Consider the following 57671-nt stretch of genomic DNA (forward strand, 5'->3'; position numbering starts at 1 on the left):
GTTTAACTGATCGGCATTAGTGCATTGCACTCCTTTTTTTTTGTTCTAGCGGTGACGTTTTAGTTGGTTCTTACGCTTGTTGATTGTGAGATCTTTAGCATAAATCTATGAAAACTATCAGTAGCGATCATGCTAACTGAGAGTTCTATCAAATTCATTCACCAATCAAATCACTATCTTGTTATCGATTTATTAATCCAATGAGAAAAACGATGACAACAAAAACAATAAACCTAACCTTACTCGCGGTACTTTGCTCTCCGATTGCTACCGCCCAAATCCAAAACGGTGACTTCGAGCAGTGGAACGGAAACACCCCAGAAAGCTGGTCAACCATTGATTCAGGGATAAGTTTGGCGCCTGCCAACGATCAAATCCAAACAGGAGGTTTGTCTGCCAAGGTTACGGTCAATACCGCAACCCAAAGTAACACCGACCTACTGCAGACCATCTCGGTCGAACAAGGAAAAAGCTACCCTATCTCTGTTTCGGTTTTCCATACCGAAGGCAAAGTAAAAGCGCGCTTATTTGTTGATGGCTATCAAGGCTACTCAGATCCAAGTAAGACCAATCAATGGCAAGCGTTAACCCATAGTTATACCGCGACCAGCACTAAGACGATTCAAGTGGGCGTTCGCTTTTACGACATCACCGGCTTCGACGGCTCAGAAGCGGTTTACTTAGATAACTTTCAACCCACTCAGAGTAGCGAGCCTCCAGCACCAAGTTGCGAGCACAACGTCGTTCAGCTCGCGCTCACAACCGATCAGTATGGTTCGGAAACCAGTTGGGAGATCAAAAACAGCAGTGGCAATACTGCCGCTTCTGAATCTGGATATGAGAGTTCAACGTCATACAGCAAATCTCTTTGCTTAGCGGATGGCGACTACCAATTTACCATTAACGATAGTTACGGTGATGGTATCTGCTGTGGCTCAGGTAATGGCTCGTACGCACTCACGTTTAATAACCAAACTTTGGCATCTGGCGGCGAATTTACCTACAACGAGGCTCACGCCTTTTCGCTTGGTGAAACAACGCCGCCTGTGACCGATGGCTACTACCAAGACGCCTCTGGAAAAACGGGATTTGCGTTGAAGACTGCGCTATACAACATCATCAACAACCACCAATCTCAAGGCTACAGTGCGATTTGGACGCTAGTGAAAGACGCAGACATTGATAACTACTACGACAAAGATGGTTCGATTCTCGATGTTTATTCAGAAAAACCTGAAACTAGTGACACGACTCGCTTTATCAAAGTGACTGACCAATGTGGTCAATACAGCAAAGAAGGCGACTGCTACAACCGTGAACACTCATTCCCGAAAAGCTGGTTTGGCGGCAAAGTAGAGCCAATGAACTCTGATGGCCACCACCTGTTTGCAACCGATGGCTACGTCAATGCCAAACGCAGCAGCTGGCCTTTCGGTGAAGTGGGCTCCAGCACATACGTATCTAGCAACGGTTCTAAACTGGGCAGTGCGGCGTCTAGTCTAGGTTACAATGGCACTGTATTTGAGCCCGTTGACGAGTTCAAAGGTGACTTGGCCCGAGCTTACTTTTACATGGCGACCCGTTATGAAAACGTGATTGCTAACTGGGAGAAAAACAGCGCCAACTCAGATGCGGTTCTTGATGGCACCAATACCACCGTATTCGAACCTTGGCTGCTAACGATGCTTAAACGCTGGCACAAAGAGGATCCTGTATCGCTGAAAGAGCGCGAGCGCAATCAAGCCGTGTTTGACTTCCAAGGCAATCGCAACCCATTCATCGATCATCCTGAATTTGTCACGCAAATTTGGGGTAATTAATTACCACAGAACAAAATAGGCGCACAAACCGTGCGCCTTACTCACCTTTACTGAAATATAACCCTACGCTATTTGACGTTTTTATTTAGTGTGTTCTGTGTCACATTTAGATATCGATATTCGTTATCATCTTGTGAGGCTCTCATGCTTAATATTGCGTTCTTCAGCACCAAAAACTACGACGAAAAATCTTTCAATCAAGCCAAAAGACACTCCGACGTCGAGTTCCACTTTCATGACTTCCGTCTCAATGAGAAAACAGCCCAGATGGCCGCCGGTTGTGACGTAGTGTGTGCCTTTGTTAACGATAACTTATCTCGTCCGGTTCTCGAAAAGCTCGCGACAATCGGTGTAAAAATGATTGCGATGCGTTGCGCTGGATTTGACAAAGTCGACCTTGAAGCAGCGCAAGAGCTTGGCTTGCAAGTCGTTCGCGTCCCTGCTTACTCTCCTGAAGCGGTCGCAGAACATACGGTCGGTATGATGATGTGTCTTAACCGCCGTTTACATAAAGCGTACCAGCGTACCCGAGATGCAAACTTCTCCTTGGATGGCTTAGTGGGGTTCAATTTCCATGATAAAACCATTGGCGTGATTGGCTCAGGGAAAATTGGTGTGGCAGCGATGCGCATTTTCAAAGGCTTAGGCATGAATATCCTGTGCTATGACCCTTTCGAAAACCCGAATGCTCTTGAGCTTGGGGCGCAGTACTGCTCACTCGATGAGTTATACTCTCAGTCTGACATCATCTCCTTACACTGCCCTCTTACCGAAGAAAACAAACATCTTCTCAACGAGCAAGCGTTCAACAAAATGAAAGATGGCGTAATGATCATCAATACCAGTCGCGGCAAGCTGTTAGACTCAGTTGCTGCCATCGAGGCACTAAAGAAAGGGAAAATTGGCTCACTGGGATTAGACGTGTATGACAATGAAAAAGATCTGTTCTTCCAAGACAAATCGAACGACATCATTGTCGACGATGTATTTCGTCGCTTGTCTGCCTGTCACAACGTCTTGTTCACAGGTCATCAAGCCTTTTTGACCAACGAAGCACTGCACAACATTGCCACCACAACGCTCGATAGTATCGACAAGTTTTTCGCCGATGAAAAATCAGGCAATGAGCTGATCTGAGTCACCCCTTAAAACAAAAAGAGTCGCGAACCAAGGTTTCGCGACTCTTTGATCGGTCAACTTGCTAAGGTTAGATAACCTGTGAAATCAGCAAGAACCCACCGAACGCCAGCGAGAAAATCAACATCCCCTGCCCGCCTTCCGCGCTGTATCGCTCAGACTCAACATTCCCCAAACGCAGTTTGTATACCATAGCTAATGGGACAAAGACCGCCAAGAAGACCAAAATAATGCCAGCATAACCCAGCACGGCTAAGAACTTGTCCGCGGCAAATAGCGATCCCATTAATGGCAACACAAAAGTCAGCACGTAGGTCACAACGCGGTTTTGGTTGAACATATCTCTATTTTGGTTGAACAAAGACATCGCAACGCCAAAGAATGACGTCAGCAGTGCTAAACCAGTGAACAAAGAGAGCAGCGTTCCAATCCAGCTTGATTGATGCTCGAATGCCGCAATCAAATCCCCCACACCTTTCAGTTCGCCCAGTTGAGCGGGATTCAAGTTTCCGACCACCGCAAAAAGCCAACAAAGGTAGCAAATCAATGGAATCAAGGAACCTATCACCACCATGTTTCGCAGTTCGCGATCGGACGCTTCATGGTTGTATGAGACCAAGGATGGAATCACCACCATAAAACCAAAACTGGTGAAAAGTACCGCACTCGTTTTGATCAGTTCGATATGATCGTCGTTCGTCACGCGAGCGAGGTTATCAAGGCGAAAGTCAGGCAAGAGGAAAACCAATGTGAGCGCTAAACAAGCGATCATCACAAAGAACAATCCTCGATTGAGTTTATCAATTGCACCTGTTCCGCCTGCGATCACAAGCCCTGAAATCAAGGTAAAGGCAATCTGACTTTGTGCCGTAGTGAATTCAAGCCCAATAGAGCCACTCAATTGTCCAACAAGGTCGGCGGCACCCAGAATGTAGGCCATCAGCAGACAGATCAGCAATGCGTAAAGTAAACCGTTGGTAAGTAGTTGACCGGCCTTACCTAGCGTTTTTCTCGCAATCGAGTTTAGCCCCAAGCCGCCGCCTGACTTAATTGTCGCTTCCAAGAGCAACAACGCAGCGTACGTCGTCCCAAAGCATATAAAAATCATCAGTAAGGTTCCCCACCAAAGCCCGAATTGAGCGAGAACCATAGGGATAGCAAGCATACCGGCGCCCAACGCGGTGCCAGAGATAATTAGGGAACTGCCTAAAAGTTTAGTATTCATATTTTCGTATTCTGTTTTGATTAGTTTTTAATGGATGTGCGCGTGCCTAGCGCGATGGCTAACAATCAAAAACAATACGAATAGCGAGCTTTAAAGAAGAAAGCAGAGAAGAAAAGACGCGAAGATGTGCGAACAAAGCGAAAAGAAAAGATAGAACCTGAAAGTGCCTTCTTTTTGTGGGGCGACCCTTCGGTCGGTTCGATAATTGGTGTGGTTATTTTGAATATCATTAAGATGTCCGTTACAGCTAGACAATCCATTATACGAGAACAGCAAATCCTATGCTGCGTACCCAACGTGGGTCAAATCATCTTAGCCATCTAGCCATCGATTGCAATGGCGTTTTTATCAACTGAACACAAATGCATCAGTTTAGTTGTTTATCGCTTCCATCCACTGACAGAAAGGGATTCGTCTCGCCAGTCGACTTTTTGACAGCATGTCATTTTTTTGATTACACGATATTTACATCACATTTACATCAAACAATATCTATTTTAATCACAATACTCTATTCCCATACTTTCATTCCGGAATTGAGTAGACGAACATATGAAAGTCTATTGTTATCAAAGTGATGTTTACTCAGCAATGCGCCTATCTATAACAACAAAATTATTAATTACATTAGTCAGTGTGTTTGGGTTAGTTCTTGCCGCCTCAACGACTTACCAATACTTGCAGCAACGTGAGCTGTTGAACTCTGTTCTTAGTGAGCAACTTCATGATAAAGCAAGCAATTACTTCGACAGCTTAAATATGATGATGCTGACGGGGACCATGTCTCAGAAAGAGACACTGCGCCAGAAAGCCCTCGCTCAAGACGGGATTGAACAAGTGCGGGTGTTACGTGCCGACACGGTGAGTAAATTTTACGGCCCCGGGCAACCTAATCAATCACCACAAGATGACATTGACCGCCGCGCATTGGCGGGTGAACTCGTCATCGAGCCCTACAGCGCCGATTGGGGTCAAGGTATCGTCGTCGCCCTACCAATGAAATCCAGCGAAGACTATCGTGGAACCAATTGTGTTAGCTGCCATATCACGCCCGAAGGTGAGGTGCTAGGTGCAATCCGATTGGAATATAATCTGTCTCATGTCAATTCAATGATAAGCCAGCGTACGTTGATTGCACTTGCAATAATGTCCGCTTTTGGCCTGGTTGGCTTTTTGATTACGCTAACGTTAATTCGCAAAATCATCGTTCGACCCATTCAACAAACCTCTGGGTTTATGCAAAGCGTCAGTGAAACGAAAGATCTCTCTTTGCGCCTAACCAGTGAGCAAAAAGACGAAATTGGTCAGCTCTCTGGCGCGATCAACTCTTTCATGGACACGGTAAATCGCAGCTTGACCAAGGTTCAAACTACTTCGCACAAAGTCGCGAGCAGCGCAGCAGAGTTAACTCAAGTCGCCCAAGTCACTGACTCGGCGGCTAGCAATCAGCAACAAGAGACTGCAGACGTCCAAGCCAATATTGAGCAAATGCAGTCGCAACAGCTTCAAGTAGACCAAGCCACGAACGACGCGTCAAAACTGATCAAGCACACCACCTCAATCGCTGAACAAAGTGCGAGCCAAGCGCACACGGCCAGTGCAGAAATCAAAAATCTTGTCAGCGATATTGAGCAAGTCAAAACCAACATCGTGGAACTGAACGACCAAACCGCCGAAGTTTCCACCATTCTAGAGGTCATCAAAGGCATTGCGGAACAAACCAATTTGCTGGCATTAAATGCAGCGATAGAAGCGGCACGAGCAGGAGAGCAAGGACGAGGTTTCGCCGTGGTTGCAGACGAAGTTCGCCAGTTAGCCAGTCGAACTGCAGAGGCAACAGGCAGTATCGAAAACATCATTGCTCAGTTCCAAAAAGACAGCAAAACATCATTAACGTCGGTTGATGCAGTCTGTGAAACAGCTCATACGCGTTCAAATCAAGTGGAATCGCTCTCTCTTGCGATGAACGAAGTGGTTTCTGAGATGCAACAAGCCTTAGCCCATGCGCGTAGCATCCAAGATCAAACCAGCAGCACTACTGAGATCAACACACAAATTCAAGGCAAGGTAGAAGTGATCACCCAACATGCGGATGAAACGTCTCACTCAGCGGCTAAGACTCGTGATATTAGTATGAATCTTGAGCAACTTTCGGAGCATTTGGAATCACTTATCAATCAGTTTGCCCTTTCGCAGAGAAAATAGCGGTTTTTAAGCAACTTTTCCTTCTATTCAAGCGAATAAAGGTTGATGCGAACAAATTGAAAGGTAATATGTTCCATTGAATCTGTAAAATTCTAATCAACCCAATGTTTGGTTATCACATGCAGTGAACACCACCTAACATTGGGTTGAATTTTTACCTCAATGGAGAATATTTAAAACATGACTTACGCGCCTGTATCAGACGTTTTGAAAGGTCAGCTAGCAGTAGACAGTGAAGTAACTGTTCGTGGCTGGATCCGTTCACGTCGTGATTCCAAAGCTGGAATCTCTTTCCTTGCCATTTACGACGGCTCTTGTTTCGACCCGATTCAGGCCGTGGTCCCTAATAATCTTAATAATTACGACGACGAAGTTCTTAAGCTAACGACTGGCTGTTCTGTTGAAGTAACCGGTAAGATTGTTGAATCTCCTGCGAAAGGTCAAGACTTCGAGCTAGCAGCAACTGACGTTAAAGTTGTAGGCTGGGTTGAAGATGCTGACACTTACCCAATGGCAAAAACTCGTCACTCAATCGAGTACTTACGTGAAGTGGCGCACCTGCGTCCACGTACTAACGTTATCGGTGCAGTTGCTCGCGTTCGTAACTGCCTATCTCAAGCGATCCACCGCTTCTACCACGAGCAAGGTTTCTTCTGGGTATCTGCTCCGCTGATCACAGCTTCTGATGCAGAAGGTGCGGGTGAAATGTTCCGCGTTTCTACGTTAGACATGGAAAACCTACCTCGCACTGATAAAGGCGATGTGGATTACAACGAAGACTTCTTCGGCAAAGAGACGTTCCTAACGGTTTCTGGTCAGCTAAACGCTGAAGCTTACGCTTGTGCACTAAGCAAGGTATACACGTTTGGCCCTACTTTCCGTGCAGAAAACTCAAACACTAGCCGCCACCTAGCTGAATTCTGGATGGTTGAGCCTGAAGTTGCGTTTGCAGATCTAAACGACATCGCAAAACTGTCTGAAGATATGTTGAAGTTCGTATTCAAAGCCGTACTTGAAGAGTGCCGCGATGACCTTGAGTTCTTCGCTCAACGTATCGACAAACAAGCAATCACGCGTTTAGAACAGTTCGTTTCTTCTGATTTCGCACAAGTGGACTACACTGACGCAATCCAAATCCTTCTAGACTCAGGTAAAGAATTCGAGTTCCCAGTTGAATGGGGTATCGACATGTCTTCTGAGCACGAGCGCTACCTAGCGGAAGAACACTTCAAAGCGCCTGTCATCGTGAAGAACTACCCGAAAGACATCAAAGCATTCTACATGCGTGCGAACGATGACGGTAAAACAGTTGCAGCGATGGACGTACTTGCACCAGGCATCGGTGAAATCATCGGCGGCTCTCAACGTGAAGAGCGTTTGGAGATCCTAGATGAGCGTATGCGCGAAGTAGGCATCGATCCTGAGCACATGAACTGGTATCGTGACCTACGCAAATACGGCACAGTGCCACACGCAGGCTTTGGTCTAGGCTTTGAGCGCCTCGTTTCTTACGTAACTGGCATGGGCAACGTACGTGACGTTATCCCATTCCCACGTACTCCTCGCTCTGCGAACTTCTAAGCAAAATTAGAACGTATAGAATCGATAAACCTCCACATTCGTGGAGGTTTTTTTATGCCTAGAGTTCCCGCAATAAACGCGTTTTAAATGAGTTCTTACTTACCAGATTTACGATTAGAAATTTTGCTGAGATAGCACTAAGGTAATTAGGAAAGCGAAATTTGGCAGGAGATAACAATGGCACTCTTTAAAATCGAAGATCTTTCCTACAATGGTGTGGAAAAAGGTGTTCACAGTTGGGATCACCCAAACAGTGACCAACCCTATTACTGGCACCCAGATTGGTTACATATTGCAGAAGACATAACTGGATTACATGCCCAAAAACCACTGGACCTTGCCCAAGGTGAGACAGCAACCGAAGAGCACGCAAAACAGGCAATTATTAATCACTTAAATGACCAAGACAGTCAATAGAACATTCAGCCTCTAGGTCAAAGAGGCTGAATTAGATCAACTGCTCGTATCCGCATTCGCCGCATAACGAATGCTTAGCCAGCATAATGCTAACATCACAAAAGGTATCGCTGCTGCGGTGTACTCAGTCCAAGCGAACCCTGCAAAAGATTTGGCTAGAATAACGTGCCCAAACACCAACAAACCCGCGCAGACAATCGCGATACCGATTAACCGAAACTCGTGTTTACTACTCTGCTTTTCCATGTTTAACCTCAGCTTTCAAATACCAAGTCATTGAAACATGGAACAAGCGATTCACTGCAACACAGTTGTGACGAAAAACAGCCAAACAGTATGTTCCGTTACTTTTGCAGCAAATCACTAATCCGCTTGAGCGCCGCTTCTATCTCGCCATCAAACGTAAATGAAACGTTCAACCTAATGCAGTTTTGGTACTGTTGTTGAGAGCTGAACAATCGCCCATAACCGATCGATACACCTTCCCTCTTGAGCGCATTATATAGCTCATAGCTGTCAATCGATTTGTCCAATTGTAGCCAAAGAAAATAACCGCCAGCTGGCTGAAAAACTTGGTAGTTTTCTGGAAAGTGAGCGTGGATATAGTCCAAGTAAACCCGCTGCCTCTCTTGCAGCTGTTTGCGAAGCTTGCGCAAATGATTGTCATAACTCTCAAACTGAAGGTAATGCGCGATGCCTTGTTGTATGGGCGAACTTCCGGAGAGCGTTGATATGAGCTGCTGCTTTTGAATTCTCTCGCTAAATTGACGAGTGACGACCCAACCGATTCGGTAACCAGGGCAAAGCGATTTAGAAAATGAGCCACAGGTCATCACACGATCTTGGGTATCCCAATACTTGAGCGGCTTTGGCTTTATGCCGCCAAAATAGAGTTCAGAGTAAACGTCATCTTCTATCAGGGTCACCCTGTACTGGTCAGCGAGTTGGACAATGGTTCGCTTCATTTCATCACTGAGCGTCACTCCCGTTGGGTTGTGAAAATTGGGCATCAACCAACACGCTTTCACACCTTGCCTAAATGCTGCTTCGAGCTTTTGTAGGTCGAGCCCTTTTTCGCCATCAATCGGTATCGTCGCAACAGAAAGATGATGCCGCTTCGCCGTCTGAAGCGCTCCATAAAATGCTGGAGCCTCAATCGCGACCGTATCTTGAGGCTGAGTAGAGACCTGTAAGCTGAGATTAAGTGCTTCCATTGCCCCTGATGTGATGATGATGTCGTCTGGAGAAACATTCACACCTTGATTCAAGTAGCGCTGGGCAATTAAACGGCGCAAGTCTTCATTACCTGGAGGCATATCTTCAATGATCGCACGAGCCGACACTTTACGCCCTGCGCTCGCCAAATGCCGAGTCAGGCTATCAAAAGGGTATAAGTTTGGGTCTGGAAGTGCAGAACCAAACGACACCGCCGCTTGAACGTTGGTCTGCAAAAAGTCGTACAACTCATCATTATAAGCGGGTCGAATACTAGGAAGAGCTTCGTACGCTTGTCGTTCCATTTGTGCAGTCACAAAATAGCCCGACTGAGGCTTTGCCAATAACCACCCCTCAGATTCTAGCAATTGATAGGCTTGCAATACCGTTGATGCACTGAGTGAGTAGTTTTGACTGGTTTTACGTACTGACGGGATTTTTTCCCCTGCACGCCAAGTATTAGTTAGGATCTGCTGCTTAATCTCGTTAGCCAGCTCTTGATAGCGATTCATACTTCCCTCTCATCAATCAGGCAAACATATCACAACGTGTCACAAAGTCAGCGCTAGACCACGAAACGATTATCGATTCTCCTTAGTACGCTTAATTTATAGAGGTTTATCACATTAATTATTTACGACTTTGTTACATTTACTGCGTATTAGTGAACTAAATAACCTTATTGATTGGATGAATACAATGACAAAATATAACGAGACCGACATCGAATACAAAGGCGAAAGCAACGGCGTTCACAGCTGGACATCGCCTTCTGGTCAGCCGTATTACTGGCACCCAGATTGGCTACATATCGCAGAAGACGCGACCGGCTCTCACCCAAAAACTGAGCTTGACCTACCTCAGGGCGAACGACCTACAGAAAAGCACGCTGTGAAAGCGATCCTTTCTCATCTTAATGAATGGGCAAAAAGCAAACTAAACGCTAACCCTGATATCGAAACACAGGCTCGAGAATCAGAAATCAACTTGAAGAAATAACCCAGCCTTAAACGACCTCAAAAGTTGCGTGCATCAAACACGCAACTTTTTTGTTTCAGCCCTAGCAAATCCTCAACCAGTCCTTTGGTATTAGGGTCTGTTGATCTTTCGAGCTGATTTTTGCAGCAGTTTGTGGGAAATTTATACAAGGCAGAGGCTTTGAAGTGTAGCTAGCCTACATGAAAAGCCGATAACGCAGTAGAAGTGAACCACAAACGCTGCCCGAAGGGTTCGGTTAAAATCGTTTTATGCTTTGTTTAGGGGTATTTACTTAGAATGACTAGGCTACACACCCCTCGCCGCGCCTAAAACGATTTTGACTAGGCGTCCCCATCCGAACAAAATTTAACCGCGAAAGATCAACAGCCCCTAGTACTAATGTTGTAAATGAGTGTTCATTTACGAAATTTGAAGTTATGATTCCCGGTCTTTTTATTAATTAAGGCAATGGAAGTCTAAAGTCCCCACAAAGGAAGTCGTGATAACGCAAGGGCGAGATAATGGTCGACTCGAATTACAACGCATCCCTCACACTAAAGCTGTATTTGCTCGCGGCACTGGTTTTTGGCACGTACGGGGGCAGAGTGTGCCCTATGTTAGAGTCGCTTACCGCTAGCAAGATACTGTTTCATATTTGCGTCACTTTCACTGGTGTGTACTTGGTCAGACACTTTTTGCTCAAGGACCACTCACTGGTTAAAGAAAACCGCTTTGCTCGACTTGATGCTACCCTATTCTTTTTTGCCAGCATTCCTTTAGCTATCTTCTACAACCTGCAGTATGACTTCACCCTAGATAGCAATCTTAAGGTGCTGTTTGGCATGACGCTGTTCGGTTTTTTTACTGGACTTATCTTGGAACTAATCGCCAAACTCACTCAACTAGAACAACTTAAAGGACAACAGGCTTACGCGTTCGAATTGACCGGCGAACGCCAATCGTTAGTCAAGCAGATGATTATGATGGTGAGCCTGCTACTCATCACCTTAACTACCATGCTCACCATGATCGCCGTTAAAGACATTTTTTGGCTAGAGCACAACCCTGAACGAGTGCTCGATGGAACGGGTAAGATCAGCGTGATTAAAGAGTTTATCTTTATTTCATTGGTACTAGGTGGGTACGCGATCACCATAATGGTGTTGTGGTCGAGAGTAATGAAAAAAATCCTGCTTGCGCAGGAGTGCTCTCTTATTGATGTCGCCAAAGGCAATATTGGTACTCGCTTGCCAATCTTCGAGCACAATGAGCTCGGCTCAATGGCGTCACTCACCAATGAAATGCTGGATAGCTTAGAATCAAGTCAGGAAGAGGTGAAAACCACGCGAGATGTGGCCATTGTGAGCTTATCGGCACTTGCAGAATCCCGCGATAACGAAACGGGCGCGCATATTCTACGCACCCAAGAATACATTCGCGCTCTGGCTAACTACCTAAGCCAATTTGAACATCATAAAGCGCTTTTGACGCCTAGCTACATCGAACTGCTGTATAAATCCGCCCCTCTTCACGATGTTGGTAAAGTCGGCATTCCAGACAGTATTTTGCTCAAGCCCGGTAAGTTGACGGATGAAGAGTTTGAAATCATGAAGGACCACCCTGAAATTGGGGCCAAAGCCCTGTCGATGGCGGAGAAGCAGCTAGGGAGCAATAGTTTCCTTCAATTAGCAAAAGAGATATCGCTCACTCACCATGAAAAGTGGGATGGGTCTGGTTATCCCAATCAATTAGTAGGTCAAGATATCCCACTCTCTGGCCGTTTAATGGCGCTGGCTGATGTTTACGATGCGTTGATCTCTGAGCGCGTTTATAAAAAAGCCTTTAGCCACGACAAAGCAAAATCGATCATCCTAGAAGGCAAAGGTCGCCATTTTGACCCAGAGCTGGTTGACGCTTTCCTAGCCATCGAAAATGAATTTGTCGCCATCGCAGACAAGTACCGAGAGATGGAACGAAAAGAAAACGAATTGGAGCTTAATCATGCGTCTTAGCGATCACTCACGCGCCAGTATCATGCTGGCGTGCAACGTATCAAAACTTCCATTCAACTGATGAAAGTAACGCATTACTTCTGGCCAGAAAGTAGCGAAAACACTCTGTTCACTAAACTTTCTCCTCAAATATAAATTTTGTTTACTTTTGTTCTGATTAACGGTTGTACCCAAGTAGGGAGAAAGGTATAAATAGCGGTATACCCACTTCGACTAACACGGATGATCAATATGTTTGAAAAAGTAGTTGCTGCTCCGGCAGACCCTATTCTTGGCCTTACTGAAGAGTTTAAAAAAGACGCTCGTGCAGAGAAAATCAACCTTGGCGTTGGTATTTACAAAAACGAGCAAGGTGAGACTCCCGTTCTTGCGACCGTTAAGAAAGCAGAAGCGGCTTTGATCGAGACAGAAAAAACCAAGTCTTATTTAACCATTGAAGGTACGGCAGAGTACGGCCTAGCGGTTCAAAAACTTCTATTTGGTGCGGATTCAGACATCGTTACCCACAAACTTGCAAAAACAGCACAAGCTCCAGGTGGCACAGGCGCGCTGCGTGTTGCTGGTGAGTTTATTAAACGCCAACTGGGTGACGCTAAGATTTGGATCAGTAATCCAACTTGGGCTAACCACAACGGTGTGTTTACCGCTGCTGGCATCGAGACGGCTCAATACAGCTACTACAACGCAGAGACAAAAGATAAAGATTTCGCCGCTATGGTTGCTGACCTAGAAAAGGCATCAGCCGGTGATATCGTTCTTTTACACGGCTGCTGCCACAACCCAACAGGTATTGATCCAACAGCTGAAGAATGGGAAGTACTGGCTAAACTGGTCGCAAATAAGAAGCTTCTACCGCTGTTTGACTTTGCTTACCAAGGCTTTGCTAAAGGCGTTGAAGAAGATGCTCAAGGCCTACGTATTTTTGCACAGCACAATAAAGAGATCTTGGTTGCGAGCTCGTTCTCGAAAAACTTCGGTTTGTACAACGAACGTGTTGGTGCATTCACACTGGTAGCAGAATCAGAAGAAGTTGCGACGACTGCGTTTTCTCAAGTTAAAGCCATCATCCGTTCTATTTACTCTAACCCACCAGCTCACGGTAGTGCTGTCGTTACTCACATTCTGAATAACGCTGAACTACGCGCAGAGTGGGAAGCAGAAGTTGCAGAAATGCGTGACCGTATCCAAGAGATGCGCGAACTTTTCGTTGCAACACTGAAAGAGCAAGGCGTCGACGCTGATTTTAGCTTTATCGAGCGTCAAAACGGCATGTTCTCTTTCTCAGGCCTAAGCAAAGAGCAAGTCACTCGCCTAAAAGAAGAATTTGGTATTTACATTGTTGGCTCTGGCCGCATCAGCGTTGCAGGTATGACCAAGTCAAACATGCTGCCACTGTGTAAAGGTATTGCGGCTGTTCTTTAACAGCAAATGACGCAAAAGAGCCAGCAATTGCTGGCTCTTTTTTGTTTGTGGGTCAAAGATCAGTAATAAAATCGCATCGACAAGCCACCCTCATTAGTTGTCGCGTTACTTTTATGGCGATGTTTGTAAAACCCACCAAGAGAAATTCTTTGCGTCAGGTCATAATCGGCTCTCAAAACGTAAACTTCTTCATCTAACGTATCACTGCGCCGCACTTCCATGCTCCCTTCTGCGCTCCAGCTTGGACTGAACTGATATCGCGCAGTCAGATTGCCGCCCAACATAAACCGATGATCTTTGGAAATATACTTGTCCGTCTCGTTGTTGGTCTGATTCGCCCACAGCAGCCCCATTTTAACGCCTGCCAGCAAATCAAAAGAATCGAACATGGTGTATCGGTAAACGACACCCGGAAGAAGAGTATATATCTCTGTGGTTGTCGTTTCAGGGTGAATAAACCGCGCTTCATAGTCCAGTGCTAACAACCAAGATTGATCGAGTGAGTAATAACCGCCAATGGCGAAGGACGAGACATCACTATTGACACCGATATACTCATTGAGCGAACCCGCACTGACCTCGGCGTAGACGTAATCGTAATCAATAGGTGAAGTAGGTTCTGTTTGTTGGGCGAAAGTTGCCGTTGAAAAGGCAAAAACGAAGGGGAAAACTCGCCATATTGATGTCACATCCATGTCGACCTCTGCGATTTAATTGACCAAATTTAGAGAAAAAAGTGCTCTGTTTATAAATACAATATAGCGTTAATTTAGGTACTTATGGAGACTGAAGGCAATAAATTGGGTGTTGCAATACAGAAAACAAACACCCGAGAAAAGAGAAAGGCCTCGATTGAGGCCTTAAAAGGTGATCATAAATTCATCTTGTTGGAGTCTTTGAATATTTGCGTGTGCGCGGCTACTCATTCTCTCTATTTGTTCGTTGTCTAGTTCGTAAGGCATCACGAGTTTTATTTCTTTTATGCCTTCACTCTTCGCAAGCTGAACTAAAGTCACGATGTTTACTTCATCGCTTCGACTGGTTGAAAGTGACTTTAATGCTTGCTCCCACAAGCGGTCTTCTACTGATACCGTTTCTTTAATCGTATCTTTCCACGCCAAGCTAAAAATTGGTGCGAACGTGCTCATTGCTTCCAAGAAAGTCCATCTCTTGCTGCATGAGGCTCCGAGAAAAGATGTATAGTCAAACACAACACTTGTCTTGCCTTGATGCTCCATATCATCCCCCGTAATAACGGCAACACAGTGTTCTTAATATCTATCAAGGTCTTTGATATAGCAATAGGATATAAAACAATCATCTTTTATACCCCTTTTGCGTTTGAAAAAGCTATATAAAAACCAACGTTGTAACAACATGTGAACAACCTGAATATATAAGAATCCAGTTGCTTAATATTTTACCCTGTAAATAATTTCACTTAGCGAACATCAACAATGCGACTGGCTTTCTTGTATTGAACTCGCCATCCTTGCCATTTCGGTAACTCCCAACGCTTGGGATCGCCTTTGCGCAAGCCATTTTTATAGACCACGTAAACCAGTTTCTTTTTCGGCTGATACTCGACCGTCAAATTCAAATCACCCAACGCCAACTCAAAGGGGTAAGTTTGAGCGAAGTCGTCATACTCCCAGTACGGAACGCCCTCAAATACAAAATCGTCGCTACCGAAAATTTCTAACTCAGAGGCATCGCTGAGCTCTAGCAGATCAAGCTGCTGGGTAAACCAACTGTCAAAGTTGAGCTGAACAATGTCTATCTCTTCACCCGCCAAACCTAACTCGACATACAATTTCCAATGCTCAATTTGACGAGTCCGCTGTTCGGCGAAACCAGGCAGTAATTCACCACGCTTGACCTGCTCTAAGATCGGTTTGACTGCATACTCTCCTTGTGCGGGCTCCAATTTATGGGCGACCACGCGCCCCGCATAATGAAGCTCTAGGTTCAGCATTGCTTTCCCTTTATCATAATTCACCTCCCCTTGCTGCCACGCGCCCATTCCTAGCTTTTCAACCAAAGTTAGCTCTGCAGGCATCACAAAGGTCGCTAAATTTAGCGTCTGCTTCACACCACGCCCAGGTAGGCTGTGAGTATCTAATACAATCGCTGCTTGGGTACGTGATTTGATTCGAGAGTGTCGTCCTAGCAAGACTTCTAACTCACCGTTTGCTAGCGCGTCTTGGCGTTTTTCTCGCCGCACAAACAAGAGCTCTGGATGCAGCGATACAATCGCTTCCACTAATGCATTGCGTTCATAACGTGAAGCAACGCACAGTTGCGGCAATTCAAAGGCTTCACGCATCTGCTTTGCCAGGCCTTGAGCTTCTTTAAGTACCTCTGGTTCAACCGTAACTCCCGCTAGGGTTTCGCCTCTCACCAAACGAATCGCCAGTTCACCGTCACAACCGACCGGTTCCTCTTGATCGAGCTTTTCTAGCAATTCCTCATTTGAGGACATTCGATACAGAGTTGCCGGCGTTGCCAACACTGCCGTGAGATCGACCATCGCCTCTTTCAACGCTTTGCTTGGCATACGCGTGACAAGATCGGCGTATAGAGCGTCTATCGGTAATGGAGAAATATTGTGCCCATGTGGCGTCGCGAGACCGTGCTCATCGATTGCTCCCATCGAAGTCAACACACCGGTCGCTTGGTGGAGTGCTTTTTCCGGTAGCGGCTCGAGAAACTCAAGCGCAGTCAGTGGATGGCCGCAGTCGGCGGCACACAACATCGCTTCAGTAAGCGTTTCCCTGTGCATTTCGGGCGGAGTCACCGACAACAACGCCGCATGTTCTCCATAAAGACGAATACAAATGCCATCCATTACTCGCCCTGCTCGTCCTGCGCGTTGTTTGGCGCTGGCTTTGGAAATGTGTTTTAAGCTCAAGGTTGTGCGACCGTTGCGTTGCTCTGTCCGTCGTTCAAGCCCAGAATCAATCACGGCAACAATATTGGGGATAGTCAGGGAAGTTTCTGCAACGTTAGTGGCTAAAACCACTTTTTTAGTCGCTTGAACCGTCAGAGCGACTTGGCGCTGCTCATCAGTCACAGAAGCATGAAGCGGTGCAACAATTATATTTTCTATCGTCTTTAAAGCCGCTTGGCACTGAGTGATTTCTTTTCGTCCCGGTAAAAAGACCAAAACATCCCCTTCCATATCAAGCAATGCTTCAACTTCGGCTTTGACTCTTTGTTCTAGATGTCGACTATCAGGAAGCTGTCGTGAATCGGTCGCGCGATGCCCTATCGCGACATCGAAATTTCGCCCTTCTGCGAACAAACGCTCGGCACCAACATATTTGGCGAGTTTGTTGCCTTCGATCGTCGCAGAGGTAACCACTAGCCGATGTGTTGACCTCTTTTTGAGCAAAGCCACCAGCAAGTCGGTATCCCAACGTCGTCCATGAAACTCATCAACAATGATCGTCGAAAATTCAGCCAATTGGTTTTCTGCGTACCAGCGAAGCGCAACCCCAGGAGTGACAAAGACAACCTCACTCGCCTCACTGAATCGATTCTCAAGCTTGATTGCGTAACCGATGGACTCACCGACAGGCTCACTTTTTTGCTCAGCCAAAAATTGGGCAAGTGACGTACACGCAATGCGCCTCGGTTCGACAACCAACACCCGACCAGTTTGCGCAGCCCAAAGCGGTAAACAGGTCGATTTTCCCGATCCGGTCTCGGCTTCAACGATCAAATCATGTGACTGAATCTGGTCTAAAAACGTGGTTTTTATGGCGTTAATTGGTAGGTCGTTCATTGTTTGTCTAAAGTTAGCCGCAGGGCCGTGAAGTATATCTTGAAACCACCCTTGTTTGCAGGAATATCAGTTTACAACACTGGTTTGAATCCCTATCATTTTCGGGTTCCTGTTTCCATTGGTCTATTGGCCCTACACCCTACTTAAGGCAAGTGATGAATAACGATAAACGCCCTTTATACATTCCTTATGCTGGTCCAGCACTGTTAAGTACTCCGTTGCTCAACAAAGGCAGTGCATTTACCGCACAGGAGAGAAAATATTTTAATCTTGAAGGACTGTTGCCTGAAAATACGGAAACGATTCAAGAGCAAGTTGAACGCGCATATCAACAGTACTGCAACTTCGAAAATGATATGGATAAGCACATCTACCTGCGCAATATCCAAGACACCAACGAAACGCTATTTTACCGATTAGTTCAAAACCACATCTCTGAGATGATGCCAATCATCTACACCCCAACCGTTGGGGCGGCATGTGAAAACTTTTCTAACATTTACCGTCGCGGTCGTGGTCTTTTTGTTTCCTACGCAAACCGAGACCGTATTGATGACATCTTGAACAACGCATCCAACCACAACGTGAAAGTGATCGTGGTGACTGACGGCGAGCGTATTCTCGGCCTTGGTGACCAAGGTATCGGTGGTATGGGTATTCCAATCGGTAAGCTAGCGCTCTACACCGCATGTGGTGGTATCAGCCCAGCTTACACACTCCCTATCGTACTCGATGTAGGTACAAACAACCCGCAACGCCTTGCTGACCCTATGTACATGGGCTGGCGTCATCCGCGTATTACGGGCGCAGAATACGACGCTTTTGTCGAAGAGTTTATGCAAGCAGTTCAACGCCGCTGGCCAGATGCATTAATCCAGTTTGAAGATTTTGCACAAAAAAATGCGATGCCTCTTCTTGAGCGCTACAAAGATCGCGTCTGCTGCTTCAATGATGATATTCAAGGTACCGCTGCGGTAACCGTTGGTTCGCTACTCGCAGCATGCCAAGCTGCAGGCAGCAAACTTTCAGAGCAACGTGTCACCTTCTTGGGTGCAGGTTCAGCAGGTTGTGGTATCGCGGAAGCCATTATCGCGCAAATGGTATCGGAAGGCATTTCTGACGCACAAGCTCGCTCTCAAGTATTTATGGTTGATCGTTGGGGCTTATTGCAGGAAGGCATGCCTAATCTACTCGATTTCCAACAGCGACTGGTGCAAAAACACAGCAACACCGCAGATTGGGAATCAGAGAGCAACGGATACTCACTGCTTGACGTCATGCGCAATGCTAAGCCAACCGTATTGATTGGCGTATCTGGTGCTCCTGGCTTGTTTAGTGAAGAAGTTATCAAAGAGATGCACAAGCATTGTGCTCGCCCGATCGTCTTCCCATTGTCAAACCCAACAAGCCGTGTTGAAGCAACACCAAATGACATCATCCGCTGGACCAACGGTGAAGCATTAGTGGCAACGGGCAGCCCATTTGATCCTGTTGTTCTTGACGGCAAGACTTACCCAATTGCTCAGTGTAACAACAGCTACATTTTCCCAGGGATCGGCCTTGGCGTTCTTGCCGTTCAAGCAAAACGCGTGACTGACGAAATGCTGATGGAATCAAGCCGCGCACTGGCAACTTGCTCACCACTGGCCATCAATGGTCAAGGCGCATTGCTGCCACCGCTTGAAGCGATCCATTCCGTGTCGAAGAAAATCGCATTCGCCGTTGCCAAAAAAGCCATTGAGCAAGGCGTTGCGCTTGAAATTACGGATGAAGCTCTTGAAGAGTCAATCGACAGCAGCTTCTGGCAACCTGTTTACCGCCGCTATAAGCGCACGGCATTCTAACGCTATGATACAGCCCCTAAACAGGGGCTGTTTACATTATGAATGTATTCAATTTTCTTGCTCCTGCTGGCGCGTATCTAACCCCTTACCTCAATGAGATCTCAACCGCATTGATCGCTTGTTTGTTGGTGATGGCTGGCGGTGAAATAAACAGAGTGGTTAGGCGCGCATTACGAAACTATAACTTTGTCCTCAGAACGGTTGTTTTCATCTTGATTAACACCTTTGGTTACGGCTTAATCATCGTTAAAGCAACACCTTACCTGTCTCGGACACTCGCCAATCTTGATGCTGGCATCATGTTTAGCACAGTGGTCGTCAGTTTTATTATTATCGGGACATGGGCACAGCGGAACAAACAGATATAGTGAGACGACTTTTTCATCGCCATCAGAATACTCGCTCTTATTTAGCACTTGGGCTAAAGGCAACTAAGTATCTGTTGATACTCAGCGTTTTATCGGCGGCAATCTTATTGGCGGCTGACCGTTGGATCACTCATCAAGCCAAAGATCAGCTGTTTACTGATTACCAAACGTTGCCACATTTTGACGTTGCGGTTGTTCTGGGCACCAGTAAATACTTGGGCAAAGTATTGAATGAGTACTACAGCCATCGAATTGATGCGGCGATAACGCTGTTTCAACAAGAGAAAGTCGACTATTTTCTGCTCAGTGGGGATAACGCCCATCGCTCGTACAATGAGCCCTGGACAATGAAACGCGATCTGCTTAAAGCTGAGGTTCCAGAGGAGAAAATCTTCCTTGATTATGCTGGATTTCGCACGCTAGATTCGGTTGTCCGCGCGAAAGAGATTTTTGAAACCGACGATTTTCTTATCATCTCGCAAAAGTTTCACTGTGAACGTGCGTTGTTCATTGCCAACTCGCACAACATCAACGCTCATTGTTTTGCGGTACCGGGGCCGTCTCGTCATTCGGGGTTAAAGGTACGAATTCGTGAAGTCTTTGCGCGCGCGAAAGCCTTTCTTGATGTTTACGTCACCAATACTCAGCCCAAGTTTCTCGGCCCTAAAGAGCCCATCCATCAGGCTGAAAACCCTCAGGTTGAACTCTCGCCACTACCAACCTCAGTAGCGTTGCCTACTCACTGACCTCAACTCGATTGCGCCCTTGTTGCTTAGCCACATAGAGCGCTTCATCTGCGCGGGTGAGCATTTCGTTAACTCGCTCGTCACCTAAAGAAGCTACACCAATACTGGTCGTCAGTGGGTCGCCATGAATCCAAATGTGTGACTCCACTTTATGACGGATGCGTTCGGCAAGTTCAGCGGCGTCTTGGTTGTCTCTTCCGGGGCAAAACACCACAAACTCTTCCCCGCCCCAGCGAACCAAACGGTCACTGGCACTGAGCGCACTTAAAGCAACCATGGTGAATTCTCTTAACACATCGTCGCCCATCGCATGTCCGTACAAATCATTAACTGACTTGAAATGGTCGATATCAAGATAGAGAACCGACAATCGCTTACCAGCGTGCCCTGTCGCCGGGTAATGGATATCTAACCAATCACGAATCGAGTGGCGGTTCATCGCGCCCGTCAGCGCATCACGATTCGCCAGTTCAGCGAAGTGTATGTTTTGCTCTTTCAACTCTTTGTTGAGTTTGCGTAAGTGGTCTTGACGAAAGTGCGCATGCAAAATCAGTTTATGACTGCGGCGAATCTCGATCACGCTGTAAAGCAACGCAAGAGAAATCCAAAACAGCAACAAACCGAACATCAGCCCTTCGGCAGACACGTAGTACCCAATAAATTCAATACTGTGTATTGTCATTTGGTACTTACCTTCACTGTGCCCCGACCCCGTCGCGAGCTCGACTTTAGTGACATTGCTAAATTCAGGAGCAGAGTGCTGAATTGGCACTTTATTGTCGACCAACCACCATGTCATCACCTGTAGGTTTTTAATCGGAATGTCGATTGAGCCCCCACCCGAGCCCGGCGTATATTCAAGGCCGTTGTACTTTTGTGTGTACTCGTTGTCAGGTTGAGAATAGGCAGAGTTAAAATTGCGTAGATAGAAACGCATTCTTGGACTTTCAGGGCGATCAATCTGCTCAAAGTCAATGTTCATTTTCACCGTATGAAAATGAGTCAGGTCCATACCCTCAAAGATTTTGTCGGTGAGGCCAATAGACACGCCACAATAAGGCCAAGCGTAGTTCGCTGACTTGATCAACTCGCAGCTGAGAATCGCTTTTCCGTCCTCAACTCGGATAGATGAACGACTCTGTCCACCTGCAACTTGGTCATTGGTCGCGAGAAATTGATAAGCATCCGGGGAAATTGTGTAAACACGACTACTGCCATACATCCAATACAGTTGCATGATGAGTATCGTAACGACCACCAAAGAAAAAATGATTTTATGAACGATCTTCAATGAGGATTCCTAGCAGTTACAACTAAAGATACAAAATGCCGTTTTGGCAATACTACAACTTTAGTTCCATTTTATCTCTTTTTTACTGATGCATATGCAATAAAAACTTGAGGTCAGTCCTAAAACAACCCGCATGTCTGCCCGCTATTTAAACAAAAGAAATTTAGCACCCGTGTTATTTTTGGTGTTGATAAACCGTTTTGAACGCAGCTTTGCTATAATTCGCCGCTAAAAACACAAAACAAAAGAGCAATGTCATGTCTTTAATAGCAAAAGGTACGCTAAATAAAATGCGTGCTTCTCTCGAAGGCGAGGTTCACTATCGCCTTCCGGTCGGAGATGAAGAAATCGACCTAGCACCATTCATCGGTCAAACCCTGACTCTGACGCATACCGGTAGTATTTACTGCTGCTCTTGCGGCAAGAAAACCAAAAAAAGTTACTCTCAAGGGCACTGCTTTGTTTGCATGAAAAAGCTCGCTAGCTGCGACATGTGCATCATGAAGCCTGAGACGTGTCACTACGATCAAGGTACGTGTCGCGAACCGCAGTGGGGGGAAGAAAACTGCATGGTGGACCATTTCGTCTACCTTTCGAACACGTCGAGCCTGAAAGTCGGTATTACACGCCACACTCAAATCCCTACCCGTTGGATTGACCAAGGCGCCACACAAGGCTTGCCGATCTTTAAAGTCAAAACTCGTCATATCTCAGGGTTGATCGAAGTAGAGCTTGCCAAGCATATTGCAGACAAAACCAATTGGCGCACGCTGCTCAAGGGCGATGGTGAACCAATGGCGCTGGAAGAAAAGTTCGCCCAGCTGCTGCCGCTTGTGGAAGACAAAATCGCACAAATTCGTGCTCAATTTGGTGATGACGCAATTGAAGTGCTCAATGCAGAGACCACATCTATCCAATATCCGGTAACGCAGCATCCAACCAAAATCACTTCTCACAATTTCGATAAGAACCCAGAAGTGACAGGCGTACTTCAAGGAATTAAAGGCCAGTACATGATCTTTGATACTGGCGTGATCAACATTCGCAAATTCACCTCTTACGAAGTAGAAGTCAGTAGCTAGGATTTCTGCTAGCTTTTAGTGACATACAAAAGACCTCCAACTGGGAGGTCTTTTCATCGTTACGGGTTGAGGATCGCTTTGAGCTCATCAAACAAGAAATCGACTTCTTGGAGCGTATTGTAGTGCATGAAGCCAATACGAACGACACCGCCCGATTTTTCCAAGTCTAGTTGCCTCACCAAGCCCAATGCATAGAAGTGTCCATTCCAAACACACACATTGCGTTCACCGAGTTTGCGTGCAACTTCCTCGGGAGAAATACCATCAAAGGTCAGTGCAAAGGTCGGCGTGCGAAGTGCACTGTCCGCTTCTTTTCTTCCCCACAATGTGACGCCTTCAAGCTCATCCAAACGTTTCAAGAATCGCTCACTCAGAGCACATTCGTGTTGGTTGAACTGCTGAAACGAATCCACCAAACGTGTTCGTAGCGGGTCACCATCATAGCCCCATTGAGCCAAGTATTTGACCGCCGCAATCACACCTGCAAGCCCTTCAAAGCTCTGTGTCCCAGTTTCGAATCTTCCTGGGCCAATATCCGTTGCCGGTTCAACTTTATACGGCTGCAAGGTCTGAAGCCATTTCGGGGCAACGTAGGCAATGCCGACATGCGGTCCGAAAAACTTGTAGGCTGAGCAGGCGAGAAAATCGCATCCTAGCTTTTGTACATCCACAAGATGATGTGGCGCGTAGTGAACCGCATCGACATAAACCATTGCTCCGACTTGATGAGCGGCATCAACCACTCGCTTCACATCGACAATGGATCCCGTGGTATTAGACGCATACGTCAGCGCAACTAACTTGGTGTTTTGATTGATTAATGAAAGCAGATGCTCGATATCTAGAGTACAGTCATCTTCTACAACTCTTGCTTGATGAACAATAGCGCCTTTGTCTTCTGCCGCTTGTTGCCAACTCGACACATTCGAATAGTGGTCGAGCGCCGTTACGATAACTTCATCACCTAACTGCCAACCTCGACTAATAGAGCGACTAAGTTGGAAAGTCAGTGATGTCATGTTGGCGCCAAAGACGATGTTGTCAGCCGATTCTGCGTTCACGAGTGCAGCGGCGTGTTCACGGGCATCTTTCATCAGCTCAGTGGTACGTTTGCTCGAAAAGTAATGACCACCAAGGTTGGAATTATAAAAACCCAGGTAGGCGTTCATTGCCTCTAAAACTGACTGAGGAACTTGAGAGCCACCCGGCCCATCCAAAAAGATGACTGGAAGATCATCGTGAGTCTGCTGTAGGGCGCTAAACTGCGCCCTAACTAAATTAGGAGTGAAGTTCATTCACCGCTTCCTTCGCTGTTAATACAAATACATCCATGTGGCCCGCTTCGCCTTCAATAACCGAGCGGATTGGTGTCGCGTTGTGCCAAAGCTTGTTGTCAGCCAACATGGCAACTTCTCCACTTTGTAGCGTTTTACGGAAAAATGGCGCTTCATTAAAACTGTTGTAAAGCATGATATCGCCACCTTCAATATTGTGACGCCCCATACCGATCAAAGCGATGTGATCAAACCCATCCTGATGAACACCCTCTGGCGCAACTTGTGTTTCATCGTATACCGCTGAGATACGAATTTGGTGAATTTCGATCTCCTGCCCATTGGCAAGGCCATTTGCCTGAACAAACACTTCGCAGATTTCGCGCATTCCTTCGCTTGCTAATGTGGTTTGTTCTACAGGTTCGAATTGGCGAACAACGTTACCTTGAAAGCGATTGATTTCATCAGTTTGCATAAACTCGTTTTTATTTAGATCGATCACTTTGCCATCTCGAAATTCAACGACGGAGTAACGACGTAATCGATACTGACCATCTGCATGCTCCGTGTTTGGTAACTTAGTAAATGATGGGGCAAGTTGAGAAATGGCATTGTCGCTGAGTTTGGTGAGTTGTAGGGTTGTTTCGCGAGTATGTAACATCATCATCTCCTTAATGAGTGTACATAAAGTAATTTATTCTTAACATCTTGTTCACAACCATTATTTGCGTAGTTATTCCGTCAAATCAAGAATTTTTAGTTTTTATATCCAGCATTTTTACAAATTAAACACAAACAACCACAAAGTCATTATTTATTAGTGATAGAGACCAATATTGAACAATTCATAACTAAAAAACTAGAAGACTTCACTAACAAGGATTCATTTCGAAATAATTTCAATGGTTTACCGCCTATCCCAAACGCAAGAACGGCAACGTTTGCGTTCTAATCTATAACCATTTATTACAGTTCTATCTCTTGTGAACTGGCGGTTTACCCCCATATAATCGAAAGCGTTAAAAATTAATAAGCGTCACCGCTATGGAGCACAAATGAGCGACGTAAAACACAGTAAATTACTAATTCTTGGTTCGGGTCCTGCTGGGTACACAGCCGCGGTTTATGCCGCTCGCGCAAATTTAAATCCGGTGCTTGTCACAGGCATGCAGCAAGGCGGCCAATTGACGACCACCACTGAAGTTGAAAACTGGCCAGGCGATCCAGAAGGACTAACCGGTCCAGGTCTGATGGATCGAATGAAAGAGCACGCGGAGCGCTTCGAAACCGAAATTTTGTTTGACCACATTAATCAAGTCGATTTCAGCCAGCGCCCTTTCCGCCTGAAAGGGGACAGCGGTGAATACACCTGTGACGCACTTATTATCTCGACTGGCGCTTCGGCGAAATACCTAGGTCTTGAGTCTGAGGAAGCGTTTAAAGGACGTGGTGTTTCAGCATGTGCAACGTGTGATGGATTCTTCTACCGCAACCAAAAAGTGGCAGTTGTAGGTGGCGGTAACACAGCCGTTGAAGAAGCGCTCTACCTATCGAATATCGCGTCAGAAGTTCACCTGATTCACCGTCGTGATAGTTTCCGAGCAGAGAAAATTCTCGTTAAACGTCTGATGGATAAAGTTGAAAACGGCAACATCATCTTGCACACCGATCGCACACTGGAAGAAGTAGTTGGTGATGATATGGGTGTAACTGGCGTTCGCATTAAAGATACTCGCTCAGACGCGGTTGAACAGATTGATGTCATGGGTGCGTTTATCGCAATTGGTCACCAGCCGAACACTGCGATTTTCGAAGGCCAACTAGAGATGAAAGATGGCTACATCATTGTTCAGTCGGGCCTAGAAGGCAACGCAACCCAAACGAGCATCCCTGGCATTTTCGCCGCGGGTGACGTGATGGATCACAACTACCGTCAAGCGATTACATCGGCGGGAACAGGGTGTATGGCAGCCCTTGATGCAGAGCGTTACTTAGACGGTCTTGCAGACAGTCAATAATCAGCCGTCGCTAAAAGATATTTTTCATTTTTAGCTCAAATCCTTAAAGCCCTGCGGTATTCCCGTGGGGCTTTCTTTTGTATAATGCCCCGCTCTAATTGCAATAATAATTATCATTAAGCCTTCATAATGGATAAAAAGAAACAGCGCGGCTTGAACAAGTGGCTCAAACAGCAAAGTAAGCTAGCAAAACGCTGGCTGATGATCGCTGTTGGCCTTGGCGTCTTTTCAAGCGTGTTACTGCTGGCTCAAGCGGCCTTGCTCGCCAACATTCTACATTCGTTGATCATTGAACAAGTTGATAAATCCACGTTACTCCCCGATTTTGCTGGCTTAGCGATCGTTATCGCAGTTCGCGCGCTCTGTTCATGGGGTCGAGAAATCGCCGGATATCGTTGTGGTGAACAAATTCGCGTGTACATTCGTCAAGTGATCTTAGACAAGCTCAGAGAACTTGGCCCTGCCTACATTAAAGGTAAACCTGCAGGCGCTTGGGCAACCTTGCTGCTTGAACAAGTCGAAGATATGCACGACTTTTTTGCACGTTACTTGCCGCAAATGTCATTGTCAGTACTTGTACCCTTTGTCATTTTAATTGTCGTTTTCCCCGTGAACTGGGCAGCTGGCTTGATTTTTCTACTCACTGCGCCATTGGTTCCTATGTTCATGGCGCTAGTCGGCATGAAAGCCGCTGACGCCAATCGCAAGAACTTTAAGGCCCTGCAACGATTATCGGGTCATTTTTACGACCGTCTGCAATCGATGACGACGATCCGCTTATTCGATAGAACAAAAGCGGAAACAGAAATGATGCGTGGTGCCTCTGAAGTATTCCGAACTCGCACCATGGACGTCTTAAAAATCGCCTTTTTGTCTTCAGCTGTACTCGAATTTTTTACCTCTATTTCGATCGCACTGACCGCCGTTTATTTTGGTTTTGCTTTTATCGGTGAACTCAACTTTGGCGACTATGGCGCGGGGGTGACCCTGTTTGCCGGACTCTTTATATTGATCCTCGCTCCTGAGTTTTACCAACCATTGCGCGACCTAGGCACTTTCTACCACGCGAAACAGCAAGCCGTTGGCGCAGCAGAAAGCATTGTCGACTTCTTGGAAACCGACGTTGATACCGTTCGTTCAGGCGATAAAAAACTCGATGGCGACGAAACAGTTACCATCTGCGCCCGCGACCTCGAGGTCTATTCTCCCGAAGGCGTCAAACTGCTCGGGCCAATTAGCTTTGAGTTAAATGCCGGCCAAACAACCGCGCTTGTCGGCCCAAGTGGCGCAGGTAAGACGAGCTTAATCAATGCCATATTAGGATTTTTACCCTATAAAGGGTCTCTCACTATCAACGGTCTAGAACGAACCGAACTTGATCTCGCGAGTTGGCGTGAAAAAATCAGTTGGGTTGGGCAAAATCCACTGTTACTGCATGGCTCTATTCGTGACAACATCACTCTAGGCAAAAGCCACGTTTCGGATTCAGTCATTGCCAAGGCGCTTAATGAGTCGCACGCCGCTGAATTTGTCGAAACACATGGCTTGGAGTATCAAGTGTCGGACCGCTCTGGTGGACTTTCTGTTGGTCAAGCACAGCGCCTCGCTCTTGCCCGTGCGATGATCCAGAACGGACAATTTTGGCTGTTGGATGAACCTACCGCGAGCCTCGATGCGCGCAGTGAACGCCTCGTAATGCAAGGCCTTGAAAGCCAGATTACAGACAAAACAACGTTAATGGTCACCCACCAGCTGACGCCGTTGAAACGGGTTGAACACATTCTAGTGATGGAAAATGGCCAGCTCGCGCAAGCAGGATCATTTGATGAACTTTCGTCTCAAGATGGACTATTCAAACAGATGTTAAAAGCCAATCAGGCACTCGACCAAGCAAATAAGGGGAATCTCGATGCGTGATTTACTCCCTTACTTAAAACTGTATAAGAAACACTGGTTTGGTTTATCACTAGGGATGCTCCTCGCCTTTCTAACCATTGCCGCATCGATCGGTTTGCTGACCTTATCCGGTTGGTTCCTCTCCGCCGCTGCCGTCGCTGGCTTAACCATTGCCCGTGAAACCTTCAACTACATGTTGCCTGGTGCCTTCGTGCGCGGATTCGCAATGGGCAGAACCGCAGGACGTTGGGGTGAGCGCGTTGTTAGCCATAACGCGACCTTTAAACTACTCACCGACTTGCGCGTGTTCTTTTTTTCCAAACTCGCTCCTTTGATTCCTGGTCGAGTTTCAAACTTGCGAGACGCCGATCTACTCAACCGCCTTGTCGCAGACATCGACGCAATGGATCACGTTTATCTAAGACTGGTCAGCCCAATGGTGGTAGGTCTGTTCGGTATTGCAGGTCTTACAGCCCTGCTTTGCTGGTTTGATCGTGATCTTGGGTTAATTTTAGGTGCGATTCTGTTAACGCTGCTACTCACATGGCCTGTGCTGTTCTATAAGTTGGGTAAACGTAACGGTTCAGAATTAACACAAAACAAGGCTGAACTAAGAATTGCTACTCTTGACTGGTTACAAGGCTACAGTGAACTGACGTTATTTGGCGCTCAAGAACGTTACAGGACGGCTATCTTAGACACTCAACAACGTTTATTGAAAAATCAATTGTTCAACGCACATTTTGCGGGCTTGGCTCAAGCCTTACTGATGTTAGCAAATGGTTGGACGATCGTACTGATGCTTTGGCTCGCAGCAGACGGCGTTGCAGGCAATACCCCAGATCCTATGATCGCTCTTGTCGTTTTCGCCACCATGGCAAGTGTAGAGTTACTGATGCCGATCGCGGGTGCCTTCCAGCATCTTGGCCAAACGCTCACCTCGGCGCGACGCCTCAACGACATCACATTGTCGGAACCTGATGTCCAGTTTACTCAGCAAGATATAGAGCACTCTAACGAGTATTCTATCGAGTACAAAGGCATTACTTTCCACTACCCTGATAGCGATGTTGATGTGGTCAGCAATATCAATTTGTCCATCCCTGCACGTCAACGTGTCGCGGTTGTCGGCCAAACGGGATCGGGTAAGTCAACGCTGCTTCAGCTGCTTAACCGTTATTGGGATGTACAAAAAGGCGAGATTCTCATCGCAGGACAGCCAATTAAAGGGTGGAGTGAGAGCCAGCTTCGTCAGGCAATCAGCGTGGTCAGTCAGCGCGTGGATATTCTAAACGGGTCTCTACGTGACAACCTGCTCATGGCTTCCCCAGATTGCGATGATGCAGAGTTAACTGCGATTTTAGCTAAGGTTGGTCTAGACAAACTTCTTACTGAAACGGGCTTAGATACTTGGCTAGGTGACGGTGGACGTCAGCTTTCAGGGGGCGAAAAACGTCGAATTGGTATTGCGCGGGCACTGTTACACAATGCGCCGATCTTATTGCTTGATGAGCCAACCGAAGGTCTTGATAAGCAAACAGAGCAGCAAATCATGCAGCTGTTTGAGTCGCATTTCGTCGATAAAACCGTTCTGTTCATTACTCACCGACTCGTTGATCTCGATAAGATGGATGCCATCTGCCTGATTGAGCAAGGTGAGATTGTCGAATACGGCAGTCACGATGCGCTTATCCAGCAAAAAGGTCGTTACTATCAACTCAACCAAACGCTATAAACAACTAAAGCCGAAGTCACCACACTTCGGCTTTGTTACTTCTACTATTGGGCTTGTCTTAACTCAGTTTGTGTTGGCTGCGCAAATTCAAAAGCCAATCAACGTCACTTTGCCTTGAGCCATATCTGGGATTTGACATGAGAAGTCGAGCCGAGTAGCCGGATCTTTTTCATAGAGGTGTTTGAGCTTTTCAAATGGTTTGGTGATGAAGTTGACGCTTTTCAAACGTAAGCTTTTTCGAGAGTTGGAATCCAAAAACGCGATGGAAGATTGCTCAAGAACTTTATGACAGCTGTCGAGTATTCTCTTCGACACTACTTTGTTGTGGATCGCGGTATGGATATCGGCCTGAGTCACGGTTTTGTTCCCCTGTGAAAAGACGCAAATAGCGTAAAGATCAAGCAGGGCTATCGCTTTTAAGCGCTGCGTTTCCGCATCTTCATACACGGCCATCAGGCAAGGCAGTTTACTCTCATCAAATTGCTGCAGTTGGATAGTATGAATCCCGACCTCTCCTCCGATCACCTTGGTCAATAACTTGGCTAACTGCGATAACTTGGGGAGCGCCAACTCGGGTTGCACATCGGCTTCTGGCTCAATCAACAACTCATCTTCTTCTGCTCCCTGAACCAATGGAAGCAAGGCTCTATGCAGTTCATCATCTTCAAAGGGCTTAGAGAGCACGAACTGCGCGCCAGCTGATAGAGCAAGGTCTACTTGGCTCTGTTCATCAACCGTGGTGATCATACCGAGCTTGACATTCGGCGCGGACTTTTTGACCTTAGCAATCAAGTCCAATCCTGTCATCTCCGGCATGTACCAGTCGGTTAACACAATTTCGGGTTGCCACGTTGCCACAAGTTCAAGCGCTTGGGTCGCACACGGTGTTTTCTTGATCGATAGCTTTCGATACCCAAAAGACTCTAAAGCGCGGCGCACAATTTCAAGCGTCGCTTTGCTGTCATCAACGATCAAAATCTTCACGTCATGTGCGTCCTTTCACTCTATCAACTGATTCAATTATAGGTACATTTTTCATCGACAACTAAACTTACCCTATTCTCTCAACCAACCTAGGTAACGCTATGACCCTAACACCAGAGAACCTAACTGCACTCGCGGTCGACGCAGGTCTGCTTATTTTGATGGCCTGGTTCATTGTCCTTTGGTTAATTCTTCGTGAGTTTCGCCGTTTCGCAACGGAGGTATCGGGAAACAAAGTGATGGATTCTGCCACATATTCGTTGTGCCAAGAGTCGGTTGATAAAGCGCTGAACTATACCAATGACAACAGCCAAACGCTCAATGACCTCATTGAGATTCAACAAGCGCTAGAAGCACAGGTTTCACAAATAAAGGCGGAAAATGATCGCATGCTGAGTGAGCAAGACAAGGAAACGGTGGATGCTTTAACGTCGAAGCTGAGCAAATCTCACCAACTGATCACCAAACTTCGCACCGATCTCGACCGAAGTGTGCGTGGTTTACGAAAAGCAAAATCCAAGCTAGCAAAACAACATGATACCGTCGAAAGCCTACGCCAAGAGAAAGCGCAAATAGAAAAAGAGTTCGACCAACTTGAGCATGAATATATCCAAATTAGCGAATCTGGTGGTGCTCCCGATAGCTTCAAACAACATTTGCAAGAGAAAGAGCAACTGCTGGCAACCATTGACAACTACAAGAAAAAGCTCGCTTCGGTGGGTGACATTGACCAACTCAAGCAAGAGTTGGCCAATGTCAAACAGCAGCTCAAACACATCACCAAAGAGAAGGATTTCGTAGAGAAGAAATATTTGGATTTAATCAACGAGAACGGCCAATAACACACTGCTGTTTGACGTTATGACGCGCTATCACTAGAACCCGCTTCTGATGATCTCGGTTTAACCAAATCAAATTTTTGGTCTTTGAGTAACGTAACGGCTTGTTTAACGTCGCTAATCAACGTCGCATCATCGTCGACGGACTTTCTCTGTAACGGCAAAACCAAGTAATGCATCCCACCTTCTGGTAAAACAACCGCTGTCGCAACAATTACATCGCCCTTTGACGCAGTGCCAAAGTACTCGGACACCACTTGCGCTTCACTCACGCCATAACTATCCAAGTAATCAGGGTCGCTGTTATCAAACATGATCATTTCACCGGCTTGTATCAACGCATTCAATTGGCGCTCTTTTTCCTCATCAAACGGGTAATCGGTAGTATTGATGTAACGTACCTGCTCTGACTCAATAAAATCATAAAGATCGTTACTGAGTTGATTGATCGGGTCAGACAACCACGCCGTCTCTGGTAGGGTAAGCTCTTCTATTATCGTGTCAGTCGCATCGTTTGCACGCTCCTGATTTGCACTCGGCGTCGCATGCTCAGACTTAAGTGGCTGTTGAGCATCTTGAGTCACTGACAAGCGATCAGAACTCGACTCAATCGGTCGATTCTGCACACCCTCATCTCCCATGAAATTGAGCCCAAGGTAAAGTGCACCTAAAGCCAACGACACCCCGACAATCACATTTCTTTTTGTCATATATTGAATCCTATCCAAGATTGGTGTTGCCATTACCGCACGCAATGGCACGCGGTAATGGCTTTTCGGGTTAGTGGTAAAGGTTATCGTTCCAAGCAATCGTCACCGTGCGGTCTGTTTGCGTCCAGTGGCTACTGTCTCGGTTTTTCTTCCAGCTGTTTTGGTATGAGGTATACCAACTGCACCAATCACGACCGAAGTAGTAATTGGTTTTTCTCCAGCCAGCGACCAGTTTGATGTCCGTTGTATTTTGGCCGTCATTGATGTTTTCTTTGCGGTAAACCGCGCCAACTTGAGGTTTGAAGTCAGAACGCATGACGATTGGCAGTTCGTTGTAGTCAATTAGATTTCCCATCCCACAACTTGTCCAACGATATAACAACCAATCTTTTGCTGGTGTATGGTTTCGAATGGTTCGGTTTTCAATTAACCAACTGATGCTTTCATTGGTCTGGTTGAAGTCAGCAACGGTCTGAAACTCTGGTTGGTCATACGTCACACGGTTGCTCCAAGATACCCCTGCATTAATAGAAGGCGATTGAGAGGCAGTGAAACCCAAATTAAAGTCTAGGGATTCACTCACAGAAGCGGTCGCAATGGTATTTTCTGGCGCGTGGCTCATATGGCGCAAAGGGGCACCGTTGGCATAGCTCAACGCAAGCTTGAACGCCGTTGGAACGGTATAACGGTAATCTCCTCCGGTTGCAAAACCATAAATTTGCTCCTTATTCGGAACATTGGTCATGTCAAAACCCGACCCACCGTTCAGTAGTAATTTGGCCTCTTTCGCTCCATCTGGTAACAAAGAGCTGTTCCACACGTTCTCAAGTGAATATATAAGGCGAATCTTCTTCGATCTCGCATCACTGTCGTCAAGTTCCAGTAACGTCGAGGTGTACGCTTTCAAGGTGTCTGCAGCGTAAGCGGGAGCCAAGGCTCCAATTAAAGTAAGTGCTACCGCACTCAGGGTCACGCGTTGGTTATTCATTATATTATCCTGTTAATTATGTTTTATATATTATTAAAACCTAATGAAAGAATTAAGCCATTATTAGGAAAAACTTAATTAACTACTTATTTTTTAAGTAGATAAATGCTAACTAGCAGCATTCATCCGGATAATGCTTCGCCGAATTTTATAAAAAAAGCAGAATAATATTTCGATGGGATGCTTGTTCCATTACTTAACCAAACTGTTTTCACCATATTGATATTTATAAGAATAATGTGTTACCAATAGTTAGTTAATCTAGATGAATTTATATTCACCCATCGCGTCAATACAGCCCCACCGAATTCCACGCTTTACTATTAGATGAAAAATTTCGTTGACCTTAAGTATGGTTGAGGTTTTAGCCTGTTCTACAACTCAATTAACTTGACTAAAAAGGAACATGATTTGTCTAAGATTGCGATTATCTATTTTTCTCAAACTGACGTCACTGCCCAACTGGCCAAAGCGATTGCCGCTGGGATTGAAAGCCATGGCGGAGTTGAAGTTATCTCTCATCGAATAGCAGGCAGAGAGATTGTCGAAGGCCGATTTTGTACTGCTGAACTATTTCAGCAATTGGTGGATTGCGAAGGGATAATTTTCGGTTCTCCAACCTATATGGGTTGCGTCGCGGCTCAGTTCAAAGCATTTGCTGACGCCAGTAGTGACACTTGGGTAGAGCAAAAATGGTCGGGGAAAATAGCAGCGGGTTTTACCAGTGGGGGCGCGATGAATGGCGACCAATCTAGTACTCTTCAATACATCCAGACTCTCGCTGGTCAGCATGGCATGCTGTGGTTAGGTCTAGATAAGACGACAGGAACAGGTGAGCTGGGGCTCAATCGGCTTGGCACCCAAGCAGGCGTTGTGGCCCAAGGGGTTAATGGTGAGGTGCACCCATCGGATCTTGCAACTGCAAAGTACTTAGGAGAAAGAATGGCTCAGTGGGTAAAACGGATAAAAACCTGAAGGTGAAAACGAAAAAAGCAGCCAGAAGGCTGCTTTTTCAATTATTTACGCGATTGGCGTTGAGGTTTGCTATTACCTTGTTTTGCGCGAGAACCTTGTTCTCCAGCACCTTTACGTGGCTTGCGTCGTGACGGGTTGTTGCTACGACCACCACCGCTGTTTACTCGCTCTTCGTGACGCTTAACGGCGCGACGAATCTTTTGGCTACGAGAGCGCTCACGTTTACGAGAGCTGTTCGCTTTGTTTTCATCGAGTAACGTTTCTTTTTCTGGGCGAAGTTCAACAAGTTCACGCAAGTAGTTTACTTGTTTAAGGTCTAGCTCCATCCAACCGCCGCGTGGCAGTTTCTTGTCTAGGTAGATATCACCGTAACGAACACGTTTAAGACGGCTTACCGTTGTCTCTTGAGATTCCCAAAGACGACGAACTTCACGGTTACGACCTTCGTTAATTGCCACGTAGAAGGTGTGGTTCATACCATCACCACCAGCGTACACAACGTCTTCGAAACGTGCCATACCATCTTCCAGCTCAACACCGCGAACTAGGTTTTTCACTTTTTGCTCGGTCACTTCACCGAACACACGTACTAGATATTCACGTTCTACCTGACGGCTTGGGTGCATTAGGCGGTTTGCCAGCTCACCGTCGGTTGTGAATAGCAGCAGACCTGATGTGTTAGCATCAAGACGACCAACAGAAATCCAACGCGAACCGCGGATTTTTGGTAGACGGTCAAATACAGTGCGACGACCTTCTGGGTCATGACGAGTACACAGTTCACCTTCCGGCTTGTAGTAAGCAAGAACACGACAGATAACCTCTTCCTGAGCCTTTGCAGACACAGTATGGCCATCAATACGCACAATGGCGTTTTCATCTTCTAGTCGCTCACCAAGTTTAGCGACAACGCCATTCACACTGACACGGCCCGCTTTAATCAAAGCTTCCAGCTCGCGACGTGATCCATGACCTGCTCGTGCTAATACTTTCTGTAATTTTTCGTTCATTTATTTACCTATGTGTCGTCTTCGCAGACGTCGAATAAAAATGTGCGACCCGAAATCGCGGCCGCACATTATCGCAAAAAGTGTGTCGAAAATCACGAACTTTTGATTACTCAAATGGCGTTGGATCACCCGAACCCAGTCGAGCGATGACGGGTTCATCATCACTGAAGTCAACCACCGTGGTTGGTTGCTCACCAAGGTAGCCGCCATTCAAAATACAATCGACGGCGTGCTCTAGTTTGTCACGGATGTCCTCTGGGTCTGATTCTGTATAGTCATTACCTGGCAGAATCAATGAGGTCGACATCAGCGGCTCACCAAGTGCTTCGAGCAAATCAAGCGCGATTTGGTTATCAGGCACACGAATACCGATCGTCTTACGTTTTGAGTTCATTAAGCGACGAGGAACTTCTTTCGTCCCTTTAAAGATAAACGTGTAAGGACCTGGGGTGTTATTTTTCAGCAAACGAAACGCCGAGTTATCAACACGCGCGTAAAGAGAGAGCTCAGACAAGTCTCGACACAACAGAGTAAAGTTGTGTTTCTCGTCAAGACGACGGATCTGACAGATACGTTCCAAAGCCTGTTTGTTTTCTAGCTGGCACCCCAATGCATAGCCTGAGTCTGTTGGGTAAACCACTACCCCGCCATTACGAATGATTGCTACAGCTTGATTGATCAAGCGAGCCTGTGGGTTTTCTGGATGAACGTAAAAAAACTGGCTCATTGTAATTCCTCATTATCGAGTCTCTCGACTCTATAGTTAATTGATATCGACTTAATCCGGGCAAATTACTCTGCGCTTGAAGGCTCGATACCCCAATCTTTCCATACAGGTTCGACACCTGATGGCAACCATAAGTTGCGCCCTAACTCCATCCACGGAGACGGATAGTGGAAGTCGCTACCTTGAGAAGCTAATAGTTTGTATTGTATAGCATAATCAGCCAAGTTGCGTCTTTCTTGTTGCCCTTGTTGTGGCTGTGCGATTTCCATCGCGTCACCACTGGCTTCAACAAATGCCGCTAACAGGCGTTTTATCCATTTTGCCGTTAAATCGTAGCGGCCAGGATGGGCAAGGACGGCTTGCCCACCCGCAGCGTGAATGGCCTCAACAGCTTCACTCATCGAGCACCATGCCGGCGGTACATAACCGGGATTGTTGCGCGTCAAATACTTCTTAAACACTTGCTGCATCGTTTTCGCGTAGCCATTTTCAACCAGCCATTTCGCGAAATGAGCTCGAGTGATAGGCGCGTCGCCCGCTATTTGTTTGACTTCTTCCAGCACCCCTTCGCGAGTTGCTTTGCTAAGGCGATGTGCGATTAGTTCCGCGCGCCCTTCTCGATGGGCTTTTTGCTGCGCAATCAACGCCTGCAACGCTGGCGAGTTGGGGTCAATATTCAGCCCAACAATGTGGATGTCTTTATTTTGCCACACCGTAGAAATCTCAATGCCATTAATAAGCTGAATCGGCAGTTGGTTTTCATTAATGTAGTCGTGAGCAGGCGCTAACCCATCGACGGTATCGTGATCGGTGATCGCTAATACCTCAAGATTGAAACTGAGCGCTCGATCAATCAGTTCGTTTGGTGGCAGTCTTCCGTCAGAGGCAGTGGTATGGCTGTGTAAATCAATTCTCATATTTCTATTTTTTTAGTTGACTTTTTACCTCTGCACTAGTTAACTAGTACACAAATACGAAGTACCTGAATTTAAGGCCAACTATGTTACAAGAAATTACCCGTGACCAGAAACTGAAAGTTGCAGCGCTCTCAAAGAGCCACAACTCTTCTGTGGATGCAGGTAATCTTATTTGGTGGCGCACTTGGACAAGTTCTTGGTGGGCTAGCGTGTACTTCTAAAAAGTTAGAAAGGAATACCCCAAGCCCGCTCAAGTAGCGGGCTTTTTGTTTTGTAGTCTGTCTCACATCTAAGTGCTTAAACAATCGACAATTTGAACCAAAACCCGATTGGGTGAACGTTTGCTTTGTGCCACTATGTACGACAGGAAGATTTAAAGTTTTATATAAAAAGGAGGTCTTGTGAACAAGGCCATTGAAATCAGAAAGCTAGGAAACCTTGAAGTTATTCAAGCCTCTGCTCCTTACGCGCAGGACCCAACGCGTTTGTTCCACACCTTGTGTGAGAATAAAACCGATAGCCTGCTGTTAGAGTCTGCTGAGATCGACTCTAAACAAGACCTTAAAAGCCTGCTCATCGTCGACTCTGCCGTTCGTATCGTCTGCTTTGGCCATACCGTGACCATGACAGCGCTCACCGACAACGGCAAGCACTTACTCGCTCACCTAGCGCAAAACATCCAATCTAACGTTACGCATCATTTTGAAGGCCAAGTGCTCACACTAGAATTTGACGCTCCTTGCGATACCCTTGATGAAGATTCAAGACTGCGTGAAGCCTCATCGTTTGATGCTCTTCGCCTTATCCAACATAGTTTCGACCTTAGCGATCAGCACCCACACGCCCTATTCTTAGGCGGACTGTTTGCTTATGATCTCGTCGCGAATTTTGAGCCACTCGGTCATGCAGAGCAAACTAACCAATGCCCGGATTACGTCTTTTACGTTGCTGAAACCTTATTGGTCGTCGATCACCAGCGTCAAACGTGTGATTTAAAGGCAACCTTGTTCGCAAACAGCGATCAAAAAGCGGCACTGGCTGCGCGAGTGGAGCAAATCCAAGCTGAGTGCGCACAGTTAAAGCACTTACCAAGCGCCAAACAACTGACCACGGTCGAAGCCATTCCAAGCGTATCAGATGCAGATTTTTGCCAAACCGTGCGTGATTTAAAACAGTTTGTCGTCAAAGGCGATGTGTTCCAAGTGGTTCCATCGCGCCGCTTTACTCTACCTTGCCCTTCTCCACTGGCGGCATACAAAGAGCTGAAAGTGAGTAACCCAAGCCCTTACATGTTCTACATGCAAGATGAGCTTTTCACTCTGTTTGGCGCTTCACCGGAAAGCGCGCTTAAGTATGAAACCGACACCAACCAGATTGAAATCTACCCAATTGCCGGGACTCGTCGTCGCGGTAAACGCCCGAATGGTGAGATCGATTTTGACCTAGATAGCCGCATTGAGCTTGAACTGCGCAGCGATAAAAAAGAAAACGCTGAACACATGATGCTGGTTGACCTAGCGCGCAACGATGTCGCGCGCATCTCTCAAGCCGGTACTCGCCATGTCGCTGACCTACTGAAAGTCGACCGTTACAGCCACGTCATGCACTTGGTGTCGCGTGTGGTCGGCCAACTACGTGAAGACTTAGATGCCCTGCACGCTTATCAAGCCTGTATGAACATGGGCACATTAACAGGCGCGCCTAAAATTCGCGCGATGCAGTTAATTCGTGATGTGGAAGGCGCGCGTCGTGGCAGTTACGGCGGTGCTGTGGGTTACTTGACGGGCGAAGGCACACTCGACACCTGTATTGTGATTCGCTCTGCGTATGTCGAAAATGGCATCGCCCAAGTTCAAGCCGGCGCTGGCGTGGTGTTTGACTCCGATCCACAAGCGGAAGCAGACGAAACACGTGGTAAGGCTCAAGCGGTTATCTCCGCCATTCAAACCGCCCATCAAGCGCGCCAAGACGAGGAGTAAGTGATCATGGCTAACATTGTATTCATCGATAACTTTGATTCTTTCACTTACAACCTCGTTGACCAATTCCGTTCGCTAGGCCACCAAGTGACCATCTATCGAAACCATATTGCAGCAGAAGTGATTGAAGCAGCGGTAGCTAAGCTCGACAACGCTGTGGTTCTTCTCTCACCAGGTCCTGGTGCTCCTTCAGAAGCAGGCTCGATGCCAGAGCTGATCCAACGCTTGAAAGGCAAAGTGCCAATGATCGGTATTTGCTTAGGTCACCAAGCCATTGTTGAAGCATACGGCGGTACGGTTGCAGGCGCGGGTGAAATCATTCATGGCAAAGTGTCGATGATGGCACACCAAAACCATCCAACATATCTTGGTTTACCTTCACCGCTCGCCATTGCTCGGTACCACTCGTTGGTCGCAACCATGGTTCCTGACAGCTTAACCATTACCGCAGAAGTTGATGGTTTGGTGATGTCTGTGGTCAACGAGCAAGACAAGGTGTGTGGCTTCCAATTCCACCCAGAGTCAATAATGACCACCTACGGCGCAACCTTATTGGCAAACGCGATTGATTGGGCTCAACAACACAACGAGCAGCATTAAGGAGATTATTCATGGAACAGATTATTAACAAACTATATGACCAACAATCGCTGACTCAAGAAGAGAGCCAACAGCTGTTCGACATCATCATTCGTGGTGAGCTCGATCCGATTTTGATGGCATCGGCACTGACTGCACTCAAAATAAAAGGCGAAACACCCGATGAGATCGCAGGCGCAGCGAAAGCGCTGTTAGCCAACGCCAACCCATTTCCGCGCCCAGATTACGATTTCGCAGATATCGTAGGTACTGGCGGCGACGGCCACAACACCATTAACATTTCGACGACTGCGGCGTTTGTTGCGGCGGCGTGTGGTCTGAAAGTCGCGAAACACGGCAACCGTAGCGTGTCAAGCAAATCGGGGTCGTCGGATCTCCTCGACTCGTTTGGCATCAATTTAGCGATGAGTGCAGAAGACACGCGAAAAGCCGTCGACGATATCGGCGTCGCTTTCCTATTTGCACCTCAATACCACGGCGGTGTCCGTCACGCGATGCCTGTGCGTCAAACCATGAAAACGCGTACCATTTTCAACATTCTCGGCCCACTGATTAACCCTGCTCGTCCAAACATTGAACTGATGGGCGTTTACAGCGAGGAACTGGTTCGTCCTATCGCAGAAACCATGCTACAAATGGGCATGAAACGCGCCGCAGTGGTACACGGTAGCGGTTTGGACGAAGTGGCGATTCACGGTGAAACAACCGTTGCTGAAATCAAAGACGGTAAGATCACAGAATACAAACTAACGCCTGCAGACTTCGGTCTAGAAGCTCACCCACTAGAAGCGATTAAAGGTGGCGATCCTGAAGAAAACAAAGCGATCATCACCAACATCCTGACAGGTAAAGGGACAGACGCACAATTGGGCGCAGTGGCGGTGAACGTTGCTCTGTTAATGCGCCTATTCGGCCACGAAGATTTAAAAGCCAACACGCAGCAAGCGATTGAGGCAATGAATTCAGGTAAGGCGTACCAATTGGTACAACAACTTGCCGCACACGCTTAAGGAATGGAAGAAGATGACTGACTTCAACACTCAGCAAGCTGACAATCTGTCTGAACACGTTTCTAAGAAAGAAGCAGAAATGGCAGAAGTTCTAGCGAAAATTGTTCGCGACAAGTATCAGTGGGTCGCAGACCGTAGAGTGTCTCAACCGCTGAGCACATTTCAGTCTGATTTACTGCCATCTGACCGCAGCTTTTACGATGCGCTCAGCGGTGAGAAAGCGGTGTTTATCACTGAATGTAAAAAGGCCTCCCCTTCTAAAGGCTTGATTCGTGACGATTTCGATTTGGATTACATCGCGTCAGTTTATAACAATCACGCTGACGCAATTTCAGTCCTAACAGACGAGAAATACTTCCAAGGTAACTTTGATTTCCTGCCGCAGGTACGTAGCCAAGTAAAACAGCCTGTTCTGTGTAAAGACTTTATGGTGGATACCTATCAAGTGTACTTAGCGCGTCATTACAGTGCAGACGCCGTGTTACTGATGCTTTCTGTCCTTAATGACGAAGAGTACAAAGCGCTAGAAGAAGCGGCACACAGCCTAAACATGGGCATCCTGACCGAAGTAAGCAATGAAGAAGAACTTCATCGCGCGGTTAAGCTAGGCGCTCGCGTTATCGGCATCAATAACCGCAATTTACGCGATCTCAGCACCGACCTTAACCGTACCAAAGAACTGGCACCAACCATTCGCGAGCTGGCACCAAACGCAACCGTGATTTCAGAGTCCGGCATTTACACGCACCAACAGGTTCGAGATTTAGCCGAGTACGCGGATGGCTTCTTGATTGGCAGTTCACTGATGGCAGAAGAGAACCTAGAGCTCGCAGTACGTAAAGTGACACTAGGTGAAAACAAAGTTTGCGGCCTCACTCATCCCGATGACGCAGCAAAAGCATATCAAGCTGGCGCCATCTTTGGCGGCTTAATCTTCGTCGAACAATCAAAGCGCTACGTCGATTTGGAAACGGCTCGACTAACCATGAGCGGTGCGCCACTCCAGTATGTCGGCGTGTTCCAAAACCACGAGGCAGACTTTATTTGCCAGCGAGTGTCTGAGTTAGGTTTAAAAGCGGTACAACTTCATGGTCAAGAGGATCAAGCGTTTGTCACCGCACTCAAGTCACAACTGCCTGACCACGTAGAAGTCTGGAAAGCGTACGGTGTTACCGACAAGGTGCCAGAGTTGATCGCGCAAGGCGTTGATCGTCACCTCTTGGATACTAAAGTCGGATCGCAAACGGGTGGCACCGGACTGGTTTTTGATTGGTCGCTCATTTCCAACCCAGAAAAAGTGATGCTTGCGGGTGGAATTAATCCTTTCAATGCACAAAAAGCATCACAGCAAGGCTGCTTAGGCTTAGATTTGAACTCAGGCGTAGAGCACTCTCCAGGTAAAAAAGACCTAGACAAGCTGCAGCAAACCTTTGCCGCGATTAGAGACTACTAACACAAACAAAATTTCTTGAGTCGGAATGCCGACTCAAACGAATTAAAGGGAAGACATGATGGCAAAACTAGACGCCTACTTTGGTGAATACGGCGGACAATACGTCCCACAAATATTGGTACCTGCGCTTGAGCAGCTCGAGCAAGCGTTTATCGACGCACAAGAAGACCCAGATTTTCGCAGTGAATTTATGACGCTTCTTCAAGAGTACGCCGGTCGTCCAACGGCGTTAACGCTTACTCGTAATCTCACCAAAGGAACCAAGACCAAACTGTACCTAAAACGCGAAGACTTGCTTCACGGTGGCGCGCACAAGACCAACCAAGTCTTAGGTCAAGCGCTGCTTGCGAAACGCATGGGTAAAAACGAAATCATTGCTGAAACAGGCGCAGGCCAGCACGGTGTTGCCACTGCACTCGCGTGTGCACTGCTTGGCCTTAAGTGCCGCGTTTACATGGGTGCAAAAGACGTTGAGCGTCAAAGTCCGAACGTATTCCGCATGAAGCTCATGGGCGCAGAAGTGATTCCTGTTCACTCGGGGTCAGCAACACTTAAAGATGCATGTAACGAAGCGCTGCGCGACTGGTCTGCGACTTATGAAGACGCGCACTACCTACTCGGTACCGCGGCAGGTCCCCACCCTTTCCCAACCATTGTGCGTGATTTCCAACGAATGATTGGTGAAGAAACGAAGAATCAAATTTTGGCGCGTGAAGGTCGCCTTCCTGACGCGGTTATCGCGTGTGTGGGCGGTGGTTCAAACGCGATTGGTATGTTTGCTGACTTCATCGAAGAAGAAAACGTCCGCTTAATTGGTGTTGAGCCAGCAGGTAAAGGCATCGATACCGACCAGCACGGCGCACCACTTAAGCATGGTAAAACGGGCATCTTCTTTGGTATGAAAGCGCCACTAATGCAAGACCCTAACGGCCAAGTTGAAGAATCTTACTCTGTCTCTGCGGGTCTTGATTTCCCTTCAGTTGGTCCGCAACACGCACACCTTAACGCAATTGGCCGCGCTGAATACGATAACGTCACAGACGACGAAGCACTCGATGCGTTCCAAGAGCTCGCTCGTAGTGAAGGCATTATCCCAGCTTTAGAATCTTCTCACGCTCTTGCCCATGCGCTGCGTATGGCTCGTGAGAATCCAGAAAAAGAGCAACTATTGGTTGTGAATCTATCAGGTCGTGGTGACAAAGACATCTTCACCGTGCACGCTATCTTGGAAGAAAAAGGAGCAATCTAATGAGCCGTTATGAGAAGATGTTTGCGCGCCTAAACGAGAAAAACCAAGGCGCATTTGTACCGTTTGTGACGGTTTGCGATCCAAACGCAGAGCAATCTTACAAGATCATGGAAACGCTTGTTGAGTCTGGCGCCGATGCACTAGAACTAGGCATCCCATTCTCAGATCCACTTGCCGATGGCCCAACTATCCAAGGCGCGAACATTCGTGCATTAGAGTCAGGCGCTACGCCAGATATCTGCTTCGAGCAAATTGGTAAGATTCGAGCGAAGTACCCTGATCTTCCAATCGGTCTTTTGATGTACGCAAACCTTGTGTACTCACGTGGCATCGAAAACTTCTACGAGCGCTGTGCAAAAGCGGGCATCGATTCTGTGTTGATTGCCGATGTACCAACCAACGAGAGCTCAGAATTTGTTGCGGCTGCAGAGAAGTTTGGTATTCACCCGATCTTTATTGCACCACCAACAGCAAGTGATGAAACACTCAAGCAAGTATCAGAGCTAGGTGGTGGTTACACTTACTTACTCTCTCGTGCTGGGGTTACTGGCGCAGAGACTAAGGCAAACATGCCTGTTGGTCACATGCTAGATAGGCTGAACCAGTTCGATGCGCCACCAGCGCTACTTGGCTTCGGCATCTCAGAACCAGCACAGGTGAAGCAAGCACTAGAATCTGGTGCCGCTGGTGCAATTTCTGGTTCGGCGGTAGTGAAAATCATTGAATCCTATACAGAAAAACCCGACGAGATGTTACAACAACTCGCAGGTTTTGTATCTTCCATGAAGGCTGCGACACAGAAGTAACGTGTTAGCCGTCTAAACATCTATGAGATCGGTTTCTTAAATCATAATGAAATCGATCTTTTTTTTAACAATCCACACTCTTCAGAATCATTCAACTCAACAATACTTCCATAACACTTCATTGAGCAACCCCCTCTTTACACCTAAAGCAAACGTTTGCTATTGAGCAAAAAATTGTCAGTTATCAATAAAAGTGTCTTTAAATGCCTCTCTCAGTACCGTCACATATTGCTAATTGTAAAAATAACGTGTAAAAAGCGAGACGAAATTATTAACCATTTTTGAGTTTACACTCAGATGGTAATTCTGGATTTTTAATTTTAATTAGCACAGAGGTTATGGAAGTGTTAAAAGAAAAGAGTTTGCTAAGCAATATTGGTGTGCAAGTAGTCATTGCCATGATCGTAGGTACTGCCGTTGGTGCCTTCATGGGTGACAGCGCAACCATGTTCGCTCCACTAGGTGCGATCTTCATTAATCTAATCAAAATGCTGGTTATCCCTCTTGTCGCTGTCGCACTTATTTCAGGTGCTGCAGGTCTAGGAAATAGCCAATCTGCTGGTAAAGTTGGTGTTGTAACGCTAGGTTACTTCGGCCTTACTTCTGCGCTAGCAGTCGCCCTTGCTCTATTCATGGGTGAAGTATTTAAACCGGGCATGGGCATTGACGTTTCAGGCGTTGAAGGCATGTTCTCGTCAGAATACGCTGCGAAAGGTGAACTACCTACTTTCTGGGCGACCATCACTGGTATGATCCCAACCAACGTTTTCCAATCACTGAACGAAGCGAATATTCTACAAATCCTTGTTTTCTGTATGTTCTTTGGCATTGCTATCTCTAAGCAAGCAAAAGAAAAGCGCGAGCCGATCATTAACGGTGTCAATGCGATCGTTGACGCGATGGTTTGGATGATCAACAAAGTGATGATCATCGCACCTATCGGTGTATTCGGTCTGATGGCTGAAGCCGTTGGTACGTTTGGTTTTGGTGCCCTAATGGTGGTATTCAAGCTATTCGTTGTCTACGTTGCTGCGATCCTAATCTTCGGTTTTGTTGCTTACCCACTTATGGTTCATATCTTCACTAAGACCTCAGCGAAGAAGTTCCTAACGGCAATGAAGAAGCCACAAGCTGTTGCACTCTCTACCGCTTCTTCTATGGCAACACTGCCAGTTACTTTAGACACCGTTGAGCATGAGCTAGGCGTTAAGAACTCTACCGCTTCATTCGTATTGCCACTGGGCGCGACAATCAACATGTCAGGTAACGCAATTTACTACGGCCTAGTTGCTATCTTCTTTGCTCAACTGTTCAACATTGACCTAGGCATGGGCGCATACATCGCGATTATCGTTACTTCTACGCTAGGTGCGGTAGGTCAAGCGGGTGTTCCAGGTCCTTCTTTCCTTGTGGTTGCGGTACTGCTTGCAGCGGGCATTCCAATCGAAGGTCTACCACTGCTGTTCGCTCTAGACCGTATCTTCGACATGATTCGTACTGCACTTAACATCACAGGCGACGCCGCGTGTGCAGTCATTGTTGATTCTTTGATTGAAGACGAAGAGAAAGAAGCTGAGCTACAAAAGCAACAAGCATAATCTCTGAATAAAAGTATCAAAGCCACTCTTTGCTAGAGTGGCTTTTTTCATTTTATCAGTGCTTGAATCTGGCTAAGCGTCGATTCTGGGGAATGGTAATCGATAGGCAATTCGAGAAGCCCTTCCTGCGTTTGTAAAAACAACGAAGGGAAATGGTTTCCACCGATACCGCGGGCAAACCTTAGCTCATCTTGCAACTCTTCTTCTAGCCGATTTGAATAGTAGTCATGTTCAAACTCACGCATTGCCAATCCAAGCTCACGAGCCACATCAAACAAAACGCTGTCATCACTCGGGTTTCGCGCCTGTAAGTAATAGGCTTTCTGAATGCCGTCCACCATCTCTTTTTCTTTGCCTTGCTTTCGCGCAGCGATGGCGGCGCGACATGAGGGATATGTCGAGCGACGAGGTGTGTTGCTGGTCCAGAAGTCGTAGTTGAACTCAGTGCCTAATAAAGTTTCAATTTTCTTCCAATAGGAAGCGATTTGCTGTCGCATCTCTTGCGGCATTGGCTGATCAGAATCTGCGGCAAGTCCCCCAACCAAATACTGAATATCAACCTTACCCTTCAGTGCATCTTCGACTGCTCTCCACGTGGGCTTGTACCCCCAACACCATGAACACATTGGATCATAAACATAATAGAGTTTCGCTTTAGTCATCTTCTACCTCTTGATTTAATTTGAACACTCGTTCAAATTAAACAAAAATGAGACAAATGTATATGACATTGCCTGCAAATACGCACAAAAAAAGCGACCAAAGGTCGCTTTTTTGGAGAGGTTCTTCGCTTATAGGAAGTGGAAGGTCGCGTTGACGGTAAAGCTATCAACGTTTTCACCGCTGCCGTCAACTTCAAAGCCAAACGACTGATAACTCGCGCCCACTGTCAGACCTGGGAAGATGTTGTATTCTGCGCCAAAGCCGTACATTAAGCCGATACCTGAATCATTAGAGATAGAGCTCAAGTCGCCTGTAAACTCTACGTTGTAGGTGTTCAGGCCGCCTTTTGCGTAGATATGAAGTGGACCAAAGTCGATACTTGGTTTAGCAGCAGCATAAAAAGAAGTGAAATCGGCACTACCGCTGATATTACGAGCTTCAAGGTCGATAGAGCCGTGATTGAAGTAGCCTGCTTCTAAACCAATAAGAGGGAGAATACCGGTACCAACATGAACACCGTACGCTGTTGAGCTTTCACTTTCCAAGTTAGATTTACCGCCTTGGATACCCGCATAAAGCCAAGAGTCAGCAGAAGCAGAAGCGGATACGCCCATAACTAAAAGCGCTAAAAGTGTTTTTTTCATTTTATAAATCCCACAAACAAGACAAATAACATACCAATAAAAATACCCAGCAAGATTGCTGGGTATCGTTCTAAAAAAGATGCCCAATTATAAGAAGTGGAACGTCGCGTTGATCGAGAAGTTCTTCACATCATCTTCTTTTAAAGAAAATACATTGTAGCTTGCACCGATAGAAATTGGACCAGCCATAAAGTACTCAGCGCCAATGCCGTACATCATGTCAATTTCGTCTTCTTCAAAGCCAGCACTGCTGTCTTCAAGTTTGTACGAATGCAGACCTGCTTTGGCATAAACGTGCAGCGGACCGAAGTCGATGCTTGGTTTAGCTGCAAAATAAAGTGCTGAGCCTTCTAGGTCTAAGTCTTTGCCATCGTAACGCGCATTTGTGAACTCACCGAAGGTTTGATAGCCAGCCTCAAGTCCAATAAACGGTAGAATGCCCGTTCCTACGTGAACGTTGTAAGAAGAAGCGGTTTCCCCGCCGACATCAGCCTGACCGACACTTGCACTACCATAAATCCAAGAGTCCGCAGAAGCTGTTGCTGATGCGCCAATCAGCGCCAGTGCTAAAAGTGTCTTTTTCATAATTAACCTTCTTGTCATGTCCTTTGGCAGTGGCACCAAGCGGCAATCCGCTGCCCATGTTCGTCAAAAAACTATCCTGTACCGAATATCATGCAATTTGCGTACCTAACACGCGTCAATCGCATTCTTAACTCGCTTGTCAGACACTGGATATGGCGTACCCAATTGTTGAGCAAAGAAGCTCACCCGAAGCTCTTCGATCATCCAGCGGATCTCTTTCACGTTCTCCGGAACCACCATGCCTTTCGGAATTTTGTTGAGCAGCTCTTTGTAGTCGCTCGTCACTGATTCCACTTTCAGCATGTGCAAACGGTCTTTGTTTGGATCGATTGGCAGCTTCTCCATACGACGCTCAATCGCGCGCATATAGCGCAGAATGTCCGGAAGACGCTTCCAACCGCATTCTGTCGCGAAACCTTTGAAGATCAATCCTTCGATTTGTGCTTTGATGTCCGACAATGCGAACGCCATGGTGAAATCGATCTTACCTTTCAACTTCTTATTGATATTGAAAGCCGTCGTCAGGATGGTTTCCACTTGCTGGGCAATTTCCACCACCGTATCACCAAGCTCAGCTCGAACGTGTTCTTTCAAGGCGTCAAACTTCTCTGGCTCCCAAACCAAGCCGCCCTGCTCTTCAATCAGCTTATCGACACCACACGCGATACAGTCATCAATCAAATCAAGTACTTTGCCATAAGGATTAAAGTATAGACCCAACTTCGATTTATTCGGCAAGTTGGAGTGCAGGTATTTGATTGGCGAAGGCACATTGAGCAAAATCAGACGACGCTGACCCGCTTGCATTGCCGTGACCTGCTCATATTCAGTCTCGTACAGCTTGATTTCAACGCTGTCTTTGGCATCGACAATCGCTGGGTACGCTTTAACGTCGTAACCACCGCGTTTTTGTTGGTATACCTTCGGCAGTTCGCCAAAGCTCCACGTATGCAAACCTTGTTGCTCGATGTCGTCATCCGCGACTTTTGAAAGGGTTTCTTGAACTTTATCTTTCAGGCTCTCTTTCAGTTCGTGAAGATCTTTGTTTTCCTTCAGCTTGCGATTTCTATGGTCAACCGCGCGGAAAGTCACCTTCAAGTGTTCCGGAATTTGATCCATATTCCAATCTTCGCGCAGAACCTCTACGCCCGTCATTCGGCGCAGCTCTTTCTCCAACGAGTCAAGCAGTGGCGCTTCCATTGGTGTTGCACGAGCTAAGAACGCATCGGCGTAGTTTGGCGCAGGAACAAAGTTCTTACGTACTGTCTTCGGCAGCGATTTGATCAAGCTCACCACAAGTTCATGACGCAGACCTGGGATCTGCCAGTCAAAGCCCGCAGACTCAACTTGGTTCAGAATAGGCAGTGGCAAGTGTACCGTGACACCGTCACTATCTTCACCTGGTTCAAATTGATAGCTCAGCTTCAGTTTCAGATTGTTTTGATACCAGAAGTTCGGGTAATCCAAATCGGTAACATGGCTTGCATCGCCCTTGAACAGCATCTCTTTTTCGAAGTTCAGCAGTTCTTTGTTCTCTTTCGAGGCCTTCTTCCACCACGTATCGAAGTGTTTGCCAGAAACCACTTCCGTACCAACGCGTTGGTCGTAGAAATCGAATAGCTCATCGTCATCGACCAAAATGTCGCGGCGACGAGATTTGTGTTCGAGCTCTTCCACTTCTTGAAGAAGCTTACGGTTTTGCTTGAAGAACGCGTGTTTGGTTTCCCACTCACCTTCCACCAGCGCACTACGAATGAAGATTTCACGACTGATAGTCGAATCAATATTGCCGTAGTTCACCAAACGCTTCGGTACGATGGGCACGCCGTAAAGCATCACTTTTTCGTAAGCCATGACCGCGGCGCGTTTCTTCGACCAATGCGGTTCGCTGTAACTGCGCTTAATTAGGTGCTTCGCTAGCGGCTCAATCCATTCTGGTTGAATCTTAGCGATGATGCGCCCCCAAAGTTTTGAGGTTTCCACCAACTCAGCAGACATGATCCACTTGGGTTGTTTCTTGAATAGACCCGATGCAGGGAAGATATGGAAACGAGCGTTGCGCGCGCCCTGGTAGTCATTCTTCTCTTGGTCTTTCATACCAATTTGAGAAAGCAGGCCAACAAGGATTGCAGAATGCACACCTTGATAACTTGCTGGCTCATCATTGAGCTTGAAGTCCATTTCACGCATAGACTGGTGAAGTTGGAAGTAGACGTCTTGCCATTCACGCACACGCAAGTAGTTCAAGTAATCTTGTTTGCATTGCTTGCGGAACTGGTTCCCAGACAATTTCTTTTGCTGCTTCTGGATATAATCCCACAGGTTCACAAACGTCAGGAAGTCTGACTCTTCATGGAAGAAACGCTTGTGTTTATCATCCGAAGATTGCTGTTTGTCTGAAGGACGCTCTCGCGGATCTTGGATTGAGAGTGCAGAGGCGATGATCATCAGCTCTTTAGTCGCACCATATTTTGGCGACTCAAGAACCATACGAGCTAGACGTGGGTCGATTGGAAGGCGTGCAAGCTGACGACCAATGCTAGTTAGACGTTTTTTCGGGTCTTTAGCATCAGCATTGATTGCACCTAACTCTTCTAGAAGACGCACACCGTCTTGGATGTTACGTTTATCAGGTGCTTCCACAAACGGGAAAGCTTGAATGTCGCCCAAACCAAGCGCCGTCATCTGCAAGATAACCGATGCTAGGTTAGTACGCAGGATCTCAGGATCGGTAAACTCAGGACGTGAATTGAAATCTTCCTCTGAGTAAAGACGGATACAGATACCCTCTTCCACACGACCACAACGACCTTTACGCTGGTTGGCACTCGCCTGAGAAACTGGCTCGATTGGAAGACGCTGAACCTTAGTACGGTAACTGTATCGGCTGATACGCGCCGTACCCGGATCGATAACGTACTTGATGCCCGGAACCGTCAACGAGGTTTCTGCTACGTTGGTAGCCAGTACAATGCGGCGACCAGCATGAGGTTGGAAAATCTTGTTCTGCTCACCCGCCGACAAACGCGCGTAAAGCGGCACAATTTCCGTGCTCTTAAGGTTGCGTTTAGACAATGCATCCGCGGTATCACGAATTTCACGCTCGCCGTTCATGAAGATAAGGATGTCACCTAAGCCTTCATCGCACAGTTCGTCTACCGCTTCGAAAATACCTTCAAGTTGGTCACGATCGTTATCATCATCACCGCTCAGTGGGCGGTAACGCGTTTCTACTGGGTAAGTTCGACCTGACACTTCAATAATGGGTGCGTTGTTGAAGTGTTTTGAAAAACGCTCTGGGTCGATGGTTGCCGAGGTAATGATCACTTTCAGATCAGGACGACGTGGCAGCAACTCTTTCAAGTAACCCAAGATGAAATCGATGTTCAGACTGCGCTCGTGCGCTTCATCGATAATGATGGTGTCGTATTGATTCAAGAAGCGGTCATGCTGAATTTCAGCCAGCAAGATACCGTCTGTCATCAATTTGATTTGGGTGTTTTCAGAGATCTGGTCGTTGAATCGAACCTTGTAACCAACAAACTCACCAAGCTTGGTTTCCATCTCTTCGGCAATTCGATTGGCAACCGAACGCGCCGCAAGACGACGAGGTTGAGTATGACCAATCAGACCGAATTTACCGCGACCAAGTTCAGCACAGATTTTTGGTAGCTGAGTGGTTTTACCTGAGCCGGTTTCACCCGCAACGATGACCACTTGGTTTTCTTCGATCGCTTTCGCAATGTCGTCGCGTTTTTGGCTGACTGGCAGGATTTCAGGGTATTCGATTGTTGGATGAGCATTGCTGCGCTGCTCAGCTTCCATCATGGACTTAGCAATATCGAGCGCGATTTCGTCAAACACGGCGTTGCGTGACGCTTCTTTTTTAATTTTGCTTGCGCCAGAAATGCGTTTGCTCAAGCGAAAGCGATCACGCAACATACACTCACCGAGTGCTTTGCGTAAGGACGCTGCGCTGTTCACCTGAGCTTGAGGCGCTTGAGAGTTCTGTTCGCTGTCGACAGATTTTTTAGGCTGTGACGAAGTCAAAGCGTTTCCTATTCATTTCATTACATAAAACTGCGCGGATTGTATCACAAGCTGTTTATACGATAGAAAAAAAACGCCCACGACATTTTAGCGTGGGCGTTAACTTAAACTTGAACCTGATTAGAAGTCGAACTGGAGGTAAACCGTGTTGTAGTTACTGCCACCTTTGATTCGACCAAACTGGGAGGCCTTTTCAAAGATTGCGCTACGATGGTGAAGTGAATAACCAAACCACATGTTGTTAAGCTCTGGGGCATTGAACAAGTCACCGACATTGACATCAAAGGAGAAATCCAAGTAGTTGAGTAAATGGCTTGCGGTATAGCCCTTTCTATCCATCTCGTCTTGTTCGATGTAAGTAACGTTATCAATGTAAGACAAACCTTCCGCTACTCCAAATCGCCACTGCGTCGGCCAATTGAAGGTGTAGTACGCTTTAATCGCGGCCACATATTCGGTACTTGCGCCTTGCACCTCTGAAGACCAGTGGTGCACGAGTCCGGGTGTCAAATAGATATCAATAGGAAATCCGAACAGTTCATCGGTTAAAGGGTGGCCATAAAAGACCGACGTGAGTTGGTTGTTGTACTCGTCTTTCTCACTTTCAAAGCCAAAAATCTCACCGATATTTGATGGTGTCGCCCAGCCGTGAGCAACACGCCAATAGCGTTTATTGCTCAGCTCTGATTTTGGAGCTTTAGTCTTGTCGTTAAAGAATCCAAAACCAACGAACAGCTCTCCTTGGTAGCGGTCTTCCACCAGCGGCGCATTGTAGGCGTTGTCATCCAATCGAGTGATACTTGTTGAACCGAGCAAGTATAGGTTCGACACTACGTGGTAACGAGCTTCAACCCCAACGTTGATGTCTGCTCCAGCGCCAATACGATCATTGGTGTACTCCGAAAAACCGTAGTAAACACTGTTAAATTCGGCTTCTTTGTAACGCAATGTCACACTCGGTTTAACTTCCCAATCGCCTGATTCAAACTCACCGGACATGCGAAGGTTACCATGTACACGATACTCATCGTCTGTCATCACTTCGGTGTCAAAATGCCAGTTGTCATCCACTTTGTAGCGTAATTGCAAACCAAAGTCCGCAGAATCACCTTCGTTGGCGTTTTGGAAGTACTTTGGAATATCGACAAATCGCAAACGAGTGAGCGCGTTCACTTGCCATTGCTCGTCGTCGGTTTCATAAAGGTGCACACCACCTTCTAAGCCATCAATAAAAACGTACTCATTGTTGAAATACATCATAGGTACAAAGGTACTGACGGATTGATCACTTCTGTCGGTATCAAACGGCACTGAGGCGATTCGATACATCGCAGCGATGCCCCAATCTTGTTCACCGATAGCAGGCGTCTCTGTTGCGAAGAGCGAAGTCGAAAGAAAAGCGGCACCAATCCCCGCTGCTGTGCGGCAAATTTTCCACTGATTTGTCATTTTTATGTCCTAAAGACTCAATAATTGACCTATTGAGTCACTTAATGCTTATGATTATTAGCGATTCGTCGTTAAAATAAGAACATATGTTCTCCTAAATCAAAAAATTGTGAAAGCATCAAAGTTAAAGAAATTGCTAGAATCTCTTCCTGAAGGCCAAGACCCCGACATCGTGTGCGGAGAAATTTGGCTGCCTGAGCGATTAGTCCGTACCCAGTTAGATGGTGACTTACTGTTTATGGAGTTCGACAACGCACCAGAAGAATCGCAAGGCGAAGAAGAAGGACGTGGTTTCGTAGAACATGAAATAGACATGATTCGCCACCGCTTCGAACAAATCCTCGACGAGAGCTCAGACACCAAAACAAAAGCTGACGCTATGCTTGCGCTATTTCTAATGGGTCATGAGCTTTCAAGCTCTGAAGTCATTGAAATACTTGAAGACCCAGACATTCCTAACGACCCAAATGATTGATAGATGACTCAAAGTACCCTTCCATTTCTCATCGCTGGACCCATTCTTAGAAAAGCCACCCACAATCAGTTGGTATTTTGGTTGGTCACTCGCGAGCGTCTCACAGGGCAATTCAAGCTTTACCACAGGTTGGACGACAATGACGTTTTCCAGTTCGACCTAGATCAGTGCCAATCGGTGAAAGTTGGCGAGCATGCGTATGTGACTCTTGCTGACTTTCGTCACGACTTCCCAGCCAATACTGCCCTAAGCTACGACTTTGTCACCCAAGCCGGAGACTTGCAAACGCTGGCGCCTGATCTCTGCTATCCCAGCGAGCAGCGCCCAAGTATTGTCATCTCCGACAAAGCCGATTATGTATTGCATGGCTCTTGTCGAAATCCTCATCACTCGAGTGCGGATTCTCTAGTAGCGGCAGATCACAAAGTATCCGAGCTCGAGATTGGTGAACGACCAGACCTACTTATGATGAGCGGCGATCAAATCTACGCCGACCACGTTGCGGGACCGACCTTAGATGCTATCGATCAAGTCATCGACCTCCTTGGTTTGCCAAAAGAAACGTTTTCAGACGCGCCTCTCGCTGACTGCGACGCTCTACGCCAACACCCTGATTACTACTACGGGCGCGATAGGCTGCTGCCTCACTACGTTGATGATGGACATTGGTTGACCACATTATTCCCTAAGCGACACGCCCCCATCTTTAGTTCAAGGGAGTGCGAAAACCACTTAATCACTTTTTCCGAATTTTTTGCCATGTATTTGTTGGTGTGGTCGCCGACGCTATGGCAACACATCAATACCAATCGCCTGCTTGACACTAAGTTCACCCACGCAGGCAAAGAACTTGAACCTAGATGGCAACAAGAGTGGCGTAACCACAAACCTATTATTGACGAGTTTGTCGCTGGGCTACCTAAAGTAAGACGCCTTCTTGCGCACATTCCCACCTATATGATCTTCGACGACCACGATGTCACCGATGATTGGAACTTAACCGTAGGCTGGGAAAAAGCGGCTTACGAGAATCCGTTCGCCAAGCGAATCATCGGCAATGGTCTGCTTTCTTACTGGCTATGTCAGGGTTGGGGCAACGAGCCAGACAACTTCAACCAAGAGTTTCTGGAGTTAGCAAATCAGTATTTCGATGAACCCTCTGCTTCGCATCAAGACCAATTCATTCAATACTTGTACAGCTTTGAGAAATGGCATTACACGATTCATACCTCGCCTAAAGTGGTTGTGTTGGATACGCGGACGCGTCGTTGGCGCTCAGAGTCTCGAATGAACAAGCCTTCCGGCCTGATGGACTGGGAAGCGTTAATTGAGTTTCAACAAGAGCTGATGCATCAAGACAAGGTGATCATTGTTTCTGCGGCGCCAATGTTCGGTGTCAAGTTCATTGAGGCGCTACAAAAAGGGATGACCATGCTCGGTCAGCCACTAGTGATCGATGCCGAGAACTGGATGGCGCACCCGGGTAGCGCAAACACCTTGATCAGCATTTTCACACACACCAAGACCCCAACCAATTTTGTGATTTTGTCGGGTGATGTGCACTACTCCTTTGCCTATGACATCAAGCTGCGTTTTCGCCGTTGTAGCCCAAACATCTACCAGATCACATGCAGCGGCTTGAAAAATCTCTTCCCTGAGCCACTGTTAGCAATTTGTGACCATGTCGATAGGTTGCTTTACTCACCCCGCTCTCCGCTCAACTTCCTAACGAAAAGGAAGCGACTCAAAATCTACAAGCGCGCTCCAAACACGCCGGGCGTACGCAGGTTAGTCAATGCCAGTGCGATTGGTGAACTGAAATTGGACGCAAGCGGAAAGCCAAAAAGGATCTCTATTTTGCTGAGTAATGGCGAAGAGGTCGACTTTCCAGATATCAAATCTACGTAAGGTTTCTGTCAAGCCACTTGTGATCGCCTCCGATTATCACTATCTATAACAATAGAGAATAATTTGAGGCCATCAATATGCTGAACTCCATTACCAAACTGTTTAAACAGCTCCTAGAGGGAAACGATCTTAGCAACCATGCTCATAGCGATCCAAATCTCGCCATCGCATGTTTACTGTGTGAAGTGGCTGGTGCAGATCATGAGCTTGACGAGCGGGAAGAAGCGGCAAAATTAACGCTCTTGTCTCGGCTGTTAGGTCTAGAGGAATCCAACGCTCAAGTGCTGCTTTCTCGCGCTCGAACTCAAAGCAATCAATCAACATCGCTTTATGACTTTACCTCACAACTCAGAGAGCTAACTCAAGAGACTCGATTTGAGCTGATAAAAGCCATGTGGCAGGTCGCGAATGCCGATGGCGACATTGATCCACTTGAAGACTCTGTGATTCGCAAAACGGCCGAACTGCTTTACGTTGACCATAGTGAGTTTATTCGCGCCAAACTATCCGCCACTAAAGACCAGTCCTAATCGCACCTGTTGACTAACTTTAAAATAGCGAAAACGAACAAATAACAACCAAAACGCAGGCAAAGGTGGCACGTTTTCCCCAATTAATCTATAGGTAGATTAATTGGGGAAAACTAGAACTGGACTCCATAAATCACTGAGTTCATTTGTAAACCATTGAGCATTCACTGTATCTATACTACTTTCGTCAAATATTTCACTCACGTAATAGATGCATTAGAGAATTATAATGAAGTACAACAAGTTAGTCGGCGCGTTATCCCTATCGCTGCTATTCAGTGCAGATGCCTTATCAAGCGATCTTTGGCAGCCAGTCCATTCTGAGCGTTCAGCAAAGAGTAAATCATCAACCACCTTTGCTGTTGATACGTCCAAGTTAGAAAATCACTTTGTCCATGGTCAAGCCAAGAGCGGTTTAACACTGCAGGTTCCTTTACCTAATGGAGAGTTGATTGACTTTGTTTTGACTTATGACTCCATCCTTTCACCTGATATGCAGGAGAAATTCCCAGAGCTAAAGACCTACACTGGCCATGCTGTTGGTGATGCGGCTATTCAAGGTCGATTCGATTACACACCGAAAGGGTTCCACGGCATGTTTCGCCATGATGGCAAATACGTTTACGTAGAGCCAAAGCCAGATGGTTCCGGTCACTATGTCTCATACAACCATAAACTCTCGAGCCCATTTCAGGATCAGGTTTTAAAGTACCTAAACAATAATCAAGCTGAAACGGTGCAAAGTCGGGTTGCACAACGCACCAACATTGAATCTCGCACTTACCGACTGATTGTCTCTGCGACAGGCGAGTACTCGCAATACCATGGTGGTACAGAAACGTTGACTCGCGCTGCGATCACAACAGCCATCAACCGAGTCAATGAGGTCTACAAATCAGACTTAGCAGTGCAGCTTGAGCTAGTGAACTTCAACATCTATACCAACGCTGCTACGGACCCATTTACTGATTCAGATGCAGGCCAGGACATCGATCGCAACCACGACGACCTGACGAAAAAATTTGGTAGTGCCGCGTTCGATGTTGGCCATATCTTTACTACCGGTGGTGGTGGCTTAGCCGCCTTAGGGGCGGTCTGTAATGACTTTTCAAAAGGCGCCGGGGTGACGGGCCGTTCTGACCCAGAAACCGACGCCTTTTACATCGACTACGTAGCCCATGAACTGGGACACCAGTTCGGTGCAAACCACACATTTAATGGCAATATGTGGAATTGTGAAGGCTCAAACCGCAACGACCCAACCGCCTTCGAGCCAGGAAGTGGCAGCACCATCATGGCTTACGCAGGTATCTGTGGTAACGATAATATACAAGTTAACTCAGACGCCTACTTCCATGCTGCGAGTATCAAAGAAATCAACGACTACCTCGCGACTCAAACCTGTGGAACCACAACCACTTCGACAACGGAAGTGCCCACTGCCGATGCTGGTAGTGACTACACTGTTC

Annotated in this window: 49 protein-coding genes and 1 other annotated feature (1 of these 50 running past the window's edge); of the genes, 29 read left to right on the forward strand and 20 right to left on the reverse strand. The window is 46.8% G+C overall.

Features of this window, described 5'->3' with window-relative positions:
• Window positions 1-212: 212 nt before the first annotated feature.
• Both RJ47_RS05580 and RJ47_RS05585 read left to right on the forward strand, forming a co-directional pair.
• A complete protein-coding gene (locus RJ47_RS05580; RefSeq protein WP_039482290.1) occupies window positions 213-1820 on the forward strand; it encodes an endonuclease in 1608 nt (535 codons plus the stop codon).
• A 144-nt stretch (window positions 1821-1964) separates the two neighbouring features.
• Window positions 1965-2957 carry a 2-hydroxyacid dehydrogenase gene (locus RJ47_RS05585; protein WP_039482293.1) on the forward strand — a complete coding sequence of 331 codons (993 nt, stop codon included), beginning with the start codon at window positions 1965-1967 and terminating at the stop codon, window positions 2955-2957.
• A 70-nt stretch (window positions 2958-3027) separates the two neighbouring features.
• Here RJ47_RS05585 and RJ47_RS05590 read toward each other — a convergent pair whose 3' ends face one another.
• Window positions 3028-4182: an amino acid permease gene (locus RJ47_RS05590; RefSeq protein ID WP_039482296.1), complete on the reverse strand. Its 1155-nt coding sequence runs from the start codon at window positions 4180-4182 to the stop codon at window positions 3028-3030.
• 591 nt (window positions 4183-4773) lie between these two features.
• Between RJ47_RS05590 and RJ47_RS05595 the strand changes: the two genes are divergently transcribed.
• From RJ47_RS05595 to RJ47_RS05605, 3 genes are all read left to right on the forward strand, one after another.
• Window positions 4774-6387, forward strand: a complete 1614-nt coding sequence (locus tag RJ47_RS05595) for a methyl-accepting chemotaxis protein (protein ID WP_038134721.1) — start codon at window positions 4774-4776, stop codon at window positions 6385-6387.
• Between the two features lie 180 nt (window positions 6388-6567).
• Window positions 6568-7968: an asparagine--tRNA ligase gene (asnS, locus tag RJ47_RS05600; RefSeq protein ID WP_005472038.1), complete on the forward strand. Its 1401-nt coding sequence runs from the start codon at window positions 6568-6570 to the stop codon at window positions 7966-7968.
• A gap of 177 nt (window positions 7969-8145) precedes the next feature.
• Complete coding sequence (locus RJ47_RS05605) at window positions 8146-8385, forward strand: hypothetical protein (RefSeq protein WP_038213863.1); 240 nt, start codon at window positions 8146-8148, stop codon at window positions 8383-8385.
• A gap of 36 nt (window positions 8386-8421) precedes the next feature.
• On the opposite strand, the gene RJ47_RS05610 is transcribed toward RJ47_RS05605, so the two are convergent.
• A complete protein-coding gene (locus RJ47_RS05610) occupies window positions 8422-8631 on the reverse strand; it encodes a hypothetical protein (protein ID WP_005471907.1) in 210 nt (69 codons plus the stop codon).
• Between the two features lie 98 nt (window positions 8632-8729).
• Entirely contained in the window at window positions 8730-10112 is a 1383-nt protein-coding gene (locus RJ47_RS05615; protein WP_039482300.1) for a PLP-dependent aminotransferase family protein, read from the reverse strand.
• Between the two features lie 187 nt (window positions 10113-10299).
• Between RJ47_RS05615 and RJ47_RS05620 the strand changes: the two genes are divergently transcribed.
• The 3 genes from RJ47_RS05620 (at window position 10300) to RJ47_RS05630 (ending at window position 14012) form a co-directional block, all read left to right on the forward strand.
• Entirely contained in the window at window positions 10300-10599 is a 300-nt protein-coding gene (locus tag RJ47_RS05620; RefSeq protein WP_039482304.1) for a hypothetical protein, read from the forward strand.
• A gap of 500 nt (window positions 10600-11099) precedes the next feature.
• Window positions 11100-12590 (forward strand): HD-GYP domain-containing protein, encoded by a 1491-nt coding sequence (locus RJ47_RS05625; protein ID WP_039482307.1) that lies wholly within the window; start codon window positions 11100-11102, stop codon window positions 12588-12590.
• Window positions 12591-12821: 231 nt separating this feature from the next.
• Window positions 12822-14012 (forward strand): amino acid aminotransferase, encoded by a 1191-nt coding sequence (locus RJ47_RS05630; RefSeq protein ID WP_039482309.1) that lies wholly within the window; start codon window positions 12822-12824, stop codon window positions 14010-14012.
• A 59-nt stretch (window positions 14013-14071) separates the two neighbouring features.
• Here the strand turns inward: RJ47_RS05630 and RJ47_RS05635 are convergent, their stop codons facing one another.
• The 3 genes from RJ47_RS05635 to RJ47_RS05645 all read right to left on the reverse strand — a co-directional run bounded on the left by RJ47_RS05635 (window position 14072) and on the right by RJ47_RS05645 (window position 17799).
• Window positions 14072-14707: an outer membrane beta-barrel protein gene (locus RJ47_RS05635; RefSeq protein WP_039482313.1), complete on the reverse strand. Its 636-nt coding sequence runs from the start codon at window positions 14705-14707 to the stop codon at window positions 14072-14074.
• 165 nt (window positions 14708-14872) lie between these two features.
• Window positions 14873-15250, reverse strand: a complete 378-nt coding sequence (locus tag RJ47_RS05640) for a hypothetical protein (protein ID WP_038134322.1) — start codon at window positions 15248-15250, stop codon at window positions 14873-14875.
• Window positions 15251-15453: 203 nt separating this feature from the next.
• Window positions 15454-17799 (reverse strand): helicase-related protein, encoded by a 2346-nt coding sequence (locus RJ47_RS05645; RefSeq protein WP_039482316.1) that lies wholly within the window; start codon window positions 17797-17799, stop codon window positions 15454-15456.
• Between the two features lie 155 nt (window positions 17800-17954).
• Between RJ47_RS05645 and RJ47_RS05650 the strand changes: the two genes are divergently transcribed.
• From RJ47_RS05650 to RJ47_RS05660, 3 genes are all read left to right on the forward strand, one after another.
• On the forward strand, window positions 17955-19643 hold the full coding sequence (locus RJ47_RS05650; protein WP_005471895.1) for an NAD-dependent malic enzyme: 1689 nt from the start codon (window positions 17955-17957) through the stop codon (window positions 19641-19643).
• A 38-nt stretch (window positions 19644-19681) separates the two neighbouring features.
• The gene (locus RJ47_RS05655; RefSeq protein WP_039482320.1) at window positions 19682-20011 is read left to right on the forward strand and encodes a DUF3392 domain-containing protein; all 330 of its coding nucleotides are present in this window, start codon (window positions 19682-19684) and stop codon (window positions 20009-20011) included.
• Window positions 20012-20082: 71 nt separating this feature from the next.
• Window positions 20083-20757, forward strand: coding sequence for a SanA/YdcF family protein (locus RJ47_RS05660; protein ID WP_419831524.1), 675 nt, complete (start codon window positions 20083-20085; stop codon window positions 20755-20757).
• Here RJ47_RS05660 and RJ47_RS05665 read toward each other — a convergent pair.
• Window positions 20747-22048, reverse strand: a complete 1302-nt coding sequence (locus tag RJ47_RS05665) for a GGDEF domain-containing protein (protein ID WP_231565936.1) — start codon at window positions 22046-22048, stop codon at window positions 20747-20749. The genes RJ47_RS05660 and RJ47_RS05665 overlap by 11 nt on opposite strands.
• Before the next feature lie 257 nt (window positions 22049-22305).
• On the opposite strand from RJ47_RS05665, the gene RJ47_RS05670 reads away from it, so the two are divergent.
• Window positions 22306-23130: a DUF2797 domain-containing protein gene (locus RJ47_RS05670; RefSeq protein WP_005472129.1), complete on the forward strand. Its 825-nt coding sequence runs from the start codon at window positions 22306-22308 to the stop codon at window positions 23128-23130.
• A gap of 59 nt (window positions 23131-23189) precedes the next feature.
• Here the strand turns inward: RJ47_RS05670 and RJ47_RS05675 are convergent, their stop codons facing one another.
• The gene (locus RJ47_RS05675) at window positions 23190-24425 is read right to left on the reverse strand and encodes a cysteine desulfurase-like protein (RefSeq protein ID WP_039482325.1); all 1236 of its coding nucleotides are present in this window, start codon (window positions 24423-24425) and stop codon (window positions 23190-23192) included.
• Window positions 24409-25068: a 2OG-Fe dioxygenase family protein gene (locus RJ47_RS05680; protein ID WP_038213843.1), complete on the reverse strand. Its 660-nt coding sequence runs from the start codon at window positions 25066-25068 to the stop codon at window positions 24409-24411. The genes RJ47_RS05675 and RJ47_RS05680 overlap by 17 nt, the downstream gene beginning before the upstream one ends.
• A gap of 391 nt (window positions 25069-25459) precedes the next feature.
• On the opposite strand from RJ47_RS05680, the gene trxB reads away from it, so the two are divergent.
• The 3 genes from trxB to cydC all read left to right on the forward strand — a co-directional run bounded on the left by trxB (window position 25460) and on the right by cydC (window position 30053).
• Window positions 25460-26422, forward strand: a complete 963-nt coding sequence (gene trxB, locus RJ47_RS05685) for a thioredoxin-disulfide reductase (RefSeq protein ID WP_005471996.1) — start codon at window positions 25460-25462, stop codon at window positions 26420-26422.
• 129 nt (window positions 26423-26551) lie between these two features.
• Window positions 26552-28339, forward strand: a complete 1788-nt coding sequence (gene cydD, locus RJ47_RS05690) for a heme ABC transporter permease/ATP-binding protein CydD (RefSeq protein WP_039482326.1) — start codon at window positions 26552-26554, stop codon at window positions 28337-28339.
• Window positions 28332-30053, forward strand: a complete 1722-nt coding sequence (gene cydC / locus RJ47_RS05695) for a heme ABC transporter ATP-binding protein/permease CydC (RefSeq protein WP_039482328.1) — start codon at window positions 28332-28334, stop codon at window positions 30051-30053. The genes cydD and cydC overlap by 8 nt, the downstream gene beginning before the upstream one ends.
• Before the next feature lie 87 nt (window positions 30054-30140).
• On the opposite strand, the gene RJ47_RS05700 is transcribed toward cydC, so the two are convergent.
• Complete coding sequence (locus tag RJ47_RS05700) at window positions 30141-31037, reverse strand: response regulator (RefSeq protein ID WP_039482330.1); 897 nt, start codon at window positions 31035-31037, stop codon at window positions 30141-30143.
• Between the two features lie 101 nt (window positions 31038-31138).
• On the opposite strand from RJ47_RS05700, the gene RJ47_RS05705 reads away from it, so the two are divergent.
• Window positions 31139-31879: a chromosome partitioning protein ParA gene (locus RJ47_RS05705; protein ID WP_039482333.1), complete on the forward strand. Its 741-nt coding sequence runs from the start codon at window positions 31139-31141 to the stop codon at window positions 31877-31879.
• A gap of 17 nt (window positions 31880-31896) precedes the next feature.
• Here the strand turns inward: RJ47_RS05705 and RJ47_RS05710 are convergent, their stop codons facing one another.
• Together RJ47_RS05710 and RJ47_RS05715 are read right to left on the reverse strand one after the other, a co-directional pair.
• Window positions 31897-32586 carry a hypothetical protein gene (locus tag RJ47_RS05710; RefSeq protein WP_039482336.1) on the reverse strand — a complete coding sequence of 230 codons (690 nt, stop codon included), beginning with the start codon at window positions 32584-32586 and terminating at the stop codon, window positions 31897-31899.
• 70 nt (window positions 32587-32656) lie between these two features.
• A complete protein-coding gene (locus RJ47_RS05715; protein ID WP_038191063.1) occupies window positions 32657-33574 on the reverse strand; it encodes a leukocidin family pore-forming toxin in 918 nt (305 codons plus the stop codon).
• Between the two features lie 411 nt (window positions 33575-33985).
• Here RJ47_RS05715 and RJ47_RS05720 point away from each other — a divergent pair, with 411 nt between their 5' ends.
• On the forward strand, window positions 33986-34549 hold the full coding sequence (locus tag RJ47_RS05720; RefSeq protein WP_039482340.1) for a flavodoxin family protein: 564 nt from the start codon (window positions 33986-33988) through the stop codon (window positions 34547-34549).
• A gap of 41 nt (window positions 34550-34590) precedes the next feature.
• Here the strand turns inward: RJ47_RS05720 and rluB are convergent, their stop codons facing one another.
• The 3 genes from rluB to rnm all read right to left on the reverse strand — a co-directional run bounded on the left by rluB (window position 34591) and on the right by rnm (window position 37203).
• The gene (gene rluB / locus RJ47_RS05725) at window positions 34591-35559 is read right to left on the reverse strand and encodes a 23S rRNA pseudouridine(2605) synthase RluB (protein WP_005471913.1); all 969 of its coding nucleotides are present in this window, start codon (window positions 35557-35559) and stop codon (window positions 34591-34593) included.
• Between the two features lie 106 nt (window positions 35560-35665).
• Window positions 35666-36286, reverse strand: a complete 621-nt coding sequence (locus RJ47_RS05730; RefSeq protein ID WP_038134297.1) for an L-threonylcarbamoyladenylate synthase — start codon at window positions 36284-36286, stop codon at window positions 35666-35668.
• A 65-nt stretch (window positions 36287-36351) separates the two neighbouring features.
• Window positions 36352-37203: an RNase RNM gene (gene rnm, locus RJ47_RS05735; protein WP_039482343.1), complete on the reverse strand. Its 852-nt coding sequence runs from the start codon at window positions 37201-37203 to the stop codon at window positions 36352-36354.
• 83 nt (window positions 37204-37286) lie between these two features.
• Between rnm and RJ47_RS20775 the strand changes: the two genes are divergently transcribed.
• The 8 genes from RJ47_RS20775 to RJ47_RS05770 all read left to right on the forward strand — a co-directional run bounded on the left by RJ47_RS20775 (window position 37287) and on the right by RJ47_RS05770 (window position 45898).
• Entirely contained in the window at window positions 37287-37424 is a 138-nt protein-coding gene (locus tag RJ47_RS20775) for a tryptophan operon leader peptide (protein WP_005472031.1), read from the forward strand.
• Window positions 37371-37474: a sequence feature (Trp leader region), on the forward strand. Its footprint overlaps the gene before it by 54 nt.
• A 130-nt stretch (window positions 37475-37604) precedes the next feature.
• Entirely contained in the window at window positions 37605-39182 is a 1578-nt protein-coding gene (locus tag RJ47_RS05740) for an anthranilate synthase component 1 (protein ID WP_039482346.1), read from the forward strand.
• 6 nt (window positions 39183-39188) lie between these two features.
• Complete coding sequence (locus tag RJ47_RS05745) at window positions 39189-39782, forward strand: aminodeoxychorismate/anthranilate synthase component II (RefSeq protein ID WP_039482349.1); 594 nt, start codon at window positions 39189-39191, stop codon at window positions 39780-39782.
• A gap of 11 nt (window positions 39783-39793) precedes the next feature.
• A complete protein-coding gene (gene trpD / locus RJ47_RS05750; protein ID WP_039482352.1) occupies window positions 39794-40792 on the forward strand; it encodes an anthranilate phosphoribosyltransferase in 999 nt (332 codons plus the stop codon).
• A gap of 13 nt (window positions 40793-40805) precedes the next feature.
• Window positions 40806-42245, forward strand: a complete 1440-nt coding sequence (gene trpCF, locus RJ47_RS05755) for a bifunctional indole-3-glycerol-phosphate synthase TrpC/phosphoribosylanthranilate isomerase TrpF (RefSeq protein WP_039482355.1) — start codon at window positions 40806-40808, stop codon at window positions 42243-42245.
• A gap of 58 nt (window positions 42246-42303) precedes the next feature.
• The gene (trpB, locus tag RJ47_RS05760; RefSeq protein WP_039482358.1) at window positions 42304-43494 is read left to right on the forward strand and encodes a tryptophan synthase subunit beta; all 1191 of its coding nucleotides are present in this window, start codon (window positions 42304-42306) and stop codon (window positions 43492-43494) included.
• Entirely contained in the window at window positions 43494-44300 is an 807-nt protein-coding gene (trpA, locus tag RJ47_RS05765; RefSeq protein WP_039482361.1) for a tryptophan synthase subunit alpha, read from the forward strand. The genes trpB and trpA overlap by 1 nt, the downstream gene beginning before the upstream one ends.
• Window positions 44301-44638: 338 nt before the next feature.
• Window positions 44639-45898: a dicarboxylate/amino acid:cation symporter gene (locus RJ47_RS05770; RefSeq protein WP_038134286.1), complete on the forward strand. Its 1260-nt coding sequence runs from the start codon at window positions 44639-44641 to the stop codon at window positions 45896-45898.
• Window positions 45899-45945: 47 nt separating this feature from the next.
• Here the strand turns inward: RJ47_RS05770 and RJ47_RS05775 are convergent, their stop codons facing one another.
• From RJ47_RS05775 to RJ47_RS05795, 5 genes are all read right to left on the reverse strand, one after another.
• Entirely contained in the window at window positions 45946-46560 is a 615-nt protein-coding gene (locus RJ47_RS05775; protein ID WP_039482364.1) for a DsbA family protein, read from the reverse strand.
• Window positions 46561-46689: 129 nt separating this feature from the next.
• The gene (locus RJ47_RS05780; RefSeq protein WP_038134284.1) at window positions 46690-47205 is read right to left on the reverse strand and encodes a porin family protein; all 516 of its coding nucleotides are present in this window, start codon (window positions 47203-47205) and stop codon (window positions 46690-46692) included.
• Between the two features lie 87 nt (window positions 47206-47292).
• A complete protein-coding gene (locus RJ47_RS05785; protein ID WP_038134283.1) occupies window positions 47293-47790 on the reverse strand; it encodes a porin family protein in 498 nt (165 codons plus the stop codon).
• A 105-nt stretch (window positions 47791-47895) separates the two neighbouring features.
• The gene (hrpA, locus tag RJ47_RS05790; protein ID WP_072036318.1) at window positions 47896-51840 is read right to left on the reverse strand and encodes an ATP-dependent RNA helicase HrpA; all 3945 of its coding nucleotides are present in this window, start codon (window positions 51838-51840) and stop codon (window positions 47896-47898) included.
• A gap of 120 nt (window positions 51841-51960) precedes the next feature.
• Complete coding sequence (locus RJ47_RS05795; RefSeq protein ID WP_039482367.1) at window positions 51961-53289, reverse strand: MipA/OmpV family protein; 1329 nt, start codon at window positions 53287-53289, stop codon at window positions 51961-51963.
• Window positions 53290-53398: 109 nt separating this feature from the next.
• On the opposite strand from RJ47_RS05795, the gene RJ47_RS05800 reads away from it, so the two are divergent.
• The 4 genes from RJ47_RS05800 to RJ47_RS05815 form a co-directional block, all read left to right on the forward strand.
• On the forward strand, window positions 53399-53764 hold the full coding sequence (locus RJ47_RS05800; protein ID WP_038134280.1) for a hypothetical protein: 366 nt from the start codon (window positions 53399-53401) through the stop codon (window positions 53762-53764).
• Between the two features lie 3 nt (window positions 53765-53767).
• The gene (locus RJ47_RS05805) at window positions 53768-55672 is read left to right on the forward strand and encodes an alkaline phosphatase D family protein (protein ID WP_039482370.1); all 1905 of its coding nucleotides are present in this window, start codon (window positions 53768-53770) and stop codon (window positions 55670-55672) included.
• 77 nt (window positions 55673-55749) lie between these two features.
• Window positions 55750-56202: a TerB family tellurite resistance protein gene (locus RJ47_RS05810; RefSeq protein ID WP_038191088.1), complete on the forward strand. Its 453-nt coding sequence runs from the start codon at window positions 55750-55752 to the stop codon at window positions 56200-56202.
• 229 nt (window positions 56203-56431) lie between these two features.
• Window positions 56432-57671: the start of a reprolysin-like metallopeptidase gene (locus RJ47_RS05815; protein WP_039482373.1), read on the forward strand. It continues 1265 nt past the right edge of the window; 1240 of the gene's 2505 nt are visible here — the first part of the coding sequence; it begins with the start codon at window positions 56432-56434; its stop codon lies off the right edge, out of view.

Source organism: Vibrio sinaloensis (genome assembly GCF_000808535.1).
In the GTDB taxonomy this organism is placed as follows: domain Bacteria; phylum Pseudomonadota; class Gammaproteobacteria; order Enterobacterales; family Vibrionaceae; genus Vibrio; species Vibrio sinaloensis_D.

What these genes read in the sequence shown, in the direction of transcription:
- RJ47_RS05580 (WP_039482290.1), top strand. Translation starts at nt 213, where the DNA reads ATGACAACAAAAACAATAAACCTAACCTTACTCGCGGTACTTTGCTCT.
- RJ47_RS05585 (WP_039482293.1), top strand. Translation starts at nt 1,965, where the DNA reads ATGCTTAATATTGCGTTCTTCAGCACCAAAAACTACGACGAAAAATCT.
- RJ47_RS05590 (WP_039482296.1), bottom strand. Translation starts at nt 4,182, where the DNA reads ATGAATACTAAACTTTTAGGCAGTTCCCTAATTATCTCTGGCACCGCG.
- RJ47_RS05595 (WP_038134721.1), top strand. Translation starts at nt 4,774, where the DNA reads ATGCGCCTATCTATAACAACAAAATTATTAATTACATTAGTCAGTGTG.
- asnS (WP_005472038.1), top strand. Translation starts at nt 6,568, where the DNA reads ATGACTTACGCGCCTGTATCAGACGTTTTGAAAGGTCAGCTAGCAGTA.
- RJ47_RS05605 (WP_038213863.1), top strand. Translation starts at nt 8,146, where the DNA reads ATGGCACTCTTTAAAATCGAAGATCTTTCCTACAATGGTGTGGAAAAA.
- RJ47_RS05610 (WP_005471907.1), bottom strand. Translation starts at nt 8,631, where the DNA reads ATGGAAAAGCAGAGTAGTAAACACGAGTTTCGGTTAATCGGTATCGCG.
- RJ47_RS05615 (WP_039482300.1), bottom strand. Translation starts at nt 10,112, where the DNA reads ATGAATCGCTATCAAGAGCTGGCTAACGAGATTAAGCAGCAGATCCTA.
- RJ47_RS05620 (WP_039482304.1), top strand. Translation starts at nt 10,300, where the DNA reads ATGACAAAATATAACGAGACCGACATCGAATACAAAGGCGAAAGCAAC.
- RJ47_RS05625 (WP_039482307.1), top strand. Translation starts at nt 11,100, where the DNA reads ATGGTCGACTCGAATTACAACGCATCCCTCACACTAAAGCTGTATTTG.
- RJ47_RS05630 (WP_039482309.1), top strand. Translation starts at nt 12,822, where the DNA reads ATGTTTGAAAAAGTAGTTGCTGCTCCGGCAGACCCTATTCTTGGCCTT.
- RJ47_RS05635 (WP_039482313.1), bottom strand. Translation starts at nt 14,707, where the DNA reads ATGGATGTGACATCAATATGGCGAGTTTTCCCCTTCGTTTTTGCCTTT.
- RJ47_RS05640 (WP_038134322.1), bottom strand. Translation starts at nt 15,250, where the DNA reads ATGGAGCATCAAGGCAAGACAAGTGTTGTGTTTGACTATACATCTTTT.
- RJ47_RS05645 (WP_039482316.1), bottom strand. Translation starts at nt 17,799, where the DNA reads ATGAACGACCTACCAATTAACGCCATAAAAACCACGTTTTTAGACCAG.
- RJ47_RS05650 (WP_005471895.1), top strand. Translation starts at nt 17,955, where the DNA reads ATGAATAACGATAAACGCCCTTTATACATTCCTTATGCTGGTCCAGCA.
- RJ47_RS05655 (WP_039482320.1), top strand. Translation starts at nt 19,682, where the DNA reads ATGAATGTATTCAATTTTCTTGCTCCTGCTGGCGCGTATCTAACCCCT.
- RJ47_RS05670 (WP_005472129.1), top strand. Translation starts at nt 22,306, where the DNA reads ATGTCTTTAATAGCAAAAGGTACGCTAAATAAAATGCGTGCTTCTCTC.
- RJ47_RS05675 (WP_039482325.1), bottom strand. Translation starts at nt 24,425, where the DNA reads ATGAACTTCACTCCTAATTTAGTTAGGGCGCAGTTTAGCGCCCTACAG.
- RJ47_RS05680 (WP_038213843.1), bottom strand. Translation starts at nt 25,068, where the DNA reads ATGATGTTACATACTCGCGAAACAACCCTACAACTCACCAAACTCAGC.
- trxB (WP_005471996.1), top strand. Translation starts at nt 25,460, where the DNA reads ATGAGCGACGTAAAACACAGTAAATTACTAATTCTTGGTTCGGGTCCT.
- cydD (WP_039482326.1), top strand. Translation starts at nt 26,552, where the DNA reads ATGGATAAAAAGAAACAGCGCGGCTTGAACAAGTGGCTCAAACAGCAA.
- cydC (WP_039482328.1), top strand. Translation starts at nt 28,332, where the DNA reads ATGCGTGATTTACTCCCTTACTTAAAACTGTATAAGAAACACTGGTTT.
- RJ47_RS05705 (WP_039482333.1), top strand. Translation starts at nt 31,139, where the DNA reads ATGACCCTAACACCAGAGAACCTAACTGCACTCGCGGTCGACGCAGGT.
- RJ47_RS05710 (WP_039482336.1), bottom strand. Translation starts at nt 32,586, where the DNA reads ATGACAAAAAGAAATGTGATTGTCGGGGTGTCGTTGGCTTTAGGTGCA.
- RJ47_RS05715 (WP_038191063.1), bottom strand. Translation starts at nt 33,574, where the DNA reads ATGAATAACCAACGCGTGACCCTGAGTGCGGTAGCACTTACTTTAATT.
- rluB (WP_005471913.1), bottom strand. Translation starts at nt 35,559, where the DNA reads ATGAACGAAAAATTACAGAAAGTATTAGCACGAGCAGGTCATGGATCA.
- RJ47_RS05730 (WP_038134297.1), bottom strand. Translation starts at nt 36,286, where the DNA reads ATGAGCCAGTTTTTTTACGTTCATCCAGAAAACCCACAGGCTCGCTTG.
- rnm (WP_039482343.1), bottom strand. Translation starts at nt 37,203, where the DNA reads ATGAGAATTGATTTACACAGCCATACCACTGCCTCTGACGGAAGACTG.
- RJ47_RS20775 (WP_005472031.1), top strand. Translation starts at nt 37,287, where the DNA reads ATGTTACAAGAAATTACCCGTGACCAGAAACTGAAAGTTGCAGCGCTC.
- RJ47_RS05745 (WP_039482349.1), top strand. Translation starts at nt 39,189, where the DNA reads ATGGCTAACATTGTATTCATCGATAACTTTGATTCTTTCACTTACAAC.
- trpD (WP_039482352.1), top strand. Translation starts at nt 39,794, where the DNA reads ATGGAACAGATTATTAACAAACTATATGACCAACAATCGCTGACTCAA.
- trpCF (WP_039482355.1), top strand. Translation starts at nt 40,806, where the DNA reads ATGACTGACTTCAACACTCAGCAAGCTGACAATCTGTCTGAACACGTT.
- trpB (WP_039482358.1), top strand. Translation starts at nt 42,304, where the DNA reads ATGGCAAAACTAGACGCCTACTTTGGTGAATACGGCGGACAATACGTC.
- trpA (WP_039482361.1), top strand. Translation starts at nt 43,494, where the DNA reads ATGAGCCGTTATGAGAAGATGTTTGCGCGCCTAAACGAGAAAAACCAA.
- RJ47_RS05770 (WP_038134286.1), top strand. Translation starts at nt 44,639, where the DNA reads ATGGAAGTGTTAAAAGAAAAGAGTTTGCTAAGCAATATTGGTGTGCAA.
- RJ47_RS05775 (WP_039482364.1), bottom strand. Translation starts at nt 46,560, where the DNA reads ATGACTAAAGCGAAACTCTATTATGTTTATGATCCAATGTGTTCATGG.
- RJ47_RS05780 (WP_038134284.1), bottom strand. Translation starts at nt 47,205, where the DNA reads ATGAAAAAAACACTTTTAGCGCTTTTAGTTATGGGCGTATCCGCTTCT.
- RJ47_RS05785 (WP_038134283.1), bottom strand. Translation starts at nt 47,790, where the DNA reads ATGAAAAAGACACTTTTAGCACTGGCGCTGATTGGCGCATCAGCAACA.
- RJ47_RS05795 (WP_039482367.1), bottom strand. Translation starts at nt 53,289, where the DNA reads ATGACAAATCAGTGGAAAATTTGCCGCACAGCAGCGGGGATTGGTGCC.
- RJ47_RS05805 (WP_039482370.1), top strand. Translation starts at nt 53,768, where the DNA reads ATGACTCAAAGTACCCTTCCATTTCTCATCGCTGGACCCATTCTTAGA.
- RJ47_RS05810 (WP_038191088.1), top strand. Translation starts at nt 55,750, where the DNA reads ATGCTGAACTCCATTACCAAACTGTTTAAACAGCTCCTAGAGGGAAAC.